The sequence below is a fragment of the Streptomyces sp. NBC_01255 genome (assembly GCF_036226445.1).
In the GTDB taxonomy this organism is placed as follows: domain Bacteria; phylum Actinomycetota; class Actinomycetes; order Streptomycetales; family Streptomycetaceae; genus Streptomyces.
Genome location: NZ_CP108474.1, coordinates 1943056 through 2000170 on the forward strand (window position 1 = coordinate 1943056; position 57115 = coordinate 2000170).

General features: G+C 72.3%; 49 protein-coding genes and 1 pseudogene (2 of these 50 running past the window's edge). 24 read left to right on the plus strand and 26 right to left on the minus strand.

Annotated elements, in window-relative coordinates:
* Both OG357_RS08385 and OG357_RS08390 read left to right on the plus strand, forming a co-directional pair.
* Positions 1-1065, plus strand: partial view of an Lrp/AsnC family transcriptional regulator gene (locus OG357_RS08385; RefSeq protein ID WP_329620555.1) — the 3' portion only. Its footprint begins 27 nt before the window's first position; only the last 1065 of its 1092 coding nucleotides appear in the window; the start codon falls outside the window, past its left edge; the stop codon is at positions 1063-1065.
* Positions 1066-1342: 277 nt separating this feature from the next.
* Positions 1343-1993 carry a ScbR family autoregulator-binding transcription factor gene (locus OG357_RS08390; RefSeq protein ID WP_329620556.1) on the plus strand — a complete coding sequence of 217 codons (651 nt, stop codon included), beginning with the start codon at positions 1343-1345 and terminating at the stop codon, positions 1991-1993.
* A gap of 7 nt (positions 1994-2000) precedes the next feature.
* On the opposite strand, the gene OG357_RS08395 is transcribed toward OG357_RS08390, so the two are convergent.
* From OG357_RS08395 to OG357_RS08405, 3 genes are read right to left on the minus strand one after another with little or no spacing between them, the layout of a single operon-like run.
* Entirely contained in the window at positions 2001-2765 is a 765-nt protein-coding gene (locus OG357_RS08395) for an SDR family oxidoreductase (RefSeq protein ID WP_329620557.1), read from the minus strand.
* A 51-nt stretch (positions 2766-2816) separates the two neighbouring features.
* Positions 2817-3791, minus strand: a complete 975-nt coding sequence (locus OG357_RS08400) for an NAD-dependent epimerase/dehydratase family protein (protein ID WP_329620558.1) — start codon at positions 3789-3791, stop codon at positions 2817-2819.
* A gap of 14 nt (positions 3792-3805) precedes the next feature.
* Entirely contained in the window at positions 3806-4804 is a 999-nt protein-coding gene (locus OG357_RS08405; protein ID WP_329620559.1) for a ScbA/BarX family gamma-butyrolactone biosynthesis protein, read from the minus strand.
* 79 nt (positions 4805-4883) lie between these two features.
* Here OG357_RS08405 and OG357_RS08410 point away from each other — a divergent pair, with 79 nt between their 5' ends.
* The 4 genes from OG357_RS08410 to OG357_RS08425 all read left to right on the plus strand — a co-directional run bounded on the left by OG357_RS08410 (position 4884) and on the right by OG357_RS08425 (position 8689).
* Entirely contained in the window at positions 4884-5543 is a 660-nt protein-coding gene (locus OG357_RS08410; RefSeq protein ID WP_329620560.1) for a ScbR family autoregulator-binding transcription factor, read from the plus strand.
* Positions 5544-5713: 170 nt separating this feature from the next.
* Complete coding sequence (locus OG357_RS08415; protein WP_329620561.1) at positions 5714-6880, plus strand: acyl-CoA dehydrogenase family protein; 1167 nt, start codon at positions 5714-5716, stop codon at positions 6878-6880.
* Between the two features lie 28 nt (positions 6881-6908).
* Entirely contained in the window at positions 6909-7694 is a 786-nt protein-coding gene (locus tag OG357_RS08420; protein WP_329620562.1) for an electron transfer flavoprotein subunit beta/FixA family protein, read from the plus strand.
* A gap of 38 nt (positions 7695-7732) precedes the next feature.
* A complete protein-coding gene (locus tag OG357_RS08425; protein WP_329620563.1) occupies positions 7733-8689 on the plus strand; it encodes an electron transfer flavoprotein subunit alpha/FixB family protein in 957 nt (318 codons plus the stop codon).
* 81 nt (positions 8690-8770) lie between these two features.
* Here OG357_RS08425 and OG357_RS08430 read toward each other — a convergent pair whose 3' ends face one another.
* From OG357_RS08430 to OG357_RS08450, 5 genes are all read right to left on the minus strand, one after another.
* Positions 8771-9157 carry a zinc ribbon domain-containing protein gene (locus OG357_RS08430; protein ID WP_329620564.1) on the minus strand — a complete coding sequence of 129 codons (387 nt, stop codon included), beginning with the start codon at positions 9155-9157 and terminating at the stop codon, positions 8771-8773.
* A 149-nt stretch (positions 9158-9306) separates the two neighbouring features.
* Positions 9307-10014 carry a TetR/AcrR family transcriptional regulator gene (locus tag OG357_RS08435; protein ID WP_329620565.1) on the minus strand — a complete coding sequence of 236 codons (708 nt, stop codon included), beginning with the start codon at positions 10012-10014 and terminating at the stop codon, positions 9307-9309.
* 109 nt (positions 10015-10123) lie between these two features.
* Entirely contained in the window at positions 10124-10885 is a 762-nt protein-coding gene (locus OG357_RS08440) for an SDR family NAD(P)-dependent oxidoreductase (protein WP_329620566.1), read from the minus strand.
* A 232-nt stretch (positions 10886-11117) separates the two neighbouring features.
* Positions 11118-11588, minus strand: a complete 471-nt coding sequence (cynS, locus tag OG357_RS08445) for a cyanase (protein ID WP_329620567.1) — start codon at positions 11586-11588, stop codon at positions 11118-11120.
* Between the two features lie 39 nt (positions 11589-11627).
* On the minus strand, positions 11628-12230 hold the full coding sequence (locus OG357_RS08450; protein WP_329620568.1) for a carbonic anhydrase: 603 nt from the start codon (positions 12228-12230) through the stop codon (positions 11628-11630).
* 94 nt (positions 12231-12324) lie between these two features.
* On the opposite strand from OG357_RS08450, the gene cynR reads away from it, so the two are divergent.
* Positions 12325-13233: a transcriptional regulator CynR gene (cynR, locus tag OG357_RS08455; RefSeq protein WP_329620569.1), complete on the plus strand. Its 909-nt coding sequence runs from the start codon at positions 12325-12327 to the stop codon at positions 13231-13233.
* Positions 13234-13387: 154 nt separating this feature from the next.
* Positions 13388-13954 carry a GlcG/HbpS family heme-binding protein gene (locus OG357_RS08460; RefSeq protein ID WP_329625524.1) on the plus strand — a complete coding sequence of 189 codons (567 nt, stop codon included), beginning with the start codon at positions 13388-13390 and terminating at the stop codon, positions 13952-13954.
* 33 nt (positions 13955-13987) lie between these two features.
* On the opposite strand, the gene OG357_RS08465 is transcribed toward OG357_RS08460, so the two are convergent.
* The gene (locus OG357_RS08465) at positions 13988-15139 is read right to left on the minus strand and encodes an acyl-CoA dehydrogenase family protein (protein WP_329620570.1); all 1152 of its coding nucleotides are present in this window, start codon (positions 15137-15139) and stop codon (positions 13988-13990) included.
* 137 nt (positions 15140-15276) lie between these two features.
* Between OG357_RS08465 and OG357_RS08470 the strand changes: the two genes are divergently transcribed.
* The 4 genes from OG357_RS08470 to OG357_RS08485 all read left to right on the plus strand — a co-directional run bounded on the left by OG357_RS08470 (position 15277) and on the right by OG357_RS08485 (position 18405).
* Positions 15277-15882, plus strand: coding sequence for a TetR/AcrR family transcriptional regulator (locus OG357_RS08470; RefSeq protein ID WP_329620571.1), 606 nt, complete (start codon positions 15277-15279; stop codon positions 15880-15882).
* A gap of 170 nt (positions 15883-16052) precedes the next feature.
* Positions 16053-16712: a TNT domain-containing protein gene (locus tag OG357_RS08475; RefSeq protein WP_329625525.1), complete on the plus strand. Its 660-nt coding sequence runs from the start codon at positions 16053-16055 to the stop codon at positions 16710-16712.
* Complete coding sequence (locus OG357_RS08480) at positions 16709-16972, plus strand: hypothetical protein (protein WP_329620572.1); 264 nt, start codon at positions 16709-16711, stop codon at positions 16970-16972. The genes OG357_RS08475 and OG357_RS08480 overlap by 4 nt, the downstream gene beginning before the upstream one ends.
* Positions 16973-17088: 116 nt before the next feature.
* Complete coding sequence (locus tag OG357_RS08485) at positions 17089-18405, plus strand: ROK family transcriptional regulator (RefSeq protein WP_329620573.1); 1317 nt, start codon at positions 17089-17091, stop codon at positions 18403-18405.
* Positions 18406-18479: 74 nt separating this feature from the next.
* Here the strand turns inward: OG357_RS08485 and OG357_RS08490 are convergent, their stop codons facing one another.
* From OG357_RS08490 to OG357_RS08515, 6 genes are all read right to left on the minus strand, one after another.
* Entirely contained in the window at positions 18480-19925 is a 1446-nt protein-coding gene (locus tag OG357_RS08490; RefSeq protein WP_329620574.1) for a serine/threonine-protein kinase, read from the minus strand.
* Between the two features lie 253 nt (positions 19926-20178).
* Positions 20179-21315 (minus strand): XdhC/CoxI family protein, encoded by a 1137-nt coding sequence (locus OG357_RS08495; RefSeq protein ID WP_329620575.1) that lies wholly within the window; start codon positions 21313-21315, stop codon positions 20179-20181.
* 41 nt (positions 21316-21356) lie between these two features.
* Positions 21357-22829, minus strand: a complete 1473-nt coding sequence (locus OG357_RS08500) for an NCS2 family permease (RefSeq protein WP_329620576.1) — start codon at positions 22827-22829, stop codon at positions 21357-21359.
* 285 nt (positions 22830-23114) lie between these two features.
* Entirely contained in the window at positions 23115-25514 is a 2400-nt protein-coding gene (locus OG357_RS08505; protein WP_329620577.1) for a xanthine dehydrogenase family protein molybdopterin-binding subunit, read from the minus strand.
* A 2-nt stretch (positions 25515-25516) separates the two neighbouring features.
* Positions 25517-26113: a (2Fe-2S)-binding protein gene (locus tag OG357_RS08510; protein WP_329620578.1), complete on the minus strand. Its 597-nt coding sequence runs from the start codon at positions 26111-26113 to the stop codon at positions 25517-25519.
* A gap of 2 nt (positions 26114-26115) precedes the next feature.
* Positions 26116-27006: an FAD binding domain-containing protein gene (locus OG357_RS08515; protein WP_024760265.1), complete on the minus strand. Its 891-nt coding sequence runs from the start codon at positions 27004-27006 to the stop codon at positions 26116-26118.
* A 308-nt stretch (positions 27007-27314) separates the two neighbouring features.
* Here OG357_RS08515 and OG357_RS08520 point away from each other — a divergent pair, with 308 nt between their 5' ends.
* Both OG357_RS08520 and OG357_RS08525 read left to right on the plus strand, forming a co-directional pair.
* On the plus strand, positions 27315-29012 hold the full coding sequence (locus OG357_RS08520) for a PucR family transcriptional regulator (protein WP_329620579.1): 1698 nt from the start codon (positions 27315-27317) through the stop codon (positions 29010-29012).
* A 333-nt stretch (positions 29013-29345) separates the two neighbouring features.
* Positions 29346-30134 carry a hypothetical protein gene (locus OG357_RS08525; protein WP_329620580.1) on the plus strand — a complete coding sequence of 263 codons (789 nt, stop codon included), beginning with the start codon at positions 29346-29348 and terminating at the stop codon, positions 30132-30134.
* Between the two features lie 68 nt (positions 30135-30202).
* Here the strand turns inward: OG357_RS08525 and OG357_RS08530 are convergent, their stop codons facing one another.
* The 4 genes from OG357_RS08530 to OG357_RS08545 all read right to left on the minus strand — a co-directional run bounded on the left by OG357_RS08530 (position 30203) and on the right by OG357_RS08545 (position 34815).
* Positions 30203-31315 (minus strand): ABC transporter substrate-binding protein, encoded by a 1113-nt coding sequence (locus OG357_RS08530; RefSeq protein ID WP_329625526.1) that lies wholly within the window; start codon positions 31313-31315, stop codon positions 30203-30205.
* Between the two features lie 53 nt (positions 31316-31368).
* Positions 31369-32211, minus strand: a complete 843-nt coding sequence (locus tag OG357_RS08535) for a DUF6042 family protein (RefSeq protein WP_329620581.1) — start codon at positions 32209-32211, stop codon at positions 31369-31371.
* A 61-nt stretch (positions 32212-32272) separates the two neighbouring features.
* Positions 32273-33952 carry a WD40 repeat domain-containing protein gene (locus tag OG357_RS08540; protein WP_329620582.1) on the minus strand — a complete coding sequence of 560 codons (1680 nt, stop codon included), beginning with the start codon at positions 33950-33952 and terminating at the stop codon, positions 32273-32275.
* Between the two features lie 86 nt (positions 33953-34038).
* A complete protein-coding gene (locus tag OG357_RS08545; protein WP_329620583.1) occupies positions 34039-34815 on the minus strand; it encodes a GntR family transcriptional regulator in 777 nt (258 codons plus the stop codon).
* A gap of 204 nt (positions 34816-35019) precedes the next feature.
* Between OG357_RS08545 and OG357_RS08550 the strand changes: the two genes are divergently transcribed.
* Positions 35020-35895 carry a (2Fe-2S)-binding protein gene (locus OG357_RS08550; RefSeq protein ID WP_329620584.1) on the plus strand — a complete coding sequence of 292 codons (876 nt, stop codon included), beginning with the start codon at positions 35020-35022 and terminating at the stop codon, positions 35893-35895.
* 204 nt (positions 35896-36099) lie between these two features.
* The gene (locus tag OG357_RS08555; protein ID WP_329620585.1) at positions 36100-37215 is read left to right on the plus strand and encodes a DUF2637 domain-containing protein; all 1116 of its coding nucleotides are present in this window, start codon (positions 36100-36102) and stop codon (positions 37213-37215) included.
* Positions 37216-37249: 34 nt separating this feature from the next.
* On the opposite strand, the gene OG357_RS08560 is transcribed toward OG357_RS08555, so the two are convergent.
* The 4 genes from OG357_RS08560 to OG357_RS08575 all read right to left on the minus strand — a co-directional run bounded on the left by OG357_RS08560 (position 37250) and on the right by OG357_RS08575 (position 44887).
* Positions 37250-37660, minus strand: a complete 411-nt coding sequence (locus OG357_RS08560) for an ATP-binding protein (protein WP_329625527.1) — start codon at positions 37658-37660, stop codon at positions 37250-37252.
* 133 nt (positions 37661-37793) lie between these two features.
* Positions 37794-39536 (minus strand): pyruvate dehydrogenase, encoded by a 1743-nt coding sequence (locus OG357_RS08565; protein ID WP_329620586.1) that lies wholly within the window; start codon positions 39534-39536, stop codon positions 37794-37796.
* Between the two features lie 27 nt (positions 39537-39563).
* Positions 39564-41003, minus strand: coding sequence for a protein phosphatase 2C domain-containing protein (locus OG357_RS08570; protein ID WP_329620587.1), 1440 nt, complete (start codon positions 41001-41003; stop codon positions 39564-39566).
* A 122-nt stretch (positions 41004-41125) separates the two neighbouring features.
* Positions 41126-44887, minus strand: coding sequence for a S8 family peptidase (locus tag OG357_RS08575; protein ID WP_329620588.1), 3762 nt, complete (start codon positions 44885-44887; stop codon positions 41126-41128).
* 233 nt (positions 44888-45120) lie between these two features.
* Between OG357_RS08575 and OG357_RS08580 the strand changes: the two genes are divergently transcribed.
* Both OG357_RS08580 and OG357_RS08585 read left to right on the plus strand, forming a co-directional pair.
* The gene (locus tag OG357_RS08580; RefSeq protein ID WP_329620589.1) at positions 45121-46104 is read left to right on the plus strand and encodes a helix-turn-helix domain-containing protein; all 984 of its coding nucleotides are present in this window, start codon (positions 45121-45123) and stop codon (positions 46102-46104) included.
* A gap of 78 nt (positions 46105-46182) precedes the next feature.
* On the plus strand, positions 46183-46665 hold the full coding sequence (locus tag OG357_RS08585) for a DUF456 domain-containing protein (protein ID WP_329620590.1): 483 nt from the start codon (positions 46183-46185) through the stop codon (positions 46663-46665).
* 35 nt (positions 46666-46700) lie between these two features.
* Here OG357_RS08585 and OG357_RS08590 read toward each other — a convergent pair whose 3' ends face one another.
* Positions 46701-48044 (minus strand): DNA-3-methyladenine glycosylase 2 family protein, encoded by a 1344-nt coding sequence (locus OG357_RS08590; protein ID WP_443066644.1) that lies wholly within the window; start codon positions 48042-48044, stop codon positions 46701-46703.
* A 104-nt stretch (positions 48045-48148) separates the two neighbouring features.
* A complete protein-coding gene (gene rsgA / locus OG357_RS08595) occupies positions 48149-49258 on the minus strand; it encodes a ribosome small subunit-dependent GTPase A (protein ID WP_329620591.1) in 1110 nt (369 codons plus the stop codon).
* Positions 49259-49827: 569 nt separating this feature from the next.
* On the opposite strand from rsgA, the gene OG357_RS08600 reads away from it, so the two are divergent.
* Genes OG357_RS08600 through OG357_RS08610 form a run of 3 tightly spaced genes read left to right on the plus strand, consistent with a single transcriptional unit; the run spans position 49828 to position 52166 of the window.
* Positions 49828-50178 carry a hypothetical protein gene (locus tag OG357_RS08600; RefSeq protein ID WP_329620592.1) on the plus strand — a complete coding sequence of 117 codons (351 nt, stop codon included), beginning with the start codon at positions 49828-49830 and terminating at the stop codon, positions 50176-50178.
* Between the two features lie 12 nt (positions 50179-50190).
* Positions 50191-51636, plus strand: a complete 1446-nt coding sequence (locus tag OG357_RS08605; protein ID WP_329620593.1) for a hypothetical protein — start codon at positions 50191-50193, stop codon at positions 51634-51636.
* A 44-nt stretch (positions 51637-51680) separates the two neighbouring features.
* The gene (locus OG357_RS08610) at positions 51681-52166 is read left to right on the plus strand and encodes a hypothetical protein (RefSeq protein WP_329620594.1); all 486 of its coding nucleotides are present in this window, start codon (positions 51681-51683) and stop codon (positions 52164-52166) included.
* A 331-nt stretch (positions 52167-52497) separates the two neighbouring features.
* Here OG357_RS08610 and OG357_RS08615 read toward each other — a convergent pair.
* Positions 52498-52691, minus strand: a pseudogene (locus OG357_RS08615) (ribosome small subunit-dependent GTPase A); the annotation flags it as partial.
* Positions 52692-53026: 335 nt separating this feature from the next.
* On the opposite strand from OG357_RS08615, the gene OG357_RS08620 reads away from it, so the two are divergent.
* The 3 genes in view from OG357_RS08620 to OG357_RS08630 are tightly spaced (at most 16 nt apart) and all read left to right on the plus strand, a layout consistent with a single transcriptional unit that may run on beyond the window.
* Positions 53027-53932 carry a hypothetical protein gene (locus tag OG357_RS08620; protein WP_329620595.1) on the plus strand — a complete coding sequence of 302 codons (906 nt, stop codon included), beginning with the start codon at positions 53027-53029 and terminating at the stop codon, positions 53930-53932.
* A 16-nt stretch (positions 53933-53948) separates the two neighbouring features.
* Complete coding sequence (locus tag OG357_RS08625) at positions 53949-56243, plus strand: protein kinase domain-containing protein (protein WP_329620596.1); 2295 nt, start codon at positions 53949-53951, stop codon at positions 56241-56243.
* Positions 56244-56245: 2 nt separating this feature from the next.
* Positions 56246-57115 carry the beginning of a protein kinase domain-containing protein gene (locus tag OG357_RS08630; protein WP_329625528.1) on the plus strand. The gene runs 1311 nt beyond the window's last position, so the window shows 870 of its 2181 coding nt (coding positions 1-870); the start codon lies at positions 56246-56248; its stop codon lies off the right edge, out of view.

Consider the following 57115-nt stretch of genomic DNA (forward strand, 5'->3'; position numbering starts at 1 on the left):
GAAACCCTCGGTCCAGGCCTTCCTCCACCGGATTCCCGCACCGAGGGTTCCGCCACGGCGTTCTCCGAGCTGGATCTCGCACTGGTCGACGCGCTCCAGGCCGCCCCCCGCGCGCCGTGGACCCGGATCGGGCGGGCGCTCGGCGTGGACGCGACGACGGCGGCCCGCCGCTTCGAGCGGCTCCGGGCCGGCGGTCTCGCCTGGGTCACCGCGTACGACGCCGCCAAGACGGCGACGGTCGCCTACGTCGAGGTGCGGTGCCGGCCCCGGGCCTTCGACCGGGTGAGCGCGGCGGTGACGGCGCTGCCGTGGGTGTTCAGCGTCGACGAGACGGCCGGGGACTTCGATCTCTTCCTCTCCGTCGCCGCCCCCGACCTGCCGTCCCTGGGGCGCGCGGTCCACGGCGGGATCGGCGGCCTGCGCGGGGTGCGCTCGACCCGTACGAGGCTGGGCATCACGCTGTTCGGGGAGGGGCGCGACTGGCGGATGCGGGCGATGAACCCGGCGGAGCGGGCCGGTCTCGGCGGAGCGCACGGCCCGCACCCCCGTTCGTACAGCACGCACCTCCACGAGCGGCCCGGCCCGCAGGACCAGGCGCTCCTCGGCGCGCTCGGCGGTGACGGGCGGCTCGGGTACGCGGAGCTCGGCGCGCGGACGGGGATGAGCGAGCACACGGCGCGGCGCAGGCTCCAGCGGATGATCCGCGACGGGGACATCTCGCTGCGCTGCGATCTGGCGCACCCGCTGGCGGGCCTGTCCACGATGGTGGTCTACCGGGCATCCGTGCCGCACGGCCTCCTCGAACAGACGGGGAACGCGCTGGCCCGGCTCGAACAGGTGCGGATGTGCGTGTCGGTGAGCGGGCCGTACAACCTGCTCGTCCTGGTCTGGCTGCACGGCCTCGGCGCCGTGGACCCCTTCGAGGCGCTGCTCGCGGAGCGTTTCCCGGCGCTCGCGGTGCGGGACCGGACGGTGTCGCTGCTGTCCCGTAAACGCATGGGCTGGCTCCTGGACGAGCAGGGGCGGGCCGAGGGCCGGGTCCCGCTGGGACTGCCCGAGCACTGAAGCGACAGCTGCCTACCGCTCGCACCGACAAACCTTCTGATCGGTTTGTTTGCGGCCCCTCCTACTCCCTCCCCCGGCCTGGAACACACCCCGGGCCCCGTCGGAGGCGCATGCCGACGCCCTCCATGGGTAGGTAAATCCGACAACACCGAAGCGCCCCTGGATCGCGGCGAAAGCTCGTAGAATACCAATCAGTCGGTTTGAGGTCGTCGGGTGGTACGGCGCGACGGGGCGCAATTCCGTACCGCTGCGACGCATGGTGCTACTGGAGCCGTTGGTGACCAAACAAGAGCGGGGCACACGGACCCGCGACGCGCTGATCAGGTCGGCGGCAGGAGAGTTCGACCTGCACGGCTACGCCCTGGCCACACTGTCCGCGATCAGCGTGGGAGCCGGCGTCAGCCCCGGGGCGCTCCACTTCCACTTCGAGAACAAGGCGGCGATCGCCGAGGCCGTCGAGGGCGCGGCCTGCACGACGCTGCGGCGGACCGCCCGGATCGCGTACCGCCACCGGTCGAACGCCCTGCAGAACCTCGCGGACACCACACACGCGCTCGCCCGCCTGTTCCGCGAGGACATCGTCGTACGGGCGGGCTTCCGGCTCAGCTGCGCGAACGACTCCCGCACGGAGCTCAATCTGCGCCAGGAATGGCAGAGCTGCGTACAGCAACGGCTCGCGGAGGCGGCCGACGAAGGCCTCCTCGCCGCCGGTGTCGGGCGGCAGCAGGACCTCGCCCGCACGATCGTCGCCGCCACCGTCGGCCTGGTGACCCTGTGCCAGGACACCGGCGAGTGGCTCTCCCCTCAGACCATCACCGGTCTGTGGCGCACCCTGCTGCCGACGCTGACGGCCCCGGAGGCCCTCGCGGAGCTGGAACCGGCGGGCACCGCGGCCGTGATCACCCGCTCGCTCGACCCGGTCGGCTGACCGTGGCTCAGAGTGCGCTTCCTCCCGTGGCGTCCACGTACTGGCCGGTGATCCAGCGGGCGTCGTCGGAGACGAGGAACGCGACGATGTCCGCGATGTCGGCCGGTGTCCCGAGCCGGTTGAAGACCGAGTAGGCGGCGAGGGCGGCGCTCGCCTCGGGGGTCGCCCTGCGTCGCGCGTTCATGTCCGTCGCGACGAAGCCGGGGGCCACGGCGTTGACCGTGATCCCCCGGGGCCCCAGCTCCTTGGCGAGGGCGAGCGTCATCGTGTCGACGGCGCCCTTCGTCATCGCGTAGGTGACGGAGTCGGGGAAGGCGATCCGCGTCGCCGCCGAGGAGACGTTGACGATCCGGCCGCCGTCGCGCAGCCGGCCGAGGCCCCGCTGGATCAGGAACAGCGGCGCCTTCACGTTGATCGCGAACAGCCGGTCGAAGACCTCGGGGGTCAGTTCGTGGATGCGGCCGGAGCCGCTGGCACCCGCGTTGTTCACGAGGATGTCGAACCCGGGCTCCGCGCCGCACTCCACGAGACCGGCGTCCAGCGCCGCGTAGAAGGTGTCCACGACGTCCGGCGCTTCGAGCTCCGCGCGGAAGGCGAAGGCCCGCCCGCCCTGCTCCTCGATGGCCTTCACCGTCTCGCGTGCGGCGTCGCCGTTGCTGCCGTAGTGCACGGCGACGAGGGCTCCGTCCCTGGCCAGCCGCTCGGCGATGCCTCTTCCGATGCCGCGGCTCGCGCCCGTGACGATCGCGGTCCTGCCGGCCAACGCGGACATGTCGGTGGTGCCTTCTTTCGGTGCAGGTGCAGGTGCAGGTGCAGTTCAGGTTCAGGAAGGGTCGAGCAGATTCCGGTACCAGGGCGCGTGGGCCGCGAACCCGGCCGTGAAACCCGGCCCCGGGTCACAGCCGAGCTCCGCCCAGGGACGGCCGTCGGCGAACCAGTGGTCGGTGGCGAGCATGGCGAGGTGATGCCGGCCGAAGGGATGCCCGGCGAGCAGCTCGTGGGCCTCCGCGAGGTCCACCGCCGCCGCCCGGGACCGCCCCGCCCGCCCCGCCCGTCCTGCCAGGAGCTCCTCGCAGGGCGCGAGGAGGTCCGCCACCGGCACCGGCTCGGGATGGTTCACGTAGTACGGACCCGCCTCGGTACGCGGCGAGAGCGCCGCGCCGAGCAGGGCGCCCGCCAGGCTCTCCACGTCGATCAGGGAGTGCAGCGAGGCACCGGCGTCGAGCGGGCCGGGCAGCGCCGCGAGCAGCCGGACCAGGCCGGGGATCAGCTGCCGGTCGCCCGTTCCGTACACGAGGTGGGGGCGCAGGACGGCCCCGCCCGCGTCCAGGACGTGCCTCTCGCCCGCCGCCCGGGTACGGCTGGTCGCCGAGCCGGGGGCCAACGGCAGCGTGCCGGGGGCGGCCGCCCGGAAGGGGCCGCGGCCGTGGACGGAGGCGGTGCTCAGGGCGACGATCCGGGTCACGCCGGCGCGCACGGCCGCGTCGACGAGGGTCCGGGTGCCCTCGTCGTTGACGCTGCGGGCCAGCTCCTCGTCCCCGCCGATCGCCGAGGCGCAGTGGATCAGCACGTCGACGCCCTCGCAGGCCCGGCGCAGCGAGGCGGCGTCCCGGAGGTCACCGGTGACGGTCTCGGCCACCGGCCCTCCGTCGCGCTCCCCCGTCGCGGGGGCGGGCGGCGGCAGCGGGCGGCGTGCGAGCAGCCGAAGGTGGCCGGGCTCCGGTCGCGCCGCGGCCAGCGCCGCGACCCGGCCGCCGATGAACCCGGTCGTGCCGGTGATCAGAATGCGAGGCCCCATGGGTCCTGTCCGGTTCAACCGGCCAGGCGGCTGCCGAGGCCGCCGCCGGCGACCGCCAGGTCGCGTGACGGGGAGGTGAGCGTGCACTGGAACACCTCGTTGCCGTCCTGCCGGCCGAGGACACGGACCGTGGTGACCGAGGAGGCGGAGGCGGGGACGACCTCCGTCTCGATCCAGCACGGGCTGTCGAGCTCGGCGTAGCGCGAGAAGGAGGCGTCCATGACGGTGGGCAGGAAGGCGCGGCTCCCGGTCGTCATGGTCGCCGCCTGGCGGGCGGCCTCAAGGAGCACCATGCCCGGTACGTGGTCGTTCGGGCGGCGGAAGAGGGTGGTGTGCTGGGTGTTGATCCGCAGCTGCCACTGGCCGGGCCTGGTGCCCGGGGCCAGGACGACGTCCTTGGCGTTCTCACGGCCGACCAGGTGCGGGGCCAGGCCCGGTATGAGCGGGACCGGTCTGCCGAGGGCGGCCATGCGGTCGCCGCGGATCCGGCGGTACGCCAGGGCCGACGTGCAGCGGGCCAGGGCGCTGCCGGTGGCGAGGTGGCGGCCGTCGCGGGTGAGCACCACGGTGGTGCGCAGGTTCCGGATGCTGCCGCCGCGACGGGTCAGGTCGGAGCAGACGAGGTCCACGGTGACGTCCGAGGAGAGGCCGTCCACGGCGAGCGCCTCGGGGTCGGCGGCGTAATGGAGGCCCCACATGACGAACTGGTCGTCCACGGGTACCCCCAGCTCGGCATGAGCGACGAGCATGGTGGCCTGGCGTATCGTCTCGGCCACCAGCACGGGGTCGTGCCGGTCCCCTGAGACGGGAGAGAAGAAGGGATGCGTGGCAGGCCAGCGGGCGGATATGGAGAACCGGTTCTCCGTCAACTGCGTCCAGCCCGTGGGGAAGATGTCCGCTGGGTCGGCTCGGTGAACGAACTCCCCGGGGACCTGCGTCGTAGCTCCTCGACAGTTCTGATCCATGGATCCCCCTTGCGTCCCACGCCCCTGGGCGGTGTGTCCGCCCAACATAGAATACGTACAGCCCGGTTTTCTTTTCAATGCTTCACGTCACACGGTGAGCACAGACAGCGAGACAGCAGGAGGCGCCTTGGCGCAGCAAGCGCGTGCAATCAAGACCCGGCGGGCGATTCTGGAGTCGGCCGCCACGGTCTTCGCTGAGCGCGGCTACGAACGGACGACCATCGGGGAGATCCTGGTGCGCGCCGGGGTGACCAAGGGAGCGTTGTATTTCCACTTTGCTTCCAAGGAAGATCTCGCCCTCGGCGTACTCGACGCCCAGATGCTCGACGAGCCGCTGACCCCGCAGCCCATCAAGCTCCAGGAGCTCGCGGACCAGGCCTTCCTGCTCGCTCACCGGCTGCAGCGTGACCCGCTCGTGCGGGCCAGCGTCGCACTGGCCCTGGACAGTGGTGCCACCGGAGTCGACCGGGCGGCGCCCTTCAGAGCGTGGATCGACCAGGTGTCGGAGATCCTGACGGTCGCGAAGGCCAGGGGGGAGATCCTCGTCCACGTGGACGTCTCGGACACGGCCGAGCTCTTCTCGGGCGCGTACGCCGGCATCCAGACGATGTCCCAGATCCTGCGCGATCGCAACGACCTGACACACCGGGTCTCGGTGCTGCTCCGGTACCTCCTGCCGAGCATCTGCACCCCCGCCCTGCTGACGAGCCTCGACATGACCGAGGGTCGCGCCCGGCAGCTGGCCGAGGAGTACGACACGAGCCTGAGACGCCGTGAGGAGTTCTAGTCTCGCGTACACCCTCCGTTAACAAAACCGACCGCCCGGTCCTCTGAGCGCCCCGATGTGGAACAACGTCGGGGCGCTCTGGCGTCATGGCACTGAGTGTGTTTTGCTGAGGGTACTCAGTGCCAAAAGCGTGCCATCGGTGCCACAAGCGTCTAGGGGAGCTCCACATCATGGGCAAGGACTTCGACCTGTATCGGCCCTCCGAGGAGCACGACATGCTCCGGGAGTCGGTGCGTGCGCTGGCGGAGGCGAAGATCGCGCCGTTCGCGGCCGCGGTGGACGAGGAGGGCCGGTTCCCGCAGGAGGCGCTGGACGCGCTGGTCGCCAACGACCTGCACGCCGTGCACGTCCCCGAGGCGTACGGCGGCGCGGGCGCGGACGCGCTGGCGACGGTGATCGTGATCGAGGAGGTCGCGCGGGTGTGCGGCTCCTCGTCGCTGATCCCGGCGGTGAACAAGCTGGGCTCGCTGCCGGTGATCCTGTCCGGTTCGGAGGAGCTGAAGGCGAAGTACCTGGGCCCGCTGGCCAAGGGCGACGCAATGTTCTCCTACGCCCTCTCGGAGCCCGACGCGGGCTCGGACGCGGCCGGGATGAAGACCCGCGCGGTCCGCGACGGCGACTTCTGGATCCTCAACGGCGTGAAGCGGTGGATCACCAACGCCGGCGAGTCGGAGTACTACACGGTGATGGCCGTCACCGACCCGGACAAGCGCTCCAAGGGCATCAGCGCCTTCGTCGTGGAGAAGTCCGACGAGGGCGTGTCCTTCGGAGCCCCGGAGAAGAAGCTCGGCATCAAGGGCTCCCCGACCCGCGAGGTCTACCTCGACAACGTCCGCATCCCCGCGGACCGGATGATCGGCGACGAGGGCACCGGCTTCGCCACCGCGATGAAGACCCTCGACCACACCCGCGTCACCATCGCCGCCCAGGCCATCGGCATCGCCCAGGGCGCCCTCGACTACGCCAAGGGCTACGTCAAGGAACGCAAGCAGTTCGGCAAGCCCATCGCCGACTTCCAGGGCATCCAGTTCATGCTCGCCGACATGGCCATGAAGCTCGAAGCCGCCCGCCAGCTCACCTACGCCGCCGCCGCCAAGAGCGAACGCGTCTCCGCCGGCGGCGACAAGGAAGACCTCACCTTCTTCGGCGCCGCGGCCAAGTGCTTCGCCTCCGACGTCGCCATGGAGGTCACCATCGACGCCGTCCAGCTCCTCGGCGGCTACGGCTACACCCGCGACTACCCCGTCGAGCGCATGATGCGCGACGCCAAGATCACCCAGATCTACGAAGGCACCAACCAGGTCCAGCGCATCGTCATGGCCCGCAACCTCCCGTAATAGCAATCTCGTTGAAAGGAGACAGGCCGTGACCCTGAAGATCGCTGTCTGTGTGAAGTACGTCCCCGACGCGACCGGCGACCGCGGTTTCGCCGACGACCTGACGACCGACCGTGAGGCCGTCGACGGCCTGCTCTCCGAGCTGGACGAGTACGCGGTCGAGCAGGCCCTGCGCATCTCCGAGGAGTCCGACGACGCCGAGGTCACCGTCGTGACCGTGGGCCCTGACGACGCCAAGGACGCGCTGCGCAAGGCGCTGTCGATGGGCGCCGACAAGGCCGTCCACGTCAACGACGAGGACATCCACGGCTCCGACGTCATCGCCACCTCGGCGATCCTGGCCAAGGCCCTGGAGAAGACCGGCTTCGACCTGGTCGTCTGCGGCATGGCCTCGACCGACGGCACGATGGGCGTCCTGCCGGCCCTGCTCGCCGAGCGGCTGAACGTGCCGCAGGTGACGTTGCTCTCCGAGGTCTCGGTCGACGGCGGCACGGTCAAGGGCCGCCGCGACGGCGACTCCGCCACCGAGCTCCTGGAGGCCCCGCTGCCGGCCGTCGTCTCGGTCACCGACCAGTCCGGCGAGGCCCGTTACCCCTCCTTCAAGGGGATCATGGCCGCCAAGAAGAAGCCGGTCGAGGAGCTGGACCTGGACGACCTGGACATCGACGCCGACGAGGTCGGCCTCGGCGGGTCCTGGACCCTCGTCGACGCCGTGGCCGCCCGCCCGGCCCGTACGCAGGGCACGATCGTCACGGACGAGGGCGACGGCGGCAAGCAGCTCGCCGCCTACCTCGCCACCCAGAAGTTCATCTGACCACCGTCAGCCAGACACCCACTCAGGAGCAATGAATCATGGCTGAGATCCTGGTTCTCGTGGACCACGCCGACGGTGCGGTCCGCAAGCCGGCCCTCGAACTCCTCACCCTGGCCCGCCGCATCGGCGAGCCCTCGGCGGTCGTCCTCGGCGCCGGCGAGGCCGCGGCCTCCATCGCCGCCACGGCCGGCGAGTACGGCGCGGCCACCGTGTACGTCGCGGACGGCGCCGAGTTCACCGACCAGCTGGTCGTCCCCAAGGTCGACGCACTGACCCAGCTCGCGAAGGACAAGGGGGCCGCCGCCGTCCTGGTGACCTCGTCCGGCGAGGGCAAGGAGATCGCCGCCCGTGTCGCGCTGCGCCTCGGCTCCGGTCTGATCACCGACGCCGTGGAGCTGGAGGCCGGCGAGAACGGCCCGGTCGCCACCCAGTCCGTCTTCGCCGCCTCGTACCAGGTGCGCTCGACGGTCTCGCACGGCGTCCCGGTCATCACCGTCAAGCCGAACTCCGCCGCCCCGGAGGCCGCCCCGGCCGCCGGCACGGTCGAGAACGTCGCCGTCGCCTTCACCGGCAACGCCGCGAAGGTCGTCTCGCGCACCCCGCGCGTCTCCACCGGCCGCCCCGAGCTGACCGAGTCCGCGATCGTGGTCTCCGGCGGCCGTGGCGTCGGCGCGGCCGAGGGCTTCGCGGTCGTCGAGAAGCTGGCCGACTCGCTCGGTGCGGCCGTCGGCGCCTCCCGCGCCGCCGTGGACGCGGGCTGGTACCCGCACGCCAACCAGGTCGGCCAGACCGGCAAGCAGGTCTCGCCGCAGCTGTACGTCGCGGCGGGCATCTCCGGCGCGATCCAGCACCGGGCGGGCATGCAGACGTCGAAGACGATCGTGGCCGTCAACAAGGACCCCGAGGCCCCGATCTTCGACCTCGTGGACTACGGCGTCGTCGGCGACCTCTTCGAGGTCCTGCCGCAGCTGACGGACGAGATCGGCGCCCGCTGACCGTCCTCGTCGCCCAACGGTAAGGGGCGGGTGAATGGCACTCTGTGCCACTCACCCGCCCCTTCCGTGTGCCGTCGCGTGTCAGAACCAGCCGTCGAGCGGAACCTCCTCGCAGAGCCGGACCACCGGCCTGCGTCCGGTCACGCCGACGCCCGAGGAGAGCTTGACCCGGACCCCGGGGCGTACCGCGTGCAGCGGCCCGTCGACGCGGCAGCGCACGGTGAAGCCCTCCGACATGTACACCGGCCAGAGGTCCGCGTCGGCCGCGGCGACCCCACGGCGTACGGAGATCACGCCCTCGCCCTCGCTGAGTTCGGGGGTGAGCTCGGTCGACCCGCAGGTCGGGCAGAGCAGGCGCTGGAACGTCGTGGTGTGGCACCAGCGGCAGCGCTGGAAGTAGATCTCGGAGTCGGGGGCCGACTCCTCGGCGTGGACGGCGGTCCCGCTCCTCAGTCCCGTGTGGAACACGATGCCTTCTCCTTGCACTCGGCGGCTCGACCGTGCAGGGCAAAGATATGGCACTCAGTGCCATCAAATAAAGACCTGAGCCGGAGTTCCCTCAATTCGAGATACTGAGAACCCCTGCGGAGAACCCGCGAAGCACGCGAACCCCACCGTCAGTCCTCGCCGAGGCTCGACTCCACCTCGCGCACCACGCGCCACATCGGCGTGGACCGCTTGGTGATGACCACCACGACGTCCTCGTTCTCCTCGGCCGGCGCGTCCGCCGGCGCGTCCGGGCTCCAGGTCGCCCGGACGAACTCCAGGGCCCGGTCCACCTCCGCCAGCGGGTCGCCCTCGCCGCCCGAGCGCAGCCAGTGGCGCAGGGCGTGGTTGTGGGCGGCGACCACCGCCGCCGCGACCACGTTGGCGCGCAGGGTGCCGTCCCGGCGGTCGGCCCAGCGGGTGCGCAGATAGTCGCCGAGGGTCTTCTCGTACCGCCAGACGACCGAGAGCTCGTACGTCCGCAGGCCCGTCACCTCGCGGGTGAGCCGGTAGCGCTGCACGGAGAAGGTGGGGTTCTCGGCGTACATCCGCATGACGAGCCGGGCGGCGTCGCAGACGCGGACGACCGGGTCGTCGGAGTCGGCGCTCGCCGCGAGGAAGCGGGTCATGTCGGCGAGGCACTGCTCGTGGTCGGGGAAGACCACGTCCTCCTTCGACGGGAAGTACCGGAAGAAGGAGCGGCGGCCGACGCCGGCGAGCGTGACGATGTCGTCGACGGTGGTCTGCTCGTAGCCGCGCTCAAGGAAGAGCTGGAAGGCCGCGGCGATGAGGGAGTCCCGCATCGCGGGCTTCGGAGAGTTCGTCGAGGCAGTTCCCATGGCCCGAACCTAACACCCGAACCGCCCGATGCGGCACTTGGTGCCGGGTAATTCCGGCACCGAGTACCGCATCGAGGGTACGGAGGGTCGGCGTGGCCTCAGTACGGGCTCAGCGCGGGGCCATCCGCAGGGCGCCGTCCATCCGGATCGTCTCCCCATTGAGGTAGTCGTGCTCGACGATCATCGTGACCAGCCGGGCGTACTCCTCCGGGCGCGCGAGGCGCTGCGGGAAGGTGACGCTCGCCGCGAGACCGGCCCTGACGTCCTCGCCGAATCCGGCCATCATCGGGGTGTCGACGATGCCGGGGGCGACGGTGACGACCCTGATGCCGAACTGCGCCAGGTCACGGGCCGCGGTGACGGTCATGCCCGCGACGCCCGCCTTGGAGGCGGCGTAGGCGATCTGGCCGACCTGGCCCTCGAAGGCGGCGATCGAGGCCGTGTTCACGACGAGGCCGCGCTGCCCGTGCTCGTCGGGCTCGTGCCGGGCGATGGCCTCGGCGGCGAGCCGCATCACGTTGAACGTCCCCAGCAGGTTGACGTTGAGCACCGTACGGAACAGGTCGAGGTCGTGCGGACCCTTGCGGCCCAGGATGCGGGCGGAGGGGGCGATGCCCGCGCAGTTCACGGCGAGCCGGAGCTCGGCGCCGTCGGCGTCGATCGCGGCCAGGGCCTCGCGCACCTGGTCCTCGTCGGTGACGTCCGCGGCGAGCAGCCGGACGCCCTCGGGCAGCGGCCCGGCGGCCGCGACGGCCTTGTCCAGGTCGAGGCCGTAGACGGTGGCGCCGCGGGCGGCGAGCGCGGCGGCCGTGGCGGCGCCGAGGCCGGAGGCGGCGCCGGTGACGAGAGCGGCGGAGCCGGCGATGTCCATGGAACTCCTCGTTCGTGTCGTGCGGGTGGGACCCTGCCGCCGGGATGGCCGTCGGATCGGGCGCGTACCCGCGGAGAACCGCGCGGTCCGCGCGATCTGCGCGCCCACCATAGAACCGCAGGCAGCGCCGCCGGAAGCGGAACCAGGACATCCTCCGGCGGCGGTCGACCGGTCACGCACTTCCGCCACGGGGCGAACGAGTGATGCGCGGGAGCGCATCCTGAGCTCCGTATCAGAAGGGCTTGGTCGGCAGGTACTTGCCGTCGAGGGTGATGACGGCGCGCTCCCCGCCCTCGGGGTCGGCGACCTTCTTCACGTCGAGCGTGAAGTTGATCGCGGAGATGATGCCGTCGCCGAACTCCTCGTGGACGAGAGCCTTCAAGGTGGTGCCGTACACCTGGAGCATCTCGTGGAAGCGGTAGATCGTCGGGTCGGTCGGGATGCCGCCGTCGATCGATCCCCGGGTGGGGATCGTGCGCAGCAGTCGTACGGCGTCCTCGTCCAGGCCGAGGAGCTCGGCGACCGCCCGCGCGGACGCCTCGGGCAGGGCGTGCTGGCCGAGGACGGCGGCGGTGGTGAAGGCGACGGAGAATCCGGCGGCGTCCGCGATCCGCTGCCAGGTCAGGTCCTTGACGGTCTTGGCCTCGACGGCGGCGAGGGCGAGCTCGCGGCGGGCGGTGGGGTCGAACTGGGCGTGCACCATGAGAAGTACGTCCTTCGTTTCTGTGGGGGTCTCGGGGGGTCAGGCGGCGGCGAGGGCGGGGCGGGCGACGGTGTCGAGCTCCTGGACGGAGCCCTCCGCGATGTCGAAGACCCAGCCGTGCAGCCGGATGTCACCCGCGGCCAGCGCGCGGGCGACGGAGGGGTGGGTGGCGAGGTTCGCCAGCTGGGCGGCGACGTTCTCGCGCACCAGGGCGGCCACGTCCCCCTGGCTTCCGGCCGCGGCGGCGCGGGCCAGGGAGGCGTCCGCGTGCCGCAGCCAGGCGGCGACGGCGGGCGCGGAGCCGAGGTCGTGGCCCTCGGCGAGCGCGGTCATCGCGCCGCAGGCGGAGTGCCCGCAGACGATGACGTCCCGGACGCCGAGGACCGCGACGGCGTACTCGACGCCGGCGGAGACCGCGTCGGTGCCCGGGGCGTGGGCGGGGACGAGGTTGCCGGCGGTGCGGATGACGAAGAGCTCGCCCGGCTCGGTCTGGGTGATCAGCTCGGGGACGACGCGGGCGTCGGAGCAGCCGATGAAGAGGGTTCGGGGGCGGTGGACGGTGGCCAGGCGGGCGAAGAGCCCGGCCTTGGCAGGGAAGATCTCCCGCTGGAAGCGGTCGATTCCCTCGGCGAGATGAGGCATGTCTTCACCCTGCACGACCAGGGGCTATAGCGTCCAAGACCGGTCATCGATCTCTGTCATAGATGACATCTATACCCGGCCTACACTGGTCTCCATGCAGCCGGAACTCCGCCACCTCCGCTATCTCCTCGCCGTCGCCGAGCACGCCAACTTCACCCGCGCCGCCGAGGAGCTCCGTATCGCCCAGCCGACGCTGTCCCAGCAGATCAAGCAGCTGGAGAAGGCGCTCGGGGCCCAGCTCCTGGACCGCAGCGGCCGGACCGTGCGCCTCACGGACGCCGGGGAGACCTACGCGCGGTACGCCCGGCGCGCGCTCCGGGACCTGGCGGCCGGCGAGCGGGCCGTGCTGGACGTACGGGACCTGTCCCGCGGCCTCCTCCGGCTGGCGGTCACCCCGACCTTCACCGCGTACCTCACAGGTCCGCTCGTCGCCGCGTTCCACACGCGTCATCCCGGCATCACCGTGGAGGTGCGGGAGCTGACGCAGGACCGTATCGAGGCCGAACTCCTCGCCGACCGGGTGGATCTCGGCATCGCCTTCGACGGCGTCCATCTCCCGGGCGTCGAGGCCGTGGAGCTCTTCACAGAGACGCTGGGCCTCGTCGTCGGCCCGGCCCACCCGTACGCGGGCCGGACCGAACCGCTACCCGTGTCAGATCTGACCGATCATCACCTCGCGCTGCTGAGCGAGGACTTCGCGACGCGGCGACACGTCGACGCGTACGTGGCCGAGCACCGGGTAGGGCCCCGGATCGCGGTGGAGGCCAACTCCGTCAGCGCGCTCACCGAGATCGTCCGGCGTACGACCCTGGCCACGGTCCTCCCCGACGCCGTCGCCCGGGACCACCCGTACCTGACGCCCGTCCCGCTCTCCCCCGCGCTCCCGTCCCGCGGCGTCGCCCTGCTGCGCCGCTCCGGCGGCTACCGGAGCGCGGCGGCCGAGGCCTTCGCCGAACTGGCCCTGGAGGGCGACGAGACGGAGTGGGGTCATCCGATCGGTTGACCCGGGGGTCGGCCGTTGAGCCCTCGGGGTGCAGCCGGGACGCCGACGGGGTGAGGCGCGTGACGACACCAGGATGGAAGGGAGAGAGCGGGCCCCGGCTTCCCGACGGCCCTCGTGGTTCCCCGAGTTCCCTGGAGCAGACCCCATGAAGCACGTGAAGAAGGCCTCCTCGCGCACCCGTGCAGTGGCCGGTGGCGCACTCGCCGCGGCCATCGCGCTCGGCGCCTTCGGTGCCTACTCCGCCAGCGCCACGGACGAGGAGACGGCGGCCGCCCCGGCCGCCGCCGTCGCCAAGGCGGACGCCAAGAACAAGAACACGACGCGCTCGACGCACCTGACGATCGCGGCCGCGACGAAGGCCGCGCAGGCCACCCTTGACGCCGCCGAGAAGGAGAACCAGCGCGTCTCCGTCGCCGTCGTCGACCGCAACGGCAACACCCTCGTCACCCTCCGCGGCGACGGCGCCGGCCCCCAGTCCTACGAGTCCGCCGTGAAGAAGGCGTACACCGCCGTCTCCTGGAACGCTCCCACCTCCGAGCTCGCCAAGCGCCTGACGAACGCGCCCACGCTCAAGGACATCCCCGGCACCCTCTTCCTCGGCGGCGGCGCCCCCGTCACCGCCAAGGGCGCACCCATCGCAGGGATCGGCGTCGCGGGCGCCCCGTCCGGCGACCTGGACGAGAAGTTCGCCCAGGCCGGCGTCGCCAGCCTCGGCAAGTAGTCCTCGCCGACGGGACCCGCCCGCCCCTTGCCCCTACGCCGGGCGCGCCAGCCCCCGGCTGATGACCAGTCGCTGGATCTGGTTCGTTCCCTCGAAGATCTGCATGATCTTCGCCTCGCGCATGTAGCGCTCCACCGGGAAGTCGCGGGTGTAGCCGTAGCCGCCCAGGACCTGGACCGCGTCCGTGGTGACCTTCATCGCCGTGTCGGTGGCGATGAGCTTGGCCGCGCTGGCCTGGCGGCTGAAGGGGCGGCCGAGATCACGGCGGCGGGCCGCGTCCAGGTAGGTGGCGCGGGCCGCGTCGACCGCGGCGGCCATGTCGGCGAGGAGGAAGCCAAGACCCTGGTGGTCGACGATCCTGCGGCCGAAGGTGGTGCGCTCGTTGGCGTAGTCGACGGCGGCGTCCAGCGCGGCCTGGGCGAGACCCGTCGCGCAGGCGGCGATGCCGAGGCGGCCGCTGTCGAGGGCGCTGAAGGCGATCTGGAGGCCCTGCCCCTCCTCCCCTATGCGCCGGTCGGCGTCGATGAGGGCGCCGTCCCAGTACGCGGAGGTGGTCGGGACCGCCTGGAGGCCCATCTTGCGCTCGGGCAGGCCGAAGCTCAGCCCTTCGGTGGCGCCGGGGGCGAGGAAGCACGAGATGCCGTGGCTGCCGGGCGCGGTACGGGCGAAGAGGGCGTAGAAGTCGGCCCGGCCGCCGTGGGTGATCCAGGCCTTGGTGCCGGTCACGCGGTAGCCGCTGCCGTCGTCCTGGAGCTCGGCCTTGCAGGAGAGGGCGGCCGCGTCCGAACCGGCCTGCGGTTCGGAGAGGCTGTAGCCGCCGATGGTCCGGCCCTCCAGCATCGCGGGCAGCCAGCGCTCCTTCTGCTCCGCCGCGCCGAAGGTGTGGAGGGGGTGGCAGGCCAGCGTGTGGACGCTGGTGGCGACGGCGACGGCCGCCCAGCGCGCGGCGAGCTCCTCCAGGACCTGGAGGTAGACCTCGTACGGCTGACCGCCGCCGCCGTACTCCTCGGGGTAGGCGAGGCCGAGGAGCCCGGCCTCGCCGAGGGTGGTGAAGAGACCTTCGGGATAGGTCTCGGCGGCCTCGTGCTCGTTCACCCGCGGAGAGAGCTCCTTGTCGGCGATCTCCCGGGTGAGGGCGATGAGGTCCGCCGCTTCGGGGGTGGGAAGCAGGCGGTCGACATCCATGGCGACTCCAGCGGCGCGCAAAGTGGTACTGGGGAAGGTACTGCAGTACCGCTTAGCGTAGCGCAGGAGGGTGTGGGCGAACCCCCCCCTCAGCGGGGGTCGAGATTCCGCCGAGGGCGGCCTGGAATACTGACCGAGTGATCGAGACCCCCTCCGCCGACGCCCCGAAACCGACGGGCCGCGGGGCGGCGCGCCGCTCCGCCCTCTTCGAGGAGCTCGTCGCCCTGCTCGTCGGCGAGGGCTTCGCCCGCCTGACGCTCGACGACCTCGCCGCCCGCCTGCGCTGCTCGAAGCGCACCCTGTACGGCCTCGCCGGCAGCAAGGAACAGCTCGTCCGGGCGGCGGTCGTGCACTTCTTCCGGCGCGCCACCGCCCGGGTCGAGGCGGTCCTCGCCGCCGCGACCGACCCCGCCGAGCGACTGGCCGCCTATCTGCGCGCCGTCTCGGCCGAGCTGGCGCCGGTCTCGCCGCAGTTCTTCGACGACGTCGCCGCCTTCGAGCCCGCCGCCGAGGTGTACGAGCGCAACACGCGCGCGGCGGCCGGGCGGGTCCAGCAGCTCATCGAGGAGGGCGTGCGCGCGGGTGTCTTCCGCGAGGTGCACGTGACTTTCGCCGCGGACGTCATCTCCTCGGTGATGGTCCGCATCCAGCGGCGCCAGGTGGCCGCGGCGACCGGCCTGGCCGACGCCGAGGCGTACGAGCAACTGGCCGAGCTGCTCCTCAGCGGACTCCGGAAGGCCTGAGCACCCACGACCACGCACGGAGACGCGGATGGCCGGTTTCCGTCCGCGTTCGATCACTCTGCGCAGGTGATCCACTACCGTGAGCGGCGCCACTGACCACTCCGTCCCAGGGAGACCTCCGCGTGGAGCGCAGTCGTACCGCCTTCAGGATCCGTGCCGTACTCGCCGCCATGGGCGTGACCGCCGCCCTCGCCGCGGCCCCCGCGGCGCAGGCCGCACCCTCCGCGACGCCCGCCCCGCAGCAGGCCGCGGCGTCGCACGCCGCTCCCCCGGAGCCCTGCACCGGGGAGTTCCAGGGCGACAAGCGGTTCGGCCCGAAGTTCCTGCCGAGGAAGTGGCAGGAGCCGGTCGGCCCGCTGCTCAACCGCTACCACCGGACCGGGAAGCTCTCCTCCGCCGACTTCCTCAAGAAGTACTGGGAGGGTCCGGCCGACACCGGCAGCTGGAAGTACCCGCCGAACGACGGCTTCGGCGAGGTCAACGGCGAGATCGACAAGGCGCCCGAGCTGCTGGTGGAGGGCGAGCGCCTCGACCGCTTCGGCTCCGAGTTCGGCTCCTACCTGGCTCCGGCCGGTGACCCCTACGCCAAGCGCGCGCTGCCCCCGCAGAACCTCAACACCCGCGACGCCGCCTTCCCCTGCGACTACCACCTGTACGAGGTGACGCGGTCGTTCGTGGTCTGGGAGGGCTCCATCGCGCCCTGGTTCGAGCAGCCCGGCGGCGGCCGCCAGATCAAGCTGGACCCGGCCTTCCTGAACCCGGGCGAGGGCCAGCGCCTCAGCGTCAAGTGGCTGATCGACAACGGCTACCTGGTGCGCGTCCCCGCGTGACGGTGACCGACCGCCACGCGCTGGAGCGGGTACTCCGGGAGGCCGGGGTGCCCGAGGCGTACTACTGGATCGAGGGCGTCCACGAACCGGCGCCCACCCCGCCCGACTTCGTCTATCTGCGGACGCGGCCGGGCGGGGCCGGTGACGGCACGACGGCCTGGGAGACCGGGGTGTACGAGCGCGGGGTCCACGAGCCCGTCGCCACGCACGACACCGAAGCCGGGGCCTGCGCCCACCTCCGCACACTCCTGGGCGCGTAACCCCGCCCGAGCTTCGCCCGACTTAATTCAGGATATGCGTTAAACCTCAAAGGAAATCCCCCCAAGGGTCCCGGCAGCGGTATGTTTCGGTCAGGACTACTTCACCAGGGGGCCCAGTGACCACGCGGAACGGCCGCACGGTACGTGACCTGCGACGCGAGAACCGCACAGCCGTCCTCCACCGGCTCTACTTCGACGGGCCGATGAGCCGGTTCTCGCTGGGGCCCGCGACGGGCCTGAGCTCGGGCTCGGTCAGCAACGTGGTCGGCGAACTCGTCGCGGAGGGCCTCGTGGAGGAGGCCGGCAGCGTCGACTCGGCCGGCGGCCGGCCCCGTACCCTGCTGCGGATCACCCCCGGCAGCGGCTTCATGATCGGCGTCGACGTCGGCGAAACCCGGGTCAGGGTCGAGCTCTTCGACCTCACCCTCACCGAACTCGCGCGCACGGAACTCCCGTTGGCGGTCGACAGCCCCCATTCCAGCGACCGGTACGAGGTCGGGCTCGTCGTCGGCCTCGTCCGCGACGGCATCGCCGAGGTCCTGCGGACGGCGGGCGTCCCCGCCGAGCGGCTCCTCGGCGTCGGGGTCGGCGTACCCGGCATCGTGGCCCGTACCGTCGAGGACGGCGCCGTCGTCCACGGCCAGACCATCGGCTGGGACGCCGTCCCGCTGGAGCGGCTCCTGCGCGAGGCCGTGGAGCTGCCGGTCTCCGTCCCGTACCGGATCGACAACGGCGCCAAGACACTCGGCCAGGCCGAGATGTGGTTCGGGGCCGGGCGGGGCGCGCGGAGTGCCGTGGTCGTGCTCTTCGGCTCGGGCGTCGGCGCCTGTGTCGTCACGGACCCGATGGGGCCGGGCCGGGCGCTCGAATGGGGTCATCTGACGGTACGGGTCCGGGGGCGTCGCTGCCGCTGCGGCTCCCGGGGCTGCCTGGAGGCGTACGCGGGCGCGGAGGCGCTCCTGGAGCGGTGGCGCGAGGCGGGTGGCGCCGCGCCGGCCGGCGCGGACGAGGAGACCGCGCTGACGGCGATGCTGGCCGCCGCGTACCCCGCCGACGCGGGGCGGACGCCCGACGCGACGGCGCTCGCCGTCCTGGAGGAGACCGCCGAGTACCTGGGCGCCGGCTTCGGCGATCTGATCAATCTCTTCCAGCCCGAGCGCATCCTCGTCGGCGGCTGGGCGGGCCTCCAGCTCGGTGCCCGCTTCCTGGAGACGGTCAAGGGCTACACGAAGGAGTACGCGCTCGCGTACCCGGCGGCCCGGGTCGGCATCGCGATGGGGACGCTCGGCCCCGACGCGGTGACGGTCGGCGCGGCGATCCTGCCGCTCGCGGACTTCTTCGCCCGGGGCGGGCGGCGGGCCGAGGCGGAGGCCCCCGAGGAGGAGCCCGCCTGGGCGCCGACCGTACGGGGGCGGGGCGCGAAGAGCGACTGACCGAGGCCTCTGCGCGAGGGCGACGGCCCGCTGCTCGCGCCCCCCGGACGACGCCTGCCAGGAGGTGTTCCGGTTCACCCCTGGCCTTCGCTCACCCTCACCCGGTGACGGCTCGCGAACGCGTGGACCGCGTCGGGCAGTCGGGGGGCGGTGCCGAGGGGGGAGAGTCTCCGTGTGCTGATGCGGGTGACACCCCGGCTGTGGCGGACCCAGGTCGGGTGCTGGAATCCCGTGGGCAGCGGGCGTACCACGTCGAGGTGGAGGGACAGGTCCGTCCATCCGGCGTGCCGCGTCAGTTCCAGAGCCCTGATCTCGTGCCAGGGGATGACCACGAGGCTGTTGTGCGGGCCCACGCCGATGCCGCGATCGTTGAGCGTGAGGCCGTCCTTGGCCGTGCCGAGCAGGCCGAGGAGCCGAATGCCCAGCAGGAACGCCGCGATCCCGGCCACCGCCTGCAACGCGATGGGGAGATCGAGCGTGCCGCCCAGCACCGCCCCGCAGACGAGTCCGGCAATGCCGAGCATGTTGCGCAGGATCTGGAGGAACCAGACGCTCCTGCGCACGTGGTAGACGGCCAGGGGAGGCGCGGACGCCCGGAGAGGGTCCGCCGCACCGTCCTCCGCTTCCCGTGCCGGCCCCGGTGAAGAGGCGGACACCGTCGGCGGCGGAGGTGGCGGTGGAGTTGGCGGTGGAGTTGGCGGTGGCGCATCGTCGACCACCGTGGCCTCGTGCGTCGGCGGGGCGCCGACACGTTCCGCGCACAGGGCGAGCAGTCCTCTCGGGGACGGGCGGTCGGCGGGATCCTTCCGGAGGCAGGCGAGGACCAGGGGGCGCAACGACGACGGCACCACGGAGACGTCCGGGTCCTCGTGCACCACCCTGTACATCAGCCCGGGGGTCGAGCCGTGGCCGAACGCACTTCCGCCGGCCGCCGCGATCAGGACCGCACCGAGGGCGAACAGGTCGCTCGCCCCGGTGACGGGATGCCCGAGGGCCTGCTCGGGCGAGTGGTACCCGGCGGTGCCGACCACCACGCCGTCGGTCGTCAGCCGGGACTCCTCCACGGCGCGGGCGACCCCGAAGTCCAGGACGCGGGGGCCGTCGGAGGCCAGCACGATGTTGGCGGGCTTCAGATCGCGGTGCACGAGGCCGCGGGCGTGGATGGCCTCCAGTGCCTCCGCCAGCGCCGCGGCGAGTCGCCAGAGCCGCTCTTCGGACAACGGGCCACTCCGCGCGACCTCCGCGTGCAGGGTCGGTCCCTCGATGTAGGCACTGGCCATCCACGGCTGCGGGGCGTCCGGATCCGCGTCGACCACCGCCGCCGTGTGGAAGCCTCCGACCTTGCGGGCGGCCTCGACCTCCTGGCGGAATCGGTCCCTGAATCGGACGTCGTCGGCGTACTCGGGCCGGATGACCTTGATCGCCACGAGCCTGCCGGACAGCGAGCGCGCCAGGTAGACGGACCCCATCCCTCCGGTACCCAGCAGTCGCTGGACCGTGTAGTCGCCGATCCGCTCCACGGCCGCCCATTCCCTGCCTCACCCCGCGTCGCACACGGGCTCTGCCGGAACCGCCCCGGCTCTCACCGCGAGGGCGGAGGGCGGCACGTGGGGAACGGCGGGCCTAACCCGTAACCGCCTTCACGTCTTGCGCCATGCTCCGGAGCCGCGTGGCCTCTGTCGAGCGGTGATTCGGCCAAAGTGGACCGATGGCGCCGGAGCGGCGGACGACGCGGGGGAAGCGCCTGGGGACGCGGCGCCCCACCGGCTCCCGTCAGGCGACGGACCCTATGCGGCCGTCCGGCTCGCGGGGGCCGTCGTGGTGGATCGGGGTGTGCGCGCCGGTGAGCGAGGCGCCGGTGCCGCCGCGCCGGTTGGCGACGATCTCGGCGCCGATGGACAGGGCGGTCTCCTCCGGCGTACGGGCGCCGAGGTCGAGGCCTATCGGGGAGCGCAGCCTGGCGAGTTCGAGCTCGGTGACGCCGACCTCGCGCAGGCGCGTGTTGCGGTCCTCGTGGGTGCGACGGGAGCCCATCGCGCCGATGTACGCGACGGGAAGCTTCAGGGCGGCCTTGATCAGGGGCACGTCGAACTTGGCGTCGTGGGTGAGCACGCACAGCACGGTGCGGCCGTCGACCTCCGTCGACTCCAGGTAGCGGTGGGGCCACTCGACGACGATCTCGTCGGCCTCGGGGAAGCGGGCCGGCGTCGCGAAGACGGGCCGCGCGTCGCAGACGGTGACGTGGTAGCCGAGGAACTTGCCGACCCGGACGAGGGCGGCGGCGAAGTCGATGGCACCGAAGACGATCATGCGGGGGGCGGGGACCGAGGACTCGACCAGGAGGGTCAGCGGCTGTCCGCAGCGGCTGCCGTCCTCGCCGATCTCCACGGTGCCGGTGCGGCCCGCGTCGAGCATCGCGCGGGCCTCGCCCGCCGCGGTGCGGTCCAGCTCGGGGTGGCCCCCGAGCTTCCCCTCGTACGAGCCGTCGGGGCGGACGAGGAGGGCGGTGCCCCGCAGCTCGGCCGGTCCGTCGACGATCCGGGCGAGGGCCGCCGCCTCCCCCGTGGAGGCGGCCGCGAGCGCGGCGGGGAAGACCCCGCCGCGGACCGGGGTGACGAGGATGTCGATGATGCCGCCGCAGGTCAGGCCGACCGCGAAGGCGTCCTCGTCGCTGTAGCCGAATTGCTCGACGACGGTCTGCCCGTCTTCGAGGGCCTGCTGACACAGCTCGTAGACCGCGCCCTCCACACACCCGCCGGAGACCGAGCCGATCGCCGTGCCCTCGCTGTCGACGGCGAGAGCGGCTCCTGGCTGCCGGGGCGCGCTGCCGCCGACCGCCACGACGGTGGCGACGGCGAACGTGCGTCCCTGCTCGACCCACCGGTGCAGCTCTTCGGCGATGTCCAGCATTTCGGTCTCCTTGGGTGTGTACGGAGGGCGACGGTACGACGTCAGCTGACGCCCAGCCAGCTCTCGATGGGGTGAAGAGCGAAGAACACGATGAAGATGCCGGTCAGGCACCACATGAACGCGCCGACCTCGCGGGCCTTGCCCTGCGCCACCTTGATGACGGTGTAGGCGATGACGCCGGCCGCGACACCCGGGGTGATGCTGTAGGTGAACGGCATCAGCACGACGGTGAGGAAGACCGGGATGGCGACGGAGCTGTCGCCCCAGTTCACGTGCTTGGCGTTCATCATCATCATCGCGCCGATGACGACCAGGGCGGCGGAGCCGACCTCACGGGGCACGATCTGGGTGATCGGTGTGAAGAAGAGGCAGGCCGCGAAGAACAGGCCGGTGATGACGGAGGAGAAGCCGGTACGAGCGCCTTCGCCGACGCCGGTGGCGGACTCCACGAACACGGTCTGGCCGGAGGCGCCGGAGACGCCGCCGATAGCGCCGCCCGCGCCGTCGATGAACAGCGCCTTGGACAGGCCGGGCATCCGGCCCTTGTCGTCGGCCAGGTTGGCCTCGGTGCCGACACCGATGATGGTGGCCATGGCGTCGAAGAAGCCGGCGAGGACCAGGGTGAAGACGATCACGCCGACCGTGATGTAGCCGACGTCGCCCCAGCCGCCGAAGTCGACGTCGCCGAAGAGCGAGAAGTCCGGGGTCGAGACCGCGCTGCCCTTGAGCTCGGGCGAGCCGTTGGCCCAGGCGCCCGGGCCCTTGGCCGGGATGTCGGCGACCGCGTTGACGATCAGCGAGATGACCGTGCCGGCGACGATGCCGATGAGGATCGCGCCCGGGATCTTGCGGGCCTGGAGCGCGAAGATGGCGAGCAGGGTGACAGCGAAGATCAGCACGGGCCAGCCGACGAGTTCACCGCCGGAGCCCATGGTGACGGGCGGGCCGAACTGCGGGCCGGCGCCGACGAAGCCGGCCTTGTTGAAGCCGATCAGCGCGATGAAGAGGCCGATGCCGATGGTGATGCCGTGCTTGAGCGCGAGCGGGATCGCGTTCATGATCATCTCGCGGAGACCGGTGACCACCAGGAGGCAGATCACCAGACCGTAGACGACACACATGGCCATGGCCTGCGGCCAGGTCATCGCGGGCACGACCTGTGTGGCGAGCACACCGGAGACACTGAGACCGGCCGCGAGGACCAGCGGGACCTTGCCGATGAAGCCCATCAGCAGGGTGGTCACCGCCGCCGCGAGGGCGGTCGCCGTGATGACGGCGGAGGAGCCGAGAACGTTCTTCTCGACGTCCGGTCCACCGAGGAGGATCGGGTTGAGCAGGAGAATGTACGCCATCGCCATGAAGGTGGTGACGCCGCCGCGGATCTCCGTCGCGACGGTGGATCCTCTCTCCGAGATGTGAAAGTACCGGTCGAGCCAAGAGCGGCCGGCGGGGACGTTGGAGCCGGAGCCCGCGTCCTCCGAAGCGGTCTTGGGCTCCACAGACGACTGGGTCATGGGGCCTACTCCCAAGGTTCAAAGGGGCACCCGCATCAGACTTCGAAGGGATTCTGATCTGGTTGAAGCTGCGGGATTTGGGATGCTGCGTGGGCTGCACGACCCGGGGGACGGCCCGAGACGAACGGAATGAATCGGCACTGCGGGTACTACGGGGGTACTGCGGGTGCTGCGGTGGTGCTGGTACTGCGGGTGCCTGGTAGAGCGGGTACCGGGGGAAGTACTCCGGGCGGTGCGGGCTGGGAAGTGTGACGTTCCTGGGAGGCACACACCGCCCGGAGAGTCCTAGAGGGTGCCGGTGAGCGCCTCGGGGCGGACCGGCGTCTTGTTGAGCTCCAGGCCCGTCGCGGCCCGGATCGCCGCGAGGACGGCCGGGGTGGACGACAGGGTCGGGGCCTCACCGATGCCGCGCACTCCGTACGGGGCGTTCGGGTCCGCCAGCTCGAGGTAGTCGACCGGGATGGTCGGCGTGTCGAGGATGGTGGGGATCAGGTAGTCCGTGAAGGAGGGGTTGCGCACCTTCGCGGTCTTCGGGTCGACGATGATCTCCTCCATCACCGCGACGCCCAGGCCCTGGGTGGTGCCACCCTGGATCTGGCCGATCACGGAGAGCGGGTTGAGCGCCTTGCCGACGTCCTGGGCGCAGGCCAGTTCGATGACCTTCACCAGGCCGAGCTCGGTGTCGACCTCCACCACCGCGCGGTGCGCGGCGAAGGCGTACTGGACGTGTCCGTCGCCCTGGCCGGTGACGAGGTCGAAGGCCTGCGTGGGGCGGTGGCGCCACTCCTCCTCGACCTCCACGGCCTGGCCCTCGAGGACGTCCGCGATGGTGGCGAGGACGTCGCCGCCGTCGGTGACGACCTTGCCGCCCTCCAGGAGGAGTTCGGCGTTGGCCCACGCCGGGTGGTACGAGCCGAACTTGCGCCGGCCGATCTCCAGGACCTTCTCGCGGACGATCCCGCAGGAGTTCTTGATGGCGCCGCCGGTCATGTACGTCTGGCGGCCCGCGGAGGTCGAACCGGCCGAGCCCACCTGCGTGTCCGCGGGGTGGATGGTGACCTGCTGGACGCCGAGCTCGGTACGTGCGATCTGCGCGTGGATGGTGACGCCGCCCTGGCCGACCTCCGCCATGGCGGTGTGGACCGTGGCGACGGCCTCGCCGTTGATGACCTCCATGCGGATCTTGGCGGTCGAGTAGTCGTCGAAGCCCTCGGAGAAGCCGACGTTCTTGATGCCGACGGCGTAGCCGACACCCCGGACGACACCCTCGCCGTGCGTGGTGTTGGAGAGGCCACCCGGAAGGGCGCGGACGTCCGCGTCCTCGCCGGCCGCGAGCCACTGCTGCTCCGGCGGCATCGGGCGGGCCTTGACGATACGGAGCAGCTCGGCGACCGGGGCCGGCGAGTCGACGATCTGGCCGGTCGGCATGATCGTGCCCTGCTCCATGGCGTTGAGCTGGCGCAGTTCCACCGGGTCCATGCCCAGCTTCGCCGCGAGCTTGTCCATCTGGGCCTCGTACGCGAAGCAGGCCTGGACCGCGCCGAAGCCGCGCATGGCGCCGCAGGGCGGGTTGTTGGTGTAGAGGCCGATCGCCTCGATCTCGACGTCCTCGATGACGTACGGGCCGACCGAGAGGGACGAGGCGTTGCCGACGACCGAGGCCGTCGACGACGCGTAGGCGCCGCCGTCGAGCACGATCTTGCACTTCATGTGCGTGAGCTTGCCGTCCTTGGTGGCGCCGTGCTCGTACCAGAGCTTCGCCGGGTGCCGGTGGACGTGCCCGAAGAAGGACTCGTACCGGTTGTAGACCATCTTGACGGGCTTGCCGGTGCGGAGCGCGAGGATGGAGGCGAGGATCTGCATCGAGATGTCCTCGCGACCGCCGAACGCGCCGCCGACGCCCGCCATCGTCATGCGGACCTTCTCCTCGGGGAGGCCGAGGCAGGGGGCGATCTGCTTGAGGTCCGAGTGCAGCCACTGGGTGGCGACGTAGAGGTCGACGCCGCCGTCCTCGGACGGCACCGCGAGGCCGGACTCCGGGCCGAGGAAGGCCTGGTCCTGCATGCCGAAGGTGTACTCGCCCGTGACGATGACGTCGGCCTTCTTGGCGGCCTCGGTCGCGTTGCCGCGGATGATCGGCTGGCGGTGCACGATGTTCGGGTGCGGGACGTGACCGGAGTGGTGGTCGTCGCGGCCCTCGTGGACCAGGATCGCGTCCGGAGCGGTGGCCGAGGCCTCGTCCGTGATGACCGGGAGCTCCCGGTACTCGATCTTGATCTTCGCGGCGGCGCGGCGGGCGGTCTCCGGGTGGTCGGCGGCCACGAGGGCGACCGGCTCACCGTGGTGACGGACCTTGCCGTAGGCGAGGACCGGGGTGTCCTGGAACTCCATGCCGTAGTTCTTCGCGGCCGGCAGGTCCTCGTGCGTCAGGACGGCGTAGACGCCGTCCATCACGAGGGCCTCGGTCGTGTCGATGGACACGATCTCGGCGTGCGCGACGGTGGAGCGCAGGATCTGGCCCCACAGCATGTCCTCGTGCCACATGTCCGAGGAGTACGCGAACTCGCCGGTGACCTTGAGGGTGCCGTCGGGGCGGAGCGTGGACTCGCCGATGCCGCCCTTGACGTGGTTCTGCGTGACGTCGGTGGGCGTGCCCACCGGAACGGTGCGTGTGTTCTGAGTCATCGTCAGACCGCCTCTTCCTGACGCTCCTGGCGAGCGGCCGCGAGGCGGACCGCGTCGAGGATCTTCTCGTAGCCCGTGCAGCGGCACAGGTTGCCGGAGAGCGCCTCGCGGATGTCCGCGTCCGTCGGGGACGGGTTGCGCTCCAGCATCTCGTCGGCCGCGACGAGCAGACCGGGGGTGCAGAAACCGCACTGGACGGCGCCGGCGTCGATGAACGCCTGCTGGATCGGGGAGAGTTCGACACCCTCACCGGTCTGCGAGTCCTGACCGGGCTTCGCCTCCCACCGCTTGGCGGCGTCGAGCGAGGTGCCACAGGTGCCCGCGGCGCAACCGGCGTGCTCCGCGCGGTCCTTGGCGAACTCGGCGAGGCCTTCGACGGTGACGACCTCGCGGCCCTCGACCTGACCGGCGGCGACGAGGCAGGAACAGACCGGCACGCCGTCGAGGCGGACGGTGCAGGAACCGCACTCGCCCTGCTCGCAGGCGTTCTTGGAGCCGGGGAGGCCCATCCGCTCACGCAGGACGTAGAGGAGGGACTCGCCCTCCCAGACGTCGTCGGCTTCCTGGGGACGGCCGTTGACCGTGAAATTGACGCGCATGGTTATGCAGCTCCCTCAAGCGTGCGGCCGCTTCCGCGGTACTGCTCCCAGGTCCAGCCGAGCTGGCGGCGGGCCATGATGCCGACGGCGTGGCGGCGGTACTTGGCGGTGCCTCGGACATCGTCGATCGGGTTGGCGGCGCCCGAGCAGAGGTCGGCGAACTGCTTCGCGATCGACGGGGTGATGATCTTGCCGTTGTCCCAGAAGCCGCCCTCTTCGAGAGCCGCGTTCAGGAAGGCCTCGGCCTCCTTGGCACGGATCGGGGTCGGCGCGGCGGAGCCGATGCCGGTACGCACCGTCCGGGTCTCCGGGTGCAGGGCCAGGCCGAAGGCGCAGACGGCGATGACCATCGCGTTGCGGGTGCCGACCTTGGAGTACTGCTGGGGGCCGTCCGCCTTCTTGACGTGGACGGTCTTGATGAGCTCGTCGGGCTGGAGCGCGTTGCGCTTCACGCCCGTGTAGAACTCGTCGATCGGGATGAACCGGCTGCCGCGGACCGACTCGACCTCGACCTCGGCACCCGCGGCGAGCAGGGCGGGGTGGGCGTCACCGGCGGGCGAGGCGGTGCCGAGGTTGCCCCCGACGCCGCCGCGGTTGCGGATCTGCGGGGAGGCGACCGTGTGCGAGGCGAGGGCCAGGCCCGGGAGCTCGGTCCGCAGGTTCTCCATGATCTGGGTGTACGGAACGGACGCGCCGAGGCGGACGTTCTCCTCCCCGACCTCCCACTCGCGCAGCAGCTCGATACGGTTCAGGTCCAGGAGGTACTCGGGCCGCCGGTGGTCGAAGTTGATCTCGACCATGATGTCGGTGCCACCCGCAATGGGCACGGCCGTGGGGTGCTCGGCCTTGGCGGCGAGCGCCTCCTCCCAGCTGGCGGGGCGAAGGAAGTCCATGGTGGCTCTCTTCTAGTGCTTCTAGTGATCGGGGGTCGAACGCCTGGGCCCGGGGGGACGGCCGGCCCTCGACTTTCTTATTCATGTGCTGTTAACGCGGTGTGTGGCCTAGTACACAAGCCCACCTTCGCCCGGGTGCAGTCACCGAAAACATGAAGGAGTTGGCTGGCTCCCGTCGTCGTCTTGTAGATTCGAACGAAAGGCGGAGAACAGCAACCTCTCCGTTTTCCCCTGGAAACGGTGGCACCACGCCACCGTCGACAACGCGACACCCACGATCACCCACTCGAAGGAACGGCGGCGACACGATGCGGCTGCGCGCACTGCTGGAGAACGACGCGCTGGGGCTGCGGCTGCTCGGCGGCGACGACGAGCTGGACCGCACCGTCCGCGGTGTGATGACGACTGACCTCAAGGATCCCAGCCGGTACCTGTCCGGCGGCGAGCTGGTGCTCACCGGCCTCGCCTGGCTGCGGGACGCGGCCGACGCCGAGCCCTTCGTCCGGATCCTGGCCTCGGCCGGGGTGGCGGCCCTCGCGGCGGGCGAGGCGGAGCTCGGCGACATCCCCGACGATCTCGTACAGGCGTGTTTGCGCCATCGGCTGCCGCTCTTCGCGGTGAACGAGACCGTTGCGTTCGCGACGATCACCGAGCACGTTGTTCGACAGGTGTCCGGCGAGCGGGCGGGCGACCTGGCGGCCGTCGTCGACCGGCACCGGCGGCTCATGACCTCGGGACCGGCGGGCGGCGGACCCGAGGTCGTCCTCGACCTGCTCGGCTCCGACCTGGACCTCCGGGCCTGGGTCCTCTCCCCCACCGGCCGCCAGATCGCGGGCGCCGGCGAGCCCCTCGACAGCGGCCTCGCGGCGACCCTGGCGGGCGAGCACCTGGCCGCGACCCGGACCGGCCGGCGCGGCCCGCACCGGCTGAGCATCGCCGGAGCCACGTACTCGCTGTTCCCGATCCGCAACACCGGCAGGGGCCCGGCCCCCGCCTCCCGTGACGTGCGCGAGACGGTCCTGTCGGACTGGCTGCTCGCCGTCGAGGCGGACGCCGGGGACTGGCCCGCCGCCCGTCTTGACCTGCTCCAGGGCGTCACCCAGCTGATCGCCGTCGAGCGGGACCGGCGCGACGCGGCCCGTACGGTACGGCGCCGGCTCGCCCAGGAGGTCCTGGAGCTGGTGCAGACGGGCGCCGCGCCCGCCGAGATCGCGGCCCGTCTGCGGGTCGCGGCCCCGGTGCTGCTGCCCGGGCTCGGCACGTCCCCGCACTGGCAGGTCGTCGTCGCCCGCGTCGACTGGGAGCAGGAGGCCGGCCAGGGCAACGCCGTGGACGGCGGCCCGGTCGCCCAGGCGCTCCTGGAGGAGATCCTCGTCGACCCGGCGACCGTCGGGGCCGAGTCCGCGGACCGGATCGCCGTCGCGCACAGCGGCGACGAGGCGATCGCGCTGGTCCCGCTGGCCACCGCGCCGCTGCCGGACAGCGAGGACGAGGGCGCGGCGACCGCGCTCGGGCTGCACGCGGACGCGCTGCTCGCCGCCGTACGCGCCCCGCTCTCCTCCGGCCTCGCCGACGACGGGCGGCTCACGCTCGGCGTCAGCGCGGCCGTGCACTCGGCAGAGGGCCTGCGAGGGGCCCTGGAGGAGGCCAGGCACGCCCGCCGGGTCGCCGCGGCCCGTCCGGGCCGGGTCTGCGCCGCGGGCCACCACGAGCTCGCCTCGCACGTCCTGCTGCTGCCGTTCGTGCCGGACGACGTCCGCCGCGCGTTCACGGCCCGGCTGCTCGACCCGCTGCGCGACTACGACCGCCGTCACCGCGCGGAGCTCATCCCGACCCTGGAGGCGTTCCTCGACTGCGACGGCTCCTGGACGCGCTGCGCCACTCGGCTGCACCTGCACGTGAACACGCTGCGCTACCGGGTGGGCCGGATCGAGCAGCTCACGGGCCGCGACCTCTCCCGTCTGGAGGACAAGCTCGACTTCTTCCTCGCCCTCCGGATGAGCTGATCCACCGCTGATCCACAGCCGATCCCCGGCTGATCCACATGCACTCGCGTCCTGCGGATTCACTCTTTCGGTGGAGTCCGCAGGAGTGACATCCGGGCTGGTGGCGGCCCGTCGGCCAAAGCGTCCGACGGGCCGCGCCGGGGCCTGATCCCGGGCCCGACGGTCATCTGACGGGCTGTCGGCCGCCGCCCCGACGACGGCGTCCGCCCGCCCCGGACTCTTGTGAATTCTTTCACCTGACCCCTTGGCCAGGTGCTGCCCTTCGTGCTGAGATGCGGGTCTACTCAACAGCTCAATGGCGCGCTCGGGGAGGGCAATGTGGCGGATACCGCCATGTCTGGTTCCGAATCAAGGGGTGGCGAAGATCCGTCCCTCGCCTACGGCAAGGAGACTCCCGTGGAGACCGCCATATGGCGGCTCCGCTCCCGAGGTTGTTGGACGGACGCGGCAGCGCTGCTCGCCCCGTACGCGACCGAACCGGCCGCCGCGCTCGAACGGGCGGCCCTGCTGATCGAGCGCTGTCTCTACACCGAACAGGGCTGGGCCGACGCCGAGGAGGCCCTCCGGGCGGCCGAGGCGGTCGCCCGTACCGACGAGGAGCGCGGGGCCGCCGCCTGCGAACGCGGCTATCTCGCCTACGCGTCCACGCTCCTCGGGGTACGCGACCGGGCCGACGAGGCCCGGATGGCCCTGGGCCGGGCGGCGGCCCTGATCGGGCCCTCGGCCAAGGGCCGGCCCCTGCTGGACCTCCGGCGCGGGCTCATCGCCCAGAACCTCGGCGACTCCCCGCAGGCGGCCCGTGCCGCGTACCGCAGGGCGCACGCGGGAGCGACGGACCAGGGGGACTCGCTGCTGCTCTCCTCCACCTGGCGCCATCTCGCCGGACTGGCCCTGCGGGAAGGCGAGTTGGCGGAGGCCCGGCACGGCTTCGCCGAATCGCTGCGGATCCGCGAGGAGTTGGGCTATCTGGTCGGCACGGCCCCGGCCCTCACCGCCCTCGCCGACACGGAGACCGAACCGGAGGCGGGCCGGCTGCGCGCCGAGGCGAGGCGTCTCTTCCGGCTCCTCGGCGGCGTCCCGACCTGGCTGTCGGCACAGCTGACTCCCCGGACGGCGACCTGAAATCGCCGACGGGAACACCAAGATGACGTTCCCTCGGTTGTCGTGCGATGTGCCTCCACACCGGTCTCTCAGCCGGTGTGGAGGATGCGGAAGCGATCGGGTTCCGCCGGGTCCCGGTCGGTGACCTGGATGGGCGCCCATGCCCATTGCCACACGCCGATGCCCGGCGGGCGGGTGAAGCGGATCGGCCCTCGGGTGCCCTCAGCCGTCACGTGCGGCCATGCGGCGGCGACGGCCGACCGGTCCGTGCCATGGGCGCGCAGTGCCCCGGCGAGGACGGTGACGGTGTCCCAGCCCTCGAAGGCGACGAACGAGGGTGCCTCGCCCAGCCGTTCGCGGAGCTCCTTCCCCACGCGTTCGCCGAGTGGGCCGAGGTGCTCGGGCAGGTAGCGCAGGAACGGGATCCCGGCGCCGTCCGCGCCGAGCGCTCCCACCCATTCGGCGAACTCCGGCTGTCCGGCCGGGGCTCCGACGAGGAGCTCCGCGAGCCGCGGGTCGCTCCGGACGGCCCGGACGATCGGGACCGCCGGCTCCGGGTGGCCGACCAGCAGGAGGAGCGCCGCCGCGCCGTGGTCGACGAGGGCGTCGCACAGGGCCTCGGGGGTGAGGTCGTTCGTGTCGAGTTCGACGACGGTGCCGCCGCGGGGAGCGACGTGGTCCCGCAGGACGCGGGCCCCGGACGCCCAGTAGACGCTCGGCTGGGTCGCCACGGCGATCCGGTGCCGGCCGGTGCCGAGGAGGAAGTCCGCGTAGATCCGCCAGCCGCGGGACTGGGCCGGGGCCAGCCGCGCGACCCACTCCGTCGGCTCCTCGGTGAGCGTGTCGAGCACCGCGGACGAGCAGAGGTACGGCACGCCGAGGGCGTCGGCCCGGGCGGCGACGGCGCGGGCGACGACGCTGTGGTACTCGCCCACCACGGCGGCCACGCCCAGCCCGGCCAGTTCGTCCACGGCCGCAGCGGCCCGTACGGGGTCGGCCGCGGTGTCCCGGACCACCAGCTCCAGTGGCCTGCCGTCGATCCCGCCGGAGTCGTTGACCTCACGGACGGCCAGGTCGAGCCCGGCGAGCAGATGGCGGCCCGCCCCGACCCAGCCGGGGCGCGTCAGCGGGACGAGAGCGCCGAGGCGGACGGGCGACCCGTCCGTTTGCTCCGCTCCGGACGGCGATGGCGGAGTGTTCACCCTGGTGATCATGGCGCCCATTGGATCCGCCACCGCCGCCGACGGGCAACCGCTTATCCGTTGGTGCCGTCGTGCCGGATGACGAACACGTGATCCTCGTCGTACCGCTGCCAGTCCGGTACGAGGTGGAAGCGCTGGTGGTCCTGGAGGTCCCGCGCCGAGGCGACCGGCACGCGGGGGATCCCCCGGTAGAGACGGACGTGCCCGTCCTCCACCAGGTCGTCGAGGGCGGCACGGAGTTCGTCGGGGCCCAGGCCCACGGCCTCGGCGAGACGGCCCGGCGTGGTGAACAGTTCCCCGGGGCGGTCGAGGGTGTGGTCGAGGTAGTCGGTCAGTGCCTGCCGCCAGGGCTCGACGGCCTCGCTGCGGCGTAGCTCCCCGATGCTCGCCCTCAGGTCCTCGGGGAGATCGAGGACGTCCTCGGGGAGCGGCAGGTACTCCGGCATCGACCACCGGCCGTCCTCCATGCGGGCGATGCCGAGAGCCAGCATCGTGCCGACGAGGTCGCGGATCGTCGCCGGTACGGGGAAGCCGCCCGCCCGCAGGGCGCCTTCGCCGGCCGCGCGGCGGGCCGCCGCCTCCGCCCGGAGCTCGGCCTTCTCCTCGGCGTCCTCCGTGGCGTCGAGGGTCGCGGGATCCAGCCAGAGCACCGGCGAGTCCAGGTCCTCGCCCAGTCCGCGGAGGAAGTCGCGCGGAGAGTCGCCGAACACCTCCCGCGCGACCTCGTCGAGCGTCCCGGTCACGGGCCGCGTCGCGGCCGTGCCCAGGAGCATGCACATCAGCATGGCCTGGTACCCGGGCAGCACGTGCATCCACCCGCTGGGGAACCAGCCGTTGTGCACAGCGAAGTCGCCCATCCCCGGCTCGGTCTTCCCCGCGCCCTGATCAACCGTCATGGCCGTCCTCCCACATGTCAGCGGCATACTCACCCGCTCAACGGTCACGACCCCGCCGAGGTCACCGTTCGGAGGACGATTCGCGCGATGATCGGAAGAACTTCTCCCGGGATCGCGGTACGAGGCACACCAGGCTCTCGTCGGTGCCGACGAGCAGCGCGCCCGCGCCGGTGACCGCGACCGCGCGGACCGGGGGGCCCGGGCGGAAGGAGAGCGTCGCGCCGCCCTCGGGGCGGTGGAGTTCGACGAGGCCGTCGGCCCAGGCCGCGGCGACCAGGGGGCCGTACGGGGTCTCCGCCGCGTGCAGGGAGACCACCGGGGAGCGGCGTTCCGCGAGGGGTTCGGGGCGCGGGTCGCGGCCCGGGGTCCAGAGCCGTACCGTCCCGTCGGCTCCGCCGGAACACACGAACGGCGTCTCGGACTCCACGGCGGCGACCGCCGTGACCCGGCCGCTGTGCGGAGCCGCCTGGTGCAGGCCGGTGAGGCCGAAGGCGTGCACGGAGCCGAGCCGGTCCCCCACCACGACCGAGCCCGCGATCGCCGCGAGGGCCGTGCCGGGGTGGCGGGCCAGGGTCTTCGAGACGGCCTCGGTGAGACGTTCCAGGTACGGGGCGCGGGGCACCGTCCCGCGGACGGAGTGCAGCCGGCCCCGGTCGTCCAGGAGCAGCACGGTGCCGTCCGGGGCGGGCGCGAGGGCCGTGACCCGGCCGGGGACGGTGTGCGGGAGCCGCCCGGCGGAGCTCGCGTCGGCCTCGTGGAGCAGGCGCACGGTGCCGGTGCGGTCGCCGACGAGCAGGGTGCCCTCCAACGGGCCGCCCGCCGCCCCGAGTACGGCGACGGGCCCCGGCCAGGGCGGTGTCAGGTCGCCGCGGTTGCGGGCCCAGCGGAGCCGCCAGGCGGCCCCTTCGGCGAGCTCGGCCAGCGCGGGCCGCAGCCGGGGGTCGGCGCCGTCGCCGAGTGCGGCGAGGAGCACCAGCGCCCGTTCCGCGGGGGCCTGGGCGCGGCAGAGCGACTGCCCGGCCCGCAGCCAGGCGGTCCTGAGCCCCCCGTGGTCGTCAACTCCGGCCTCTCCGGAGCTTTCACCGGTTCCGGTGACGTACGCGGTGGTGACGAGCAGCGGGTCGGCGGCGCACACGGCGAGCGGGTCGGAGAGGTCCGGCAGCGGGCGCGGGGACTCCGCGGGGGCACCGTCGGCGGGGGCCGGCTCGCCGTCCGCGTCCAGGTCCACGACCGTCGCGCGGCGTGCGGCACGCAGGGTCCCGGGCGCCGGGCTGCCGGTGCGGGCCTCGACGACGAGCCGGACCCGGCCCACCCCGGCGAGTTCGCCGATGAGTTCCGTGAGCGCGGCGGGCTCGGCGGCGGCGTGGAGGTCCGTGAGGAGGAGGACGGCCCGGCCCGAGGGCCGCGCCTCGCTGGTGGCGAGGGCGTGGACGAGTTCGTCCGGCGACCTGGCCACCACACCGAGCAGGTCGGCGATCGTCCAGGTCGCGCCGAGCGCGCTCTGCCCGGCGAGCGGGACGAGCACCCGGGGCGTGCGGCGGCGCCGGCCGCCCGCGCGCGGGCCGTGCGCGGCGAGCCAGTCGAGGAGGGCTGTCTTGCCGCTGCCGGGGGCGCCGGTGACGAGGCAGAGCCGGGGCGCCTCCGGGTCGGTGAGCCAGCCGAGCAGGGCCGCGGCCTCGGCTTCCGTACCGGTGACGGCTCGGCCTCCCTCCCGTGCCGGGGGCGGGGTCGCGGACGGCATGGGACACCTCACGGACGACGCGGTGCGGGCGGTCTGACGTCAACGACCTTAATGCTCCGGACACCCTCCGGGGGGTGTGTCGTGGATCAGTACTCGGATCCGGCGAAGTGCTCCCGGACGAGCGACTGGACGACCGCCAGGTCCTGGGCGATCAGGGCGTCGAGCAGGGCCGTGTGCTCGGCGGCGTCGGCGACGAGCTCGCCGTGGCGGAGGGCGGGGGCGCTGATCAGCGGCCACTGGGAGCGCCGGTGGAGGTCGTCGGCGACGGCGAGCAGCTGCTCGTTCCCGGCGAGGGAGAGGACCGCCCGGTGGAAGGCGCGGTCGGTCTCCGCGTAGTGGGCGCGGTCGCCCCTGGCGGCGGCTGCCCCGGTCGCCTCGGCGAGCGGGCGGAGGTCGGCCCAGCGGGCGGCCGGGACCGTGCGGGCGAGCCGCAGCATGACGGGGACCTCGATGAGCGCGCGGACCTCGGCGAGCTCGGCGAGCTCGCGCGGGGTGCGCTCGGTGACGCGGAAGCCGCGGTTCGGGACGACCTCGACGGCCCCTTCGACGGCGAGGCGCTGCATGGCCTCGCGGACGGGGGTGGCCGAGACGCCGAAACGCTCGGCGAGGGCGGGGCCTGAGTACACCTCGCCGGGGACGAGCTCGCCGCCGACGAGGGCGGTGCGGAGGGCTTCGAGGATCTGGTCGCGTACGGAGTGCCGCTGGACGACGCGCGGGGCGGGGGCCGGGACGGCGGCGGGGCGACGCGCCGCCGGTTCGCCGTGCGTGTGCTCGCCACGGGCCTGTTCCGGTACGCGTACGGCGTCGCCGGAGGGCGGGTACGGCCTCTCCGTCGCCCGCTCGCGCGCTGCGCCCTGCTCCACCCGGGTCCTCCTGCGGCCTCGTGCCGGGCCCGGCTCGCGATACCCGGGTCCCCTGTGCACCATAGGCGAACGGACCGACATTTGGGGCACGGGGGGCCTGCCCGCGGGACCCGGGGGTGGACGCGGCCCGTGCGGTGGTGAGAGCCGATCGAGATTCGGGTAAGGTAAGGCTTACCTGCTAACGATCGCGATTCGGTGGTCCGCATGACCGTCCCCGCTCTGTTGCCCGCACCCCTGACCTCGCCCGTCGCGGCCTCGTACGCCCGGCTCGCCGAGGTCTTCTCCGGCCTGCGGATAGAGGAATCGGCCCCGGACGAACGGCTGCCGCGCGGCGCCGGCTGGGTCGGCGCCGAAGAGCTCGCGGCCGGCGGATCCGCCCTCGACGCCTTCCTCGCCTGGGACAACGCCCAGGTGCTGCGCGACTACGGCACCCAGGCCCGCCCCGACGTCGTCGCGAGCTTCGGACTGCACCGCTACGCCTGGCCCGCCTGCCTCCTCGTCACCGTCCCCTGGTTCCTGCACCGGAGGGTGCCGCGGCTGCCCGCGGCGAACGTGTCGTTCCAGCGCGCGCTCGGCCGCATGTCCGTCAGCGTCGAGGAGTTCGCCTGCCTGCCCGGCGACCCCGCCGCGGCCCTGCCCGGCGCCCGCGTCCTCGCCGACGAGGAGGCGCTGCGCACCGAGGTGCGCGCCTCGCTCGCCGAGCACTTCGAGGCGATCCTGGGCGGTTTCGGCCCCCGGATGAAGCGCGGCCGCCGCGCCCTGTGGGGGATGGCCACGGACGAGATCGTCGAGGGCCTCTGGTACATCGGCGCCCTGCTCGGCGAGGAGCAGCGGGCGATGGCCGAGCTCGAACTCCTCCTGCCGGGCACCACCGCCACCCGCAAGCCGCACAAGCCGTACGCCGGTTCGGCCGGTTTCCGCGAGCTCGCCGGCACCGAGGGTCCGGACGGCGCCCCGCGCGCCACCCGCGACCGGGCGACCTGCTGCTTCTTCTACACGCTGCGCCCCGAGGACACCTGCCTCACCTGCCCGCGCACCTGCGACACCGAGCGCGTCCGTCGTCTGGCCGCGACCGCCTGAGGCTCCCGGGTGATTACGCCACCCGAACGGGTGGCCTCAATCGAACCCAACCCCCTTCCCTTGCACGGGTGTTCGACCAGATCGCACCTATTCGTATGCCCTGGGACCCCGATGGCGTGCTCTTGCCCCGAAACCGCTTGAGCGCCGCGCGGGGTCGGCCAGTATGGGCCGCCAAACGCCCTACTGCGATGCAAGGGACACCGCATGAGACTGACCGACATATCGCTGGACTGGCTGCTTCCGGGCGGCGTGATGGTGGCCGGGGTCCTGACGGCGGTGGCGGTGCTCGCGCGCGGGAAGCGCGCCGGTGACCAGGCCGCGGCCGAGGACTCCTGGGAACGCAACGAGGAGCGCCGCAGACGCAAGGAGGCGGTGTACGGAACGGCTTCCTACGTCCTGCTCTTCTGCTGCGCCGCGGTCGCGGCGGCGCTCTCCTTCCACGGACTCGTCGGCTTCGGCCGGCAGAACCTCAACCTCTCCGGAGGCTGGGAATACCTCGTCCCCTTCGGCCTCGACGGCGCCGCCATGTTCTGCTCGGTGCTCGCCGTCCGCGAGGCCAGCCACGGCGACGCGGCGCTCGGCTCGCGGCTCCTGGTCTGGCTGTTCGCCGGCGCGGCCGCCTGGTTCAACTGGGTGCACGCCCCGCGCGGCCTGGGCCATGACGGGGCACCGCAGTTCTTCGCGGGCATGTCCCTCTCGGCGGCGGTCCTCTTCGACCGGGCGCTGAAGCAGACCCGCCGGGCCGCGCTCCGCGAGCAGGGCCTGGTGCCCCGCCCGCTGCCGCAGATCCGGATCGTACGGTGGCTCCGCGCTCCCCGGGAGACCTTCGCGGCCTGGTCGCTGATGCTCCTGGAGAACGTAAGGACGCTGGACGAGGCGGTCGACGAGGTGCGCGAGGACCGGCGGGAGAAGGAGCAGAACCGGCTCCGCCGACGCGACCAGGTCAAGCTCGACCGGGCGCGGCTCAAGGCCATCAACCGCCAGCACCGCGCCTTCGGGCTCGGCCGCGGCGGCGGCACCGACCGTCAGGTCGAGATGGCGGCACTGGGCGCCGCGGGAGGCACCGGTACGGGCGCGGGCCCGGGTTCCGGATCGGGTACGGGCTCCGGCTCCGCGACGCCGGCCGTGCAGGCCGCCGTCGCGGAGCCCGCCATAGCGGATCCCGGACAACTGCCGCTTCGACCCCGGCCCTCCCTGCAAGCCGTGCGGGGCGCCGAGTCCCGCACGGTGGACCTCACCGCTGAGGACGACACCCAGACGCTGCCCCGGCTCGACTCCCTGGAGCGCAAGCTCAAGGACCTGGAGCAGCAGTTCGGCTGAACAGGGACCAACGGAAATCCGGCGGGGCCGCCTCTCAGGCGGCCCCGCCGTTCAGTTCGAACCAGACCACCTTCCCCGCCCCGTGCTCCTCGACTCCCCAGGAGTCGGCCAGCGCCTGGACGAGGACGAGCCCCCGGCCGTGCGTGCGCGTACCGTCGTCGGCTGGCGGTACGCGCGGTGGTTCGAGCCCGGGGACGAAGTCGCGGACCTCGACCCTCAGCTGCTCGGGGACGACCGTCGCGGTCACGACGGCCCCGTGCTCGGTGTGGACCAGGGCATTGGTCACCAGTTCGCTGGTGAGCAGTTCGGCCACGTCGGAGGCGCCCGGTCCGCCCCATTTCCGCAGCAGTTCTCGCAAGGCATGTCGCACCTCCGGCACCGCGGTGAGATCCGCGCATCCCACCTTCCTGAGCAGTTGAGTCGGCTGTCGCGCCTCCCCGGCCATAACCCCCACCCACACGTCGTCGAACAGGCTCACGGGGATGCATGCCCCACGGGGGCGCCCGCATTCCCTCGGAGCCGGGCGACTCGGAGCGAGGTCGGAGCCGGGGATCGGAGCCGTGGGCCAGAGCCGGAGGTCAGAGCCGGGGGACGTTGCGCAGGTTGGAGCGGGCCATCTGGAGCATGCGGCCCACTCCGCCGTCGAGGACGATCTTGCTGGCGGAGAGGGCGAAGCCGGTGACCATGTCGCTGCTGATCCTGGGCGGGATGGAGAGGGCGTTGGGGTCGGTGACGACGTCCACGAGGGCCGGACCCTTGTGCTTGAAGGCGTCCTTGAGGGCGCTCGCGAGCTGCTTGGGCTTCTCGACGCGGACGCCGTAGGCCCCGGCGGCGCGCGCGATGGCCGCGAAGTCGGGGTTCTTGTTCGTCGTCCCGTACGAGGGCAGACCGGCGACCAGCATCTCCAACTCGACCATCCCCAGCGAGGAGTTGTTGAAGACCACGACCTTCACCGGGAGGTCGTACTGGACCAGGGTGAGGAAGTCGCCCATGAGCATGGAGAATCCGCCGTCGCCGGAGAGCGACACCACCTGCCGGTTGCGGTCGGTGAACTGTGCGCCGATGGCCTGCGGCAGTGCGTTCGCCATCGAGCCGTGGCTGAACGAGCCGATGATCCTGCGCCGTCCGTTCGGCGAGAGGTAACGGGCCGCCCAGACGTTGCACATGCCGGTGTCGACGGTGAACACGGCGTCCCCGTCGGCCAGTTCGTCGATGACGGAGGCGACGTACTCGGGGTGGATCGGGACGTGCTTCTCGACCTTGCGGGTGTACGCCTTCACGACGCCTTCGAGCGCGTCGGCGTGCTTCTTGAGCATCTTGTCGAGGAAGCGGCGGTCGGTCTTGGCCCGGACGCGCGGGACGACGCAGCGCAGGGTCTCGCGGACGTCGCCCCAGACGGCGAGGTCGAGCCGGGAGCGCCGGCCGAGGTGCTCGGGCCGGACGTCCACCTGGACGATCTTCACGTCGTCGGGCAGGAAGGCGTTGTACGGGAAGTCCGTGCCGAGCAGGATCAGCAGGTCGCACTCGTGGGTGGCCTCGTAGGCGGCGCCGTAGCCGAGCAGACCGCTCATACCGACGTCGTACGGATTGTCGTACTGGATCCACTCCTTGCCGCGCAGGGCGTGGCCGACCGGTGCCTTGATGCGCTCGGCGAACTGCATCACCTCGGCGTGCGCGCCCGCCGTGCCGCTGCCGCAGAAGAGCGTCACCCGGTCGGCCGCGTCGATCATCCGGACGAGCGCGTCGATCTCGTCGTCACCCGGCCGGACGGTGGGGCGGGAGGTGACGAGCGCGGTCTCCGCCGCCTTGTCGGGGGCGGGCAGGGAGGCGATGTCGCCGGGCAGCGAGACCACGCTGACGCCGCTGCGGCCGACTGCGTGCTGGATCGCAGTCTGGAGCAGCCGGGGCATCTGCTTCGGGTTGGAGATGAGTTCGCTGTAGTGGCTGCACTCGCGGAAGAGCTGGTCGGGGTGGGTCTCCTGGAAGTAGCCGAGGCCGATCTCGCTGGACGGGATGTGCGAGGCGAGGGCCAGGACCGGGGCCATGGAACGGTGGGCGTCGTACAGGCCGTTGATGAGGTGCAGATTGCCGGGGCCGCAGGAGCCCGCGCAGGCGGCGAGGCTGCCGGTGATCTGGGCCTCGGCACCGGCGGCGAAGGCGGCCGTCTCCTCGTGCCGCACCTGGATCCAGTCGAGCGCGGGGGTGCGGCGGATGGCGTCGACGACCGGGTTCAGGCTGTCCCCGACGACGCCGTACAGACGCTTCACGCCCGCGCGCACGAGGATGTCGACGAACTGTTCTGCGACGTTCTGTTTGGCCATGGCTCCATCAACACATGACCCGGCGCGTTACGCCTCCCAGACGGCCACCCCCGTACGGTCGTCGGCGTAACCCGTCACCCTCAGCTGGGTGTCGGCGAGGAAGGCGGCGAGACCGGGCGGTTCCTGGCCGCCCCAGCGGGTGGCGAGCTCGCGGGCGAGGGCGGGTTCGCCGCGCATCGGTTCGGCGAACCCGGGCGAGGCGAGGAGCAGGGTGTCCCCGGGGCGGGCGACGGAGGCCCGGAAGCGGAACGGTTCGGCGGGCGGCGGCACTGGCTCCTCGATGAACGGACCCGGTGCGGTCGTGACGCCGAGGTTCATGGTGAGCCGGTCGCCCTCCTCGGGCCCGGCCTCGGCCTCGGTGTCGGCCCCGGTGTCGGCCTCCGTCTCGGCCTCGGAGCGGCCCTCGGGTGAGGGCGGCGAGCCGAAGCCGACGACGGGGGCGCCGGTGACGGCGGCCGGTTCGGGCAGGAGCGGTTCGATGTCCTGCCAGGAGCCGTCGCGGAGCCGGAACAGGCCGCCGCCGCCGATCCCGAAGAAGACCCGTGTACGGCAGTCGGGGTCGGCGGGGACGAGGAGGCAGCGGAGGGTCGCGGTGTACTCGTCGGAGGCGAGGCCCCGGTCGGCGGCGCGGGCGCGCAGCTTGCCGTACGTACGGTCGGTGAGCCGGTGCAGTCCGGACTTGAGGTCGCCGCGGCGGCCGGTCCTGATGTCCTCCGAGAGCCGGGCGTGGCTGCGGCCGACGGCCTCCGCGATCCACTGGCAGGCGTCGGCGGCGGCGAGGTGGGCGTCCTCGGCGGCGCGGGAGCCGGCGGCCACGGCGACGAGGACGAGCGCGGCCTCGTCGTGGCCGAAGCGGGCGGTGAGCAGGGCGTCGCGGCGGGGTTCGCCGCGGTAGCGGGCGGAGTCGCCTCGTACGGATGCGGCCCGCAGGGTGCAGGTGCCGTAGCGGGCGCCGTCGAGGACGGTGTCGGCGACCAGTTCGGCGAGCTCGCCGGGGCGGGCGATGGGCAGGGCGGTGGGTTCGGACTCGTAGGTCGGCGGTCTGCTGCCGATGAACCCGGCGGCCCTGGGGCGGGGCACGGGCACCTGGACGGTGAGGTCGGCGCCCGCGCCGATGTCCGGGTCTCCGTCGGCCGGAGGCACCGGCACCCGGACGGTGGGTGTCTCGACCGGCGGGGCGACCGGGGGCGGCGGCGGGGGCGGCGGTGCCGGGAAGGAGCGCGGTCCCGCTTCGGGTGCTTCCCAGGGCGCCCGGTCGGACAGGACGGGCGGCGGCGCCGTCCGGGGGTCCTCCGGCTTCAGGTCCGGCTCCAGGTCCGGGTCCGGGTCCGGGCCCGGCGGGCCCGTGGCGGCGCGGGGCGCCGTGGCGAAGTGGTCGTCGAGTGTGTCACCCGAGACCGCCGGGGCCGTGTCCGGCGCCGACTCGTCGTAGAGCTTGTCCCACCAGTTGTCCCCCTGCTGAGTCATGCCCTTATTGTCCACCGCGCACGGCGCCCGAAAACGGACATCAGGAAAACCGTTGCTGCGAATGAGTGATCCGCCGGGCGGCCCCACCCCCCACGGGAAGGACGCCCGGCGGATCGTCGTGATCAGCGCACGTCGTAAGCGCGGACCACGGTCTGGGTGACGGAGTTGCCGTTGGCGTCCGTCAGTTCGGTCTTCAGGGTGACGGGCTTGCCGGTCGCGCCCGTGTGGTTCACGGTCGCGGTCCAGTCGCCGCCCTGCTGAGAGACCCGCGCTTCGGTCCAGGTCGTTCCCCCGTCATAGGAGTACGAGAGCTTGGCCGAGGTGAGCGCTGCGGGGGTGTAGCCCGCGTGACCCGTCGCGGTGAGGCCGATCTGCTGGCCGTCGGTCGCGGCGAGGGTCTTGAGTCCGTCCTCCGGAAGGTCGTACCGGGGGAAGAGAATCGGGATGCCCTGAGAATAGACGCTCTCGTCAAGCTTGGAGGTGAATTTCCACACCGAGTTGACGGAGGTGGAACGGGCCCACACCTTGCTGCCGATCTTCATGACGTTCTGTTCGAGCGTGTACGTCCCCGCGTCGGCGGGCACCTCGAAGGCTCCGAACGGCCAGCTGCTCTCGCCGAGGACCTCACCGTCACGGCTGAGGCGGACGCCGCCTATGTCACCGAAGGAACCGGCCTCGCCGTGGTGGGTGTTGTCGCCCCAGATGGCGGCGGAGAAGCCGATGTAGTTGCCCTGGCGCTCGGCGACGAGGACCGGCCTGCCGGTGGTGTCGCGCGGGGCGGTGGGGGCGACGACGCCGTCGTACCAGCTCTCGGTGCGCCGCTCGCCGGCCTTGTAGGTGTGCTGGGCGCCCAGCATGTACTCGCCGAAGGGGAAGCTGGAAGACAGCATCCGGTCCCAGCTGGTGTCCCCGGCGGTGAAGTACTCGGTGCGGGTGCCCGGCGCGGGGATCGGCGCGAGGTCGCTGAAGGAGATCGCCATGCCGTTGGGCCGGTTGGCGCCACTGAAGTCGAGGAAGTCGTTGGCGATGCCCATGGCGCGGTAGGTGGACTCGGTGCGGCCGAGCTGTCCGTCGCGGACGCGGTAGTTCTTGTCGCCGCGGATCGAGCCCTTCTCGGGGAAGGCGAGGTTGTAGAGGTAGGGGCTCTTCGCCGTGGCCTTCCAGGAGAGTGCGACCTCACCCGCGGCGAGCTTGGCGAGCAGCGCCGCGCCCTCGGTGGAGTCGACGGCGAGGACCGGGAACCCGGCACCGGCGAATCCGCCCGTCGGGTACCAGCGGCCGGGGCCAGTGCGGTACCCGAGGACGGCCACCGCTCCGGCGGCCTTGGCGTTGCGGGCGACCGTCGACGCCGCGTTGGAGGTGTCGGGGAAGCGGACCAGGGCGATGCGGCCCTGGACACCGGCGGCCTTCAGCTCGTCCGGGGTGCCGGTTCCGGCGTCCACGAGACCGGCGGAACCGGTGCCGTCGAGGTTGTCGGAGCCGGTGGAGGCGGTGACCGGGTGCAGGGTCAGGCCGTCGGTGGTCCGGAGCGAGGAGATCAGCGGGGCGGCGGTGCGCCAGTAGCTGCCGAACTCGAAGTCGCCCTCGTCGGCGGAGCCTTCGACCGAGGCGTAGTAGCCACGGATGGTGCGCGGTCCGGCGGCGGTGCCGGAGTGCATCCACATGTCGTCCCAGGAGCGGGCGAACGCGAGGGTGGTGCCCCGGCGCTCGGAGGCCTGGTCGGTCTGCACCGACAGCTTGTGGGCCTTGCGGGCGTCGAGGACGACGGTGGTGTCCTTCTTCAGCTCCAGCTGCGGGCGGCCGAGGTAGCTGAGCGAGTCGTTCAGCGTGGCGCCCTCTCCGGCGTCGGGGGTGGTGACGAAGGAGGAGAGGAAGTAGCTGCCGGGGCGCAGGCGGTAGACCTGGTCGGCGGCGCCTTCGTTGAAGCGGCGCTCGCCGCTGGCGTCGTCGGTGCCGATGACGTCGAGGGAGGAGGCGCCGGAGGCGGGCTTGCCCTGACGGTCGATCAGCTTGACGCGGAGGGTGACGGTCTCGGGCTCGACGTAGAGCGAGAACGGGGTGGAGACGTGGAGGCCGCCCTTGCCGGTGGCGATCACACGGCCGGTGACGTCGCCGTACTGGGCGCGGTCGAGGCGGGCCGTGGGGTCGAGCTCCAGCGGGACCTGGACGGTGGCGCCGGCCGGGACGGTGACGGTGCGCTGGCCGAGGCGGGCGACCGAACTCCGCACGCGGGAACCGTCGTTGCCGGTGACCTTCTCGACGGCCAGGTTCAGGGTGACCGGGGCGCCGGAGGTGTTGGTGTACGGGACGGAGACCGTGGTGCGGTCGCTGGTGTCCTGCGGCCAGTTGAACGTGCCGCCCTGGACGGCGGAGGCGCCGAGGACGGTCTGGTCGACGGCCGCCTTGACGTCGAGGCGGCCGCCGCCGACCTGACGGACGTCACCGGGGAGGTCGCTCTCGGCGGAGGAGACGAGGGCGGCCTTGATCTGCTGGGCGGTCCAGTCGGGGTGGCGCTGCTTGACGATGGCGGCGGCGCCCGCGACGTGCGGGGTGGCCATCGACGTACCGGACATGGACTGGTAGGCGTACACGCCCCGGCCGCCGGCGGCTGCGGCGGAGATGTCGACGCCGGGCGCGGCTATCTCCGGCTTGAGGGTGTGGTTGACGATCGTCGGGCCGCCGCTGGAGAAGTACGCGGTGGAGTCGTCGCGGTCGGTGGCGCCGACGGTGAGGACGCTGGGCGCGCAGCCGGGCGAGGAGACCGTGTTGAGGGTCGGTCCCGAGTTTCCGGCGGCGATGACGAACAACGTGCCCTTGTTCTGGGCGAGTTCCTCGGCGGCGACGCTCATCGGGTCGGTGCAGTCGGTGGGGACGGAGCTGCCGAGGCTCATGGAGACGACGTCGGCGCCCTGGGCGACGGCCCACTCCATGCCCGCGATGATCCAGGAGGCGGCGCCGGAGCCCGAGTCGTTGAGGACCTTGCCGTTGAGGAGGTCCGCGCCGGGGGCGACGCCCTTCTTCTTGCCGTCGCTCGCGGCGCCGGAGCCGCCGACGGTGGAAATGGTGTGGGTGCCGTGGCCCTGGCGGTCGCCGGCGGTCGCGGAGTCGGTGAAGTTCTCCGAGGCGGTGACGCGGCCCTTGAGGTCGGGGTGCTCGGTGTCGGCGCCGGTGTCGAGGACGGCGACCTTGGTGCCGGTGCCGTCGTAGCCGGCGGCCCACGCCTCGGGGGCGTGGACCTGCTTCGTCGACTGCTCCAGGGTGGCCTGAACCTTTCGGTCGAGCCAGAGCTTCTCGATGCCGGCGGCGGAGCGGGCCTTCGGGGTGTTCACGTCGGCCCAGAAGGTCGCGGCCTGCTTCTTGTCGGCCTTGAGCGCGACGCCGTCGACGGTCTTGAGGACCTGGCCGCGCTGTGCGCCGCGCGGGGCGGCGGGTACCGAGCGGGCGAGGTCGGAGCCGTAGACGGCGATGAGGGGCAGCGTCGTGGTGGCGGCGTCGTCGTAGCCCTGGCGGACGAGCCCGGTGACGTTGAAGAGCTCCTCGTCGACACGGCCGGCGGCGAGCGCGTCGGTGGCGTCCTCGGGGTAGACGTACAGGTCCTGGCCCGAGCGGCGGGTCTGGACGAGGGGGACGGTGCCGTCCTCGCGGGGCAGCGCCGTGGCCGCCGGGTTCCCGTCGGCGTCCTGGGTGACCAGGACGCGGTCGCCGGTGACCAGGGTCACCGTGGCCGTCCGGTCCCCGGCGCGGGCCGAGGCCTCGCTGCCTACCAGCGGTCGCTTGCCGGCCGTGTCGTCCTGCGGCTCATTCGCCATGGACGGCGCGACCGCGGTGACGGCCAGGACGACGGCGGTCGCCGCCCCCAGGGCCGTACGCGAAATCGGGCGCATCGCTCTCCCCATCTGATTCCGGAAAAAAGGGCACAAGACACCCGTCTCCGGAGGCTGTTGGTGCTGCGGTGGCGCCACATTGGCAGAGGTGAGGGCGGTACAGGGATGATGGGCACGGCGGGAATACGCCGTGGCCGTTTCCCGCCAGGTCACCAACGGAACGAATGCCTCCGGTGAAGGTCCCGGGAAGATCCGGGGCGCCCATCGGACGTACGGCGAGGGGTGGGGCAACCATGCTCGGAGCGATAGGGCTCGACGAACGCCAGGAGTCCGCTTACCGCGCGCTGGTCGCGCTGGGCGCGGCCGAGGTCACCGATCTCGCGCACCGGCTCGCCCTGCCCGAGCGGGACACGGAGCGGGCGCTGCGCCGACTGGAATCCCAGGGGCTCGCCGCGCAGTCCTCGGCCAGGACCGGGCGGTGGGTGGCGGCGCCGCCCGGGGTGGCGCTCGGCGCGCTGCTGACCCAGCAGCGCCACGAACTGGAGCAGGCGGAGCTGGCGGCGGCGCTGCTCGCCGAGGAGTACCGGGCGGAGGCGGCGGAGTCCGCCGTCCACGACCTGGTGGAGGTGGTGACCGGCGCGAGCGCGGTCACCCACCGCTTCCTCCAGCTCCAGCTGGGCGCGCAGGAGGAGGTCTGCGCCCTGGTGACGGGCAAGCCGATCGCGGTCTCCGGGATGGAGAACGACGCGGAGGAGCAGGCCGCCGGGCGGGGGGTGCGCTACCGGGTGGTGCTCGAGCGCGAGGTGCTCAGCCTCCCGAACGGGCTGCTCGAACTGTCGGCGGCGCTCGGCCGAGAGGAACTGATCCGGGTCGCGGACCGGGTCCCCACCAAGCTGGTGGTCGCGGACCGGTCCCTGGCCATGGTGCCGCTGACCGGGCGGGGCGCGGAGCCGGCGGCGATCGTCGTGCACGCGAGCGGGCTCCTCGAATCGCTGATGGGCCTCTTCGAGTCGGTGTGGCGGGAGGCGCTGCCGCTGCGGCTGGGGGCGGGCGCGCAGGTCACCGAGGACGAGGCCCCCGGCCCGGACGTGATGGACCTGGAGATCCTGTCGCTGCTGCTCGCGGGGATGACGGACGCGAGCGTGGCCAAGCAGCTGGACCTGGGGCTGCGGACCGTACAGCGGCGGGTCAAGGGCCTGATGGAGCTGACCGGGGTGACGACCCGGCTCCAGCTGGGCTGGCACGCGTACGAGAAGGGCTGGGTGGCCCGCGGCTGAGCGCTCCCGGGCCCGCGCTCGCCCCCGTATGCGCCGCGCGACCTGCGCGGACGCCGGTTCTGAGGGACGCTGGGCAGCGTGGGTGTGTGGCAGCTCCTGATGGTCGCGACGGTGATGCTGCTCGGTCTGTTCGGGGTGCTGACCCCCGGCGTGCCGGGAACGTGGCTGGTGTGGGCCGCGATGCTCTGGTGGTCCCTGCACGAGCGGACGGACCTCGCCTGGATCCTGCTGGCCTCCTCGACCGGTCTGCTGCTCCTCACACAGGTCATCGTCTGGCAGCTCCCACCACGCCGGTTCCGGGGCGTCGGCATCACCCGTCGGATCGCGGCGTACGCGGGCGTGGGCGCGCTCCTGGGCTTCGTCCTGATCCCCGTACTGGGCGCGATCCCCGGCTTCGTCGGCGGGATCTACCTCGCGGAACGGCTCCGCCTCGGCGGCCACGGCCAGGCCAGGGCGGCGACCCGGACGGTCATGCGGGCGGCCGGCACCAGCGTCCTCGTCGAGCTCTTCTCGTGCCTGCTGATCGTGGGGGCGTGGGCGGGCGCGGTGCTCTGGGGCTGAGCCGTGTCCGGTGCGGTCTCTCAGGGTGCGGTCTCTTACGGCGCGGTCGCGAGGTAGCGCGCCGCGTACGAGCGCCAGGGGCGCCACTCCTCCGCGTCCGGTGCGTCCCCGGGGAGGACGTCCGGGTCGCCGAGGGCCCGCATCCGGATGAGGGCGGCGGACTCCGGCGTCACGCCGGGGACGGTGAGCAGTGCCCGCTCGGCCTCGTCGCGGTCGGCGCCCGGGTCGAGGCGTACGGCTCCGTCGGCGAGCGCACGGGCCAGCGGCCCCGCGACGGGGTGGCCGGTCAGGTCGGCCGGGGCCGGGAAGAGGTGGGTGAGGCCGCCGCAGGCGGTGGCCAGGGGCGTGCCGTGCGCGGCGACGAGCCGGGCCGACTCCTCGGGTCCCAGGAGGGTCCGCAGCGCGAACTCCTCCGGCTCGGCCGTCCCCGGGGACCGTACGCCGGGGCGGGCCGTCACCTCGGCGGCGAGGCCGGGGGCGGCGCCGAGGCGCTCGGCGACCGCGTACGGGTCGGCGTCGAGGTCGAAGAGGCGGCGCAGCCGGTGCACGGCGGTCGTCAGGGCGCGCAGCTCGGTGAGGTGGATGCGGGCGTCGAGCCAGCGCCCGGCGGACCGCTCGTCGACGGAGACGACCCCGGTGCCGTACGGGAGGCGGAGCGTGCGCCGGTAGGTGCGGGTGCCGGGGGCGCCGACGACCTCCTCGACGCGGGGCACGGCCTCGGCCGCGAGCAGGTCGAAGACCTCCCCCGCGGCGTACGGCCCCCGGTGGGCCAGCCGCAGCGGGACCCCGGCGGCGAGCGCGGTACGGCTTCCGGCGCCGCTGCCCGCCTCGTCCCGCAGGGCGGTGGGGGTGCGGGCGTAGACGGCGCGGATGGTGTCGTTGAACTGGCGGACGCTGGCGAAGCCGGCCGCGAAGGCGATCTCGGTGACGGGCAGGCCGGTCGTCTGGAGCAGCAGCCGTGCGGTGTGCGCCCGCTGGGCGCGGGCGAGGGCGACGGGTCCTGCGCCGAGCTCGGCGGTGAGCTGGCGCTGCACCTGCCGGGTGCTGTAGCCGAGGCGTCCGGCGAGTCCGGGCACGCCCTCGCGGTCGACGACCCCGTCGCCGATCATGCGCATGGCGCGGCCGACGACATCGGCCCGTACGTCCCACGCGGCGGAGCCGGGCACGGCGTCCGGCCGGCAGCGGCGGCAGGCGCGGAAGCCGTGGCCCTGGGCGGCGGCGGCCGTGGGGAAGAACGAGACGTTGCGCCGCTTCGGGGTGACGGCCGGGCAGCTGGGCCGGCAGTAGATGCCGGTGGTGCGGACGGCGAAGAAGAACTCGCCGTCGAACCGGGCGTCCCTGCTGCTGACCGCCTCGTAGCGGGTGTCGTCGTCCCTCATGCCTCCAGTGTGCGGGACCCGACGACACCCGACTCGCGGATTTCGGACACGGCGCTGCGGTCCGGGAGCGGCTCCCGGACTGCGACACGGCGCCACGACATCCCCTACCGGACGCGCCCGCGCTTGGCCTCCATGGCCGCGCGTCCCTCCGCGCCCTTGCGCTTCCAGTCCTTGAGGATCTCGGTGCGCACCCGGGCGTCGGTCTTGGCCACGATCCGCTGGTTCTCGCGGAGCAGCTTGCGGTAGCTCTCCAGTCGGCGCACGGGCAGCGAGCCGTCCTCGATCGCCGCCGCCACCGCGCAGCCGGGCTCCGACTCGTGGGCGCAGTCGTGGAAGCGGCACTGCGCCGACAGCTCCTCGATCTCGGCGAAGACCTGGCCGACGCCGGTCTCGGCGTCCCAGAGCCCGACGCCGCGCAGCCCGGGGGTGTCGATGAGGACGCCCCCGCCCGGCAGGACGAAGAGGTTGCGGGTGGTCGTGGTGTGACGGCCCTTGCCGTCGACGTCCCGGGCGGCCTGGACGGTCATCACGTCCGTGCCGACGAGCGCGTTGGCGAGGGTCGACTTGCCGGCGCCGGAGACGCCGAGCAGGACGGTCGTCCCGCCGGAGACCACCGCGGAGAGCACGTCGAGGCCCTCCCCCGTGGCGGAGCTGAGGGGCACGACCCGCACGCCGGGCGCGACGGTCTCCACGTCCTCGACGAGGTAGGACAGCCCGAGAGGATCGGGCACCAGGTCCGCCTTGCTGAGGACGACGGTCGGCTGCGCGCCGGACTCCCAGGCCAGGGCGAGGAAGCGTTCGATCCGGCCGAGGTCCAGCTCGACGGCGAGCGAGACGGTGATGACCGCGTGGTCGACGTTGGCCGCGAGGATCTGGCCCTCGGACCGCTGGGAGGAGGTGGAGCGCGCGAAGGCCGTACGGCGCGGCAGCAGCGTTCGTACGTAACGGGGATCGCCGGCGCCCTCGGGGTCGACGGCGGCCCAGTCACCGGTGCAGACGACGCGGAGCGGGTCGTGCGGGGTCACGAACGCCGTGTCGGCGCGCACGATCCCCTCGGGGGTGGCGACGTCGCACTGCCCGCGGTCGACCCGGATGACCCGGCCAGGGAGGAGTCCCTGCCGGGCGTACGGAGCGAACTCCGCCTCCCAGTGCTCGTCCCAGCCGTAGGCGGCGAGGGAGGAAAGGGAAGACGGGTGGAGAGAAGCGTTGAACAAGGGGAACCCTTCGAAGGGTGGCCCCGGCGGCGCGCTCTGCGCGCGGAAGTCGAGTGGGTGTCAGCCGGAGACCACAGGGGTGGGAACGATGAACTCCTGAATGCGGGCAGAGCCCGTCACCGTGACAGTCATCAATGTCCTCACCTCCTGTTTCTTCTCAACGAACCGACACCGTTGCCCCTCGGGAACGGATGAGCAGCACCTTAGCGCCGCCCTGGGCGCGGCACCACCGATTAAATCCGAGACCTCGCCCGCCGCAATCAGCTGCGGACGCTCCGCCGTTACGCCGCGAGTCGCACAGTGTCCCGGGCCGGCACCTGACAACTCCGCCGTGAACCTGCGGCACTTCTCCGCCATGACAACCAACATCCCCTGCTGCCACGGACTTCACGCTGCGAGGGGAACCTCGCGGCACCGTGATCCAATGGTGTGATGGCATGGGATGAATGGGACCGCGCGAAAGCAGACGGGACCGCGCGAAAGCAGACGTGACCGCCCGACCGCAAACGTCGATGCGACTCAACCAAGTGCCAGGCGGCCCAGGAGGCAACAGACAAGCCGACCTCGTCGTGAACCAGGACGACCTCGGCGCGGTAGGCCATGAGGCATTCGTGCTGCACAGTCAGTTACAGAAAGAGGCCGACATCGCCGGCGCCGACGTGGAGGGGGCCGGCTCCACGATGCAGGCGGCAGCAGCCTTGAAGGGCAGCAACTTCGCCCTCGGGAGTGAGTTGGAGACGACGGTGTCCGTCTGGACCTCGCAGGTCAAGAGTGTCCTTCAAGCATGTGCACACATCTCGAACCACCTGGACTACTCGAAGAAGACACACGCGGAGAACGACGCCGCGATCGTCGCGTCCCTCAGGAACCGGGACGGCTCGGCCGTGCCCGCCTCCCGCCTCGCCGAGTACTTCAAGTAGGGGGATCATTTCATGAACTACACCGAGCTCATGGAAGTCGACCTCGGCAAACTGGGGACGGCGGTCACCGGCTGGAAGCGCATGGCCGAGAAGATGCAGCGGCTCGGCGGCGAAGCCCGAGACGGAATGAAGGCGAAGGCTGACAAGGCCCGTTGGGACGGAGTCAACGCGAACGTTACGCGGGACTTCGTCGGCAAGACAGTGAAGGAATTCAAGGACCTTCACGAGGAAGCGCAGAGCATCTTCAGTGTCCTTGATGACGCACTCACCGAGCTGAAGGGCCTCCAGCAGCAGGCCAGGAGCGTGACCGCCGAGGCCAAGGAGAAGGGCTTCAGCGTCACCGGCCACAAGGACGGAAGCATAGCGATCGCGGATGCCCTCATCTGCGAGGTGGACGGGCCCGGACAGAAGAAGCGCGACACGATGCAGTGGTACGCCGACAGACTGGCTGGGATCGTGAGCCACGCCACCGAGGTGGATGCGGCCGCGGTACGGGCGCTGCGCGCGAGCCACGGCGGTGATCCGGCCAACGCAGGCCATGCCTCGTACACGTCACTCGACGAGGACATGCTCCCGCGTGCCATGAAACTCGCTGGGCTGGGCGAAGACGCCGATGACAAACAGCGCGGGGAGCTGCGACGACTGTGGCAGTCCCTGAGTCCTGAGGCCCGGGCGCAACTCTGGATGCGGCACAAGGACGAGCTGCTGGCGGCCGATCTGCTCACCCCGTCGGTCAAGCGGGTGGCCGCCGACGACGGGGCGGGACCGTTCGACGTCGATTCACCGGGCTTCGGGGACTACTGGATGGAATTGCAGGCCAACGCGATGTCGAACAGCGGCGACTTCCTCGGCAAGACGGATGCGGCCCGGCACATGGATCACTACCTGAACGAGACCGGCAGGACTCTCGACCTCGACGTCGACAGGATGCTGAGCGACGAGGACGACACGGTCCTGCATGACGTGTCGGCGGCGACGCGCGCCAGGCAGGAGGACGAGTGGCGCCGTCAGGCGCTTGAAGCCTTCGCGCAGTCGGGCGGCAAGCCCGTCGCGATCCCTGTGGAGACCGCAGGGGTGGGGTACACCCACGACAAGGGCCCGGATGGCAGAGCGAACTGGTACCTCGCGGTGGGCAGTGCCATGACGAACACCACGGGTGTCGTCACCGCGGTGCCGGGCCCGGACGGCAAGCCACAAATCAGCATCGACTATCAGGTCAACGTCTGGGACCGGTACAACTGGGACCCCGGCAAAGCCACGCCCATCGGTCCGACCACGGTCACCGACGCCGACATGGCCCGCATGCACACGACGGGACAGGCCAGGGAGTTCGATATGAGAGGGAGCAGTTCGGTGCAGCAGCACGACATGACGTCGGGCGGCGCCTGGCCCGACCCGAAGGAACCTGGACGGGACGGCACACGTACCGACATCGGCCGGAACGGGGACGCCCGATGAACCTGGAGCCGCGAAGCAGGTGGCACCCCGCGCTTACCGGGGCGATGAGCATCCTCACTGCTCTGCTGGTGGCCGGATGCTCGGGGGCGGCGGAGAACCGAACTCCGGCGGCCGACCGCTCCTCAGGGCAGGTGTCGCACTGGGTGGACACGGCCACCGTGGAGTCGGTGGCCAAAACGCTACACGTACGGATGCCCGCGACGGCGACGGAGGCGAAGGCGGCGCACTTGGCAGGGTTCCAGGACGACGGTCTGATCATGGCTTTCGTCCTCCCTACGACCGAGGTGGACGGCTTCGTCGCTCAGCTGAAGCCGGAGGAACCGCTCAGCCTGCGGGAACAGCCACTCGCCCGCAACACGAACCCGTCGACGCCGTTCTCGCACCTGAGTCTGCCGGAGCCCGACCTGTCGGCGAAGGTCCGTGAAGGTCAGGTGTGCGCGCCGTGCGAGGATGATCTCGACTGGCTGAAGATCGCGGTGACGCAGGTCGACGCACACACCAGCCGGGTCTACCTCAGCGGCGCCGACTGACGACCGCCCCCTAGGTCACGCGGGTGCGAGGCCGTTGGGTCCTGCATGGACACGCGGGCACTGTCTGCGCACTCGCGTCCCTGGGGAGGGAGTGTCAGTTTCACTTCCGGACAGTCCTCACGCCGGCAACCCGACTGAGCACCCTGGCCAACCCGCGTGACCGACGCGGACGGCGTCACTCGCCGGTCAATGTCCCGCTCTGGCCGGAGGTGACCATGCGTCGCCACGACCGCCGCACAGGGCACGGCCGACGCGAGACCGCACGGTGCGCGCCCTCACCGTCACCGTCACCGTCACCGTCACCGGCCTCAACCTCGACTCCCGGCCCGCAGTCCCCCGTGCACACGGCCTTCATCGGGTCATGGGGAACGACGAACGTGGTGTCGGCACGGACGACGCCGTCAGGGGTGGCCACATCGCACTGGCCACGATCGACTCGGCCTCCCAACCCTCATCCCAGCCGTAGGCGGCGAGGGCGTGCTGAGCATCAGAAGTGGAAGACGTGTTAAGCGAAGCGTTGAACAAGGGGAACCCTTCGAAGGGTGGCCCCGGCGGCGCGCTCTGCGCGCGGAAGTCGAGTGGGTGTCAGCCGGAGACCACAGGGGTGGGAACGATGAACTCCTGAATGCGGGCCGTGCCCGTCACCGTGACAGTCATCAATGTCCTCACCTCCTGCTTCTTCTCTACGAACAGACGCTGTTCCGTGGATCGTTCCGTGGAACGAGCAGAACCATAGCCCGGCCCCGCGGCCCGGTCCACCGATTTACGCGCCCTCGTGGATCAGCGGCATTTCATCGGCATTGCAGCGCCCCGGGAGAGGGTCCGCGGGCGAGAACCGTACGAGACGAGAGGGCTGCCACGTGAGTGAGACCCCGCAGAGCGATCCCCGACAGGCCTTCGGCGACAGCCGTCCCACCCAACCCCTCGGGCAGGCCGCACCGGCCTGGGGACCCGTGGCGCAGGGCCCCGGTCAGGCCCCGCCCCCGATGCCGGGTCAGGTGCCGGGACAGGTGCCGCCCCCGATGCCCGGTCAGGTCCCGCCCCCGGTCCCGCCGGTGGCGCCCTCGGCCTGGTCCCAGCCGGTTCCCGCGGGTGGCCCGGGTGGAGGGCCCGACGGCGGCCGGCGGGGATGGCTGATCGGTGGCGCCGCCGCGCTCGCCGTGGCCGTGATCGTCGGTGTGGCCGTCACCATGTCAGGGGGTGACGACGACACCGCGTCGGGTCCGCCGTCCGGAGTCCCCGGGGGCGTCGCCGAGCCGGATCAGCCGACGGGCAAGGCGTACACCAAGGCGCCCAAGGGGTGCGAGCTGGTCAAGGCGGCCACCGTCACGGGGATCATTCCCGGAGCCGCGTGCACGCCCGGTCTGTTCGACGACAAGGACCTGGCGTCGATGATCACCCGGTCGCCGGGCTGGGAGCGCGCGGACAGCGGCGGCCCGTTCCAGACCTTGGACGTACACCTCTCGATCGGTCCGGGGGCGGACGACAACTACGACATGAAGAAGCAGTCCGCCCTCAAGGACATGGGGACCCTGCGCAAGGTGATCGATTCCCGGCCGGTCAGCGGGCTCGGGGAGGAGGCCTTCGTCGTCTACGCCGGGGACTCGGAGGGGTCGCTGACCCAGGCCCAGGTGATCGTCCGTGAGGGCAACGCCGTGGTCACCACGGACTACACCTTCAGCCGGAAGGACTCCACGACGACACAGAAGCAGGCCGAGGACGCCGCCGTCGCCGTCTCCCGTGACGTGTTCGCCGCGCTGAGCTGACCACCCCGACGACGACGTGCGCACCCCCTCTTCCGGCGGCGACCCCACGGCCGCACAGCCTCCGTACACGACCGTTCCGCAGCCGCCCGGCCCTGTCGCCACCCGGCCCTTCACCGTCGCCCCGCAGCCGCCCGGACCGGCTCACGCACAGCACAGCCCGACCCGCATCGGCCCCTACGAGGTCTTCCAGCTCCTGGGCGAGGGCGGCATGGGCCGGGTCTTCCTGGCCAGGTCACCGGGATCGCGGCTGGTCGCCCTGAAGGTGATCCGGCCCGAGTACGCCGACGCTCCGGACTTCCGCGGGCGTTTCCGGCGCGAGACCGAGGCCGCCCGCAGCGTGAGCGGGTTCTTCACCCCGCCGGTGCTCGACGCGGACGCCGACGCGCCCCAGCCCTGGCTGGCCACGGCCTACGTCCCCGCACCGTCGCTGCACGAGGTCGTCCGCGGCTTCGGTGTGCTGCCCGAGCCCGCTCTGCGAGCCCTGGGCACCGGCCTCGCAGAGGCGCTCCTGGCCATCCACGCGGCGGGCATCGTCCACCGCGACCTCAAGCCCGGCAACGTCCTCGTGGCCGAGGACGGGCCGCGCGTCATCGACTTCGGCATCAGCCGGGCCGTGGACGCCACGCAGGTGACCCGGACGGGCGCGGTGATGGGGACACCGGGGTTCATGGCTCCGGAGCAGATCGTGTCGAGCCGCGAGGCCGGACCGGCGGCCGACGTCTTCTCCCTCGGCTGTGTCCTGGTCTTCGCGGCCACCGGGCAGGGCCCGTTCGGCGCCGGGGGGACGGCCGAGATCCTCTATCGGGGCGTCCACCATCCGCCGCGGCTCGACGGGCTTCCCCCGGTGCTCGTCCCGCTGATCGGCGCCTGCCTGGACAAGGAACCCGCCCGCAGGCCGCCCGCCGCGTCGGTACTGGCCGCCCTGGGCTCCGCCGACCCGGGCGCACTGCTCACCGAGGGCCTGCGGCAGGACCTGGCCCGGCGGGCGGCGCACGCCGCCACCCTGGTGACCGCGCCGCCCGTGCCGATGACGCCCCTGGAACCGGCCCTCGACCCGCTCACCGCCCCGGGGCCGACGCGGCCGAGCCGCCGCGGGTTCCTGTGGATCGCCGCGGCCGGGACCACCGTCGCGGCGGCCGGGGGTGCCGCGGCGCTGACCCGATGGCGGTCGAAGCCCGCCACCCCGGCCCGGCCCGGCGGCGGCACGGGCGCCGGCACCACCGGCCTGCCCGAGCCCACGGTTCCGGCGGGCCCGAAGCCACGGTGGTCGACCCCGTTGAAACGCCTGGAGAGCGGACGCCTGCACCTCATCGGCAACACTTTGGTCCACGGGGACGGGAGCGGGGCGACCGGATACGACACGGCGACCGGGAAGAAGCGCTGGACGGGTGCGGTCCGTGCGCCCTCCGACGTCGTGAGCACACCGAAATGGCTGGGCGCTCAGGGCTCGTTCCTGTTCGCCGAGGGCTGGAGCGGTGAGCGCGGCCACCTGTTCGGTGTCGATGCGACGGGCAGGCAGAAGTTCGGGTACGCGGTGACCCGGCCCGGCGCCGACGGCGCGAACGCCCACTCCGTGCAGAGCGTCCAGACCGTCGCCGGCTCGGTCGCCGTCCTCGGCACCATGGGCGACGGCGGCTACGGAGTGGTCGCGGTCGATCTCGCCTCGGGCAGGGCCCTGTGGTCCCGCGCGGTCCGCGGCAGCGACTTCCAGGCCCACGCCGCCGGTGGCCTCTGCTTCCTGCAGGACAACGGCACGGTCCGGGGCCTCGACCTGCGCTCCGGCACCGAGCGGTGGAACGTCCCGGACGTCGTCACACCCGGCGCCTACCCGCGACTGTCCTCCGACGGGACGACCCTGCTCGTCGTCACCGTCAAGGTGCAGGCCTTCCGCGCCTCCGACGGCGCGAAGCTGTGGACGGCCGTCCAGGAGACGACCACCCTCAGCCCCGCCACGGTCCGCGGCAAGCGGGCCTACGTCTTCGACGGTCCGGGCACCGTCTTCGCCCTGGACCTGCGGACCGGCAGACAGGTGTGGCACACGGCGAGCCCGCTGGGCCTGGCGGGCGCCGGCGGCGCGGGGAGCCAGGGGCCCACCGTCTCCGCGTACGTGGTGGCCGTCGCCACGTACGCCCTCGGTGACGTCCCCGGGTTCGTCGTCCTGCGCGCTTCGGACGGCAAGCCGCTCTGGGCGCACCGGCCTTCCGGCAGCGCGGCCGGGGGCAGGAGCACCTGGCAGCTGCAGACCTCCGGCGACACCCTCTTCGCCGCGTCCGAGACCACCCTCTACGCCTTCCGGAGCGACACCCCGTGACCATGCCGCCCACCCCGCCGACGACACCGCAGCCGTGGTCGGCGCCCCCGTCACCTCCGCAAGCCGGCCCCACCGCCGCGTACATCGGCCCGTACCGGGTGATCCGCGAGCTCGGCGCGGGCGGCATGGGCCGCGTCCACCTCGCCGCCTCCCGCAGCGGCCGTGCGGTGGCCGTCAAGGTCGTACGTCCCGAACTGGCCGGCGACCCCGACTTCCGCCGGCGCTTCAGGTCCGAGGTGGACGCGGCCCGCGCGGTCTCCGGCGCCTTCACCGCGCCGGTCGTCGACGCCGACCCCGAGGGCCCGCAGCCCTGGCTGGCCACCGCCTACATCCCCGGCCCGTCGCTCTCCGACGCCCTGGACGCCCACGGGCCCATGCCCGAGGCCACCCTGCGCGTGCTCGGCGGCGGCCTGGCCGAGGCGCTGGCCGCGATCCACCGCGCGGGGCTCGTCCACCGCGACCTCAAGCCGTCCAACATCCTGCTCACCCTCGACGGCCCCCGGGTGATCGACTTCGGCATCAGCCGGGCCGTCGACGGCACCGTGCTCACCGCCGAGGGCCAGGTCGCCGGCTCGCCGGGCTTCATGTCTCCCGAGCAGTCGCGAGGGGACGAACTCACCGGCGCCAGCGATGTGTTCGCCTTCGGCGCCGTGCTCGCCCTCGCCGCCACCGGCGTCCCGCCGTTCGGCACCGGCGCGGCCCACGCCCTGCTCTACCGGGTCGCGTACGAGCAGCCGCAGCTGGACGGCGTCCCGCACGGCCTGCTCGGACTCGTCGCCGCCTGCCTCGACAAGGATCCCGCCCGGCGTCCCACGGTCGCGCAACTGCAGGCCTGGCTCCGTCCGGAGACGACCGCGGGCTGGCTCGGCGCC

Bases quoted from the DNA above. Each gene is read 5' to 3' on its own strand.
- OG357_RS08405 (WP_329620559.1), bottom strand. From the start codon at position 4,804: ATGTTGGGCGGACACACCGCCCAGGGGCGTGGGACGCAAGGGGGATCC.
- OG357_RS08425 (WP_329620563.1), top strand. From the start codon at position 7,733: ATGGCTGAGATCCTGGTTCTCGTGGACCACGCCGACGGTGCGGTCCGC.
- OG357_RS08505 (WP_329620577.1), bottom strand. From the start codon at position 25,514: ATGACTCAGAACACACGCACCGTTCCGGTGGGCACGCCCACCGACGTC.
- OG357_RS08575 (WP_329620588.1), bottom strand. From the start codon at position 44,887: ATGCGCCCGATTTCGCGTACGGCCCTGGGGGCGGCGACCGCCGTCGTC.
- OG357_RS08450 (WP_329620568.1), bottom strand. From the start codon at position 12,230: ATGCCTCATCTCGCCGAGGGAATCGACCGCTTCCAGCGGGAGATCTTC.
- cynR (WP_329620569.1), top strand. From the start codon at position 12,325: ATGCAGCCGGAACTCCGCCACCTCCGCTATCTCCTCGCCGTCGCCGAG.
- OG357_RS08610 (WP_329620594.1), top strand. From the start codon at position 51,681: ATGAGCATCCTCACTGCTCTGCTGGTGGCCGGATGCTCGGGGGCGGCG.
- OG357_RS08415 (WP_329620561.1), top strand. From the start codon at position 5,714: ATGGGCAAGGACTTCGACCTGTATCGGCCCTCCGAGGAGCACGACATG.
- OG357_RS08550 (WP_329620584.1), top strand. From the start codon at position 35,020: ATGACCGTCCCCGCTCTGTTGCCCGCACCCCTGACCTCGCCCGTCGCG.
- OG357_RS08590 (WP_443066644.1), bottom strand. From the start codon at position 48,044: ATGAGGGACGACGACACCCGCTACGAGGCGGTCAGCAGCAGGGACGCC.
- OG357_RS08400 (WP_329620558.1), bottom strand. From the start codon at position 3,791: ATGGGGCCTCGCATTCTGATCACCGGCACGACCGGGTTCATCGGCGGC.
- OG357_RS08440 (WP_329620566.1), bottom strand. From the start codon at position 10,885: ATGGACATCGCCGGCTCCGCCGCTCTCGTCACCGGCGCCGCCTCCGGC.
- OG357_RS08435 (WP_329620565.1), bottom strand. From the start codon at position 10,014: ATGGGAACTGCCTCGACGAACTCTCCGAAGCCCGCGATGCGGGACTCC.
- OG357_RS08605 (WP_329620593.1), top strand. From the start codon at position 50,191: ATGAACTACACCGAGCTCATGGAAGTCGACCTCGGCAAACTGGGGACG.
- OG357_RS08475 (WP_329625525.1), top strand. From the start codon at position 16,053: ATGGGCGTGACCGCCGCCCTCGCCGCGGCCCCCGCGGCGCAGGCCGCA.
- OG357_RS08535 (WP_329620581.1), bottom strand. From the start codon at position 32,211: ATGACGGTTGATCAGGGCGCGGGGAAGACCGAGCCGGGGATGGGCGAC.
- OG357_RS08395 (WP_329620557.1), bottom strand. From the start codon at position 2,765: ATGTCCGCGTTGGCCGGCAGGACCGCGATCGTCACGGGCGCGAGCCGC.
- OG357_RS08520 (WP_329620579.1), top strand. From the start codon at position 27,315: ATGCGGCTGCGCGCACTGCTGGAGAACGACGCGCTGGGGCTGCGGCTG.
- OG357_RS08510 (WP_329620578.1), bottom strand. From the start codon at position 26,113: ATGCGCGTCAATTTCACGGTCAACGGCCGTCCCCAGGAAGCCGACGAC.
- OG357_RS08500 (WP_329620576.1), bottom strand. From the start codon at position 22,829: ATGACCCAGTCGTCTGTGGAGCCCAAGACCGCTTCGGAGGACGCGGGC.
- OG357_RS08580 (WP_329620589.1), top strand. From the start codon at position 45,121: ATGCTCGGAGCGATAGGGCTCGACGAACGCCAGGAGTCCGCTTACCGC.
- OG357_RS08540 (WP_329620582.1), bottom strand. From the start codon at position 33,952: ATGCCGTCCGCGACCCCGCCCCCGGCACGGGAGGGAGGCCGAGCCGTC.
- OG357_RS08525 (WP_329620580.1), top strand. From the start codon at position 29,346: ATGTCTGGTTCCGAATCAAGGGGTGGCGAAGATCCGTCCCTCGCCTAC.
- OG357_RS08555 (WP_329620585.1), top strand. From the start codon at position 36,100: ATGAGACTGACCGACATATCGCTGGACTGGCTGCTTCCGGGCGGCGTG.
- OG357_RS08570 (WP_329620587.1), bottom strand. From the start codon at position 41,003: ATGACTCAGCAGGGGGACAACTGGTGGGACAAGCTCTACGACGAGTCG.
- OG357_RS08515 (WP_024760265.1), bottom strand. From the start codon at position 27,006: ATGGACTTCCTTCGCCCCGCCAGCTGGGAGGAGGCGCTCGCCGCCAAG.
- OG357_RS08565 (WP_329620586.1), bottom strand. From the start codon at position 39,536: ATGGCCAAACAGAACGTCGCAGAACAGTTCGTCGACATCCTCGTGCGC.
- OG357_RS08495 (WP_329620575.1), bottom strand. From the start codon at position 21,315: ATGCTGGACATCGCCGAAGAGCTGCACCGGTGGGTCGAGCAGGGACGC.
- OG357_RS08465 (WP_329620570.1), bottom strand. From the start codon at position 15,139: ATGGATGTCGACCGCCTGCTTCCCACCCCCGAAGCGGCGGACCTCATC.
- cynS (WP_329620567.1), bottom strand. From the start codon at position 11,588: ATGGTGCACGCCCAGTTCGACCCCACCGCCCGCCGCGAGCTCGCCCTC.
- OG357_RS08560 (WP_329625527.1), bottom strand. From the start codon at position 37,660: ATGGCCGGGGAGGCGCGACAGCCGACTCAACTGCTCAGGAAGGTGGGA.